Raw genomic sequence first — 56,410 nt, 5'->3', positions numbered from 1 at the left:
GACCGCTGTCGCGGTCAACGGGACGGTCGTACGGGAGGTCCCGAAGGGGCACATCCTGAGTGCCGGGGCCGACAGCACGGATCTGCCCGCCGGGGAAGCGGCGAAGAAGCCGGAGACCGAGGAAGCGGCGAAGAAGCCGGAGGCCGGGGCGGGGACGGGCCGGGCTTCGTGACCCGCGCTGCCCCCGCCCCCCGGGGGGGCAGGGGCACCGGAAGGCGGCGGCCGGGTCAGTGCCGGTCGTCCAGGCCGTTGTTCTCCCCGTCGCCCGACTCGGCGTCGGCCTGCTTGGCCTGGACCTCGGGGTCGAGCACCGTACGGCCGCTGCCGTCGACCGAGGTCAGCGGGTTGCGCTCGTCGGACACCTCGGTGGGAGCGGGGGGCTCGACCAGCCAGTCCGGGTTGGCCTGCTTGTCCCACCACCGCCAGGCGACGTACGCGCCGCCCGCCACGATGCCGAGCACGGCGACGCTCTTGGCCAGCCGGCCGGCCCTGGCCCGCCGCTCGTGCTTCCTGACCAGCTTCTGGATCTCCTTCGCCGTGACCTGTCCGCGCAGGGCGGCCAGCGCCGCCGTGCCGCGGGCGGTGGCCTCCTCGGCCATGGGCTGGGCCACGGCCACCGCGTGCTCCACGCGGGGCACGGTGTAGTCGGCGGCGCTCCGGGCGGCCCGGCGGGTGCGGTGCGCGGCACGGTGCGCGGCCTCGTCGACCTTGGGCGGCACATGGGTCAGGGCCTGCTCGATGTGCGGTGCGAGATGGGACGCGTACTGGGCACGGGCCTGGTGGGCCGCCTTCGTCACCTTGGGCGCGAGCCGTGCGCGCGCCTCCGAGGCATAGTGCGCGGCCTGTTCCCTGGCCGTGTCGGCATAAGGCGCCACCACTTCCGCGGCGTGCTGCGCGCTGTCCTTCGCCGAGTAGGTTGCGGCGCGCACGCGGTCAATGCGGGTCACGGGATCCTCCTCCTTGGTGGCGGGTAGGTACTCCGCCTTTCCGCCCAATTCGAAATCATGCCTCTCAGGGTCCTGAGCGGCATGCGGGGCAGGCATCCGGGTCATGAACGCCTTCTTCGGGGCAATGCGGTGCAAGCGGAGCGTTCCGACGACAATGCCACGGATCGGCGGCGGGCGCGTGGCTTCGGCGGGCACTCGGCCGCAGTTGTCCCGGCCGGGACCGCCGGACCCGGCGGGGCGCCGCAGGACTCGCGCGGGCGCCGCTCCCGGGCGCTGACGGCACGCCGCCGGGGGTGGTCCGTGCGAGGATCGGTGCACGCCAGTGAAGACTTACGGAAGGCAGATCGTGGCCGAGCAGCTTTACGCCACCTTGAAGACCAGCCAGGGCGACATCGAAATCCGGCTTCTGCCGAACCACGCGCCCAAGACGGTCAGGAACTTCGTCGAGCTCGCCAAGGGTGAGCGCGAGTGGACCCACCCCGCGACCGGGAAGAAGTCCACGGACAAGCTGTACGACGGCACCGTCTTCCACCGGGTGATCAGCGGCTTCATGATTCAGGGCGGCGACCCGCTGGGGAACGGCACCGGTGGTCCGGGCTACGAGTTCGCCGACGAGTTCCACCCGGAGCTGGCCTTCACCAAGCCGTACCTGCTGGCGATGGCCAACGCGGGTCCGGGGACGAACGGCTCGCAGTTCTTCCTCACCGTGTCGCCCACCGCGTGGCTGACCGGCAAGCACACCATCTTCGGTGAGGTCTCCAACGAGGCCGGCAAGAAGGTCGTGGACGCCATCGCGGCGACCCGGACCAACCCGCGCACCGACCGCCCGGTGGAGGACGTCGTGATCGAGTCGGTCGTCGTCGAGAGCCGCTGACGGTCCGCGCGGAACGCCCGCCCGTACGCCGGAGGCGGCCGACGGTCCACGAGGGCCGCTGACGGTCCGCCCCGGAGGGAACCAACCGCCCTGCCCGTCCGTACTGTTACATAGCGGACGTGCAGGGCGGCGGCGTGTGCGCCACCGCCACGACGAGGACCGAGAGGCAGGCCAGGACCGATGGACCAGCAGCCGGCAGACCAGATGCCGTCCGGGGACGGCGGCGGTACGCCGACCTGCTACCGCCACCCGGACCGGGGGACCGGTATCCGCTGCACGCGCTGCGAGCGCCCGATCTGCACCGAGTGCATGATCAGCGCTTCCGTCGGCTTCCAGTGCCCGGACTGCGTACGGCAGGGCACCGGCACCGGACACCACCCGGCCGCCAGCCGGCCGCGCACGCTCGCGGGCGGCAGGGTCGCGGCCGACCCGCGGCTGATCACCAAGATCCTGCTCGGCATCAACCTCGCGGTGTTCCTCGCGGTCTGGGTCACCGGGCGTGACCAGTCCTGGCTGGCCGACGATCTGATGCTGCTGGGCCGGGCCTGGGACCCCACCCCGCCGCCGGGCAGTATCGAAGGTGTCGCCGAGGGCCAGTGGTACCGGCTGGTGACGTCGATGTTCCTGCATCAGGAAGTGATGCACATCGCCTTCAACATGCTGGGGCTGTGGTGGCTCGGCGGTCCGCTGGAGGCCGCGCTCGGCCGCGCCCGCTACCTCTCGCTCTATCTGCTGTCCGGACTCGCCGGAAGCGCCCTGACGTACTGGATCGCCGCGCCGAACCAGGGCTCGCTCGGGGCCTCCGGTGCGATCTTCGGGCTGCTGGGTGCCACCGCCGTCATGATGCGCCGGATGAACTACGACATGCGGCCGGTTCTCGTGCTGCTCGCGCTGAACCTGCTCTTCACGTTCACCTGGGGCGGTATCGCCTGGGAGGCGCATGTCGGTGGTCTGATCGCGGGCACAGTGATCGCGATCGGCATGGTGCACGCCCCGCGCGAGCGCCGTACGGCCGTGCAGTACGGGACCTGTGCGCTGGTGCTGGTGGCGGTCCTCGGGATCGTCCTCGCCAGGACCGCATCGCTCACCTGACCGGTTTTCCGGCCCCCGTCCGCAAAGTTGTCCACAGTGTGCACAGGATCTTGTGCACGGCAAGGGGAACACGTGTTCCCGTTGTCGCTGAGTAGGGTCTTTCCCGCAGAAACAAGGGGTGCAGCCTCCCTCGAAGAGGGAGGCTGCAGTCACATCGGCGTCAACTTCGGTGGAAGTTATCCACAGATCGTCTGACCTTTTCCCCTGCCTGTGGATAACTCTGTGGGTAACTTCAGGGCAGGGCTTGCGCTACTTCCACTGAGTGGATACGCCGAAGCCGCCGGCGATGAAGCCGAAGCCCACGACGATGTTCCAGTTGCCCAGGGCGTCGATCGGGAGCTCGCCGTCGGTCACGTAGAAGATCACGATCCAGACCAGCCCGATCAGGAAGAGGGCCAGCATCACCGGCGCCACCCAACTGCGGTTGGTCAGCTTTATGTTGGTTGCCTGCTTCGCCGACGGCGGCGTGAAGTCGGCCTTCTTGCGGATACGTGACTTCGGCACGAGGAACTCTCCTGTCGATGCGCTGCGTGACCGCGCAGGGATCGGTGGCTGGCGCCGGGGCGAGGCGCGAGGGGGAATGCTGCCTCCCCCGGGCGTCCGTTAGCGTAGTGCTTCCATGGCGCCTGAGGAGATAAGGGTACGTTGAGCAATTCTGCCGACTCTCCCGACGGCCCGGTCGGGCACACCTCCAAGTGGCCGGTCCGGGGGCTCACCGCTGCCGTCTTCGCCCTGGCCGGACTGATCTTCGTCACCAGTGCCAACACGGCCAAGGGCACCAACATCCGCAGTGACTCCTCCCTGCTCAAGCTCTCCGACCTGATCAAGGAGCGCAGCGAGAACAACGCCGGGCTCAACGAGTCGACGGCGGCCCTGCGCGCGGACATCGACGCCCTCGCCCAGCGCGACGACGGCAGCACCAGGGCCGAGGACGCCAAGCTGAAGGCCCTGGAGAAGGCGGCCGGCACCACGAAGATCACCGGCGGAGCCGTCAGCGTGACGCTGAACGACGCGCCGCCCGACGCCACCGCCAACCCCGGCTACCCCGATCCCCAGCCCAATGACCTGGTCATCCACCAGCAGGACCTCCAGGCCGTCGTCAACGCGCTGTGGCAGGGCGGGGCCCGCGGCATCCAGGTCATGGACCAGCGGCTGATCTCCACCAGCGCCGTCCGCTGCGTGGGCAACACCCTGATCCTCCAGGGCCGGGTCTACTCCCCGCCGTACAAGGTCACCGCGGTCGGCGACCCGGGCAGGCTCCGGCAGGCGCTGAACGACTCCACGGCGATCCAGAACTACCAGCTGTACGTGAAGGCGTACGGACTCGGCTGGAAAGTGGAGGAGAACGGGGCGGTGACTCTTCCCGGTTACTCGGGCACAGTGGATCTCCACTACGCGCAGCCTGTGGAGTAAGCCCCGGGGAGGCCGGCCGGTGACGGTACGAGTGATCGTCAGGACCTTCAGCGAACTCTGTATCACCGTAGGCACCTTGATCGTGCTCTTTGTGGCCTATGTGCTGTTCTGGACCGGAGTGAAAGCCGCCGACGCGGCCGAGGGGCAGATCGACACCCTCCAGAACCGGTGGGCGCAGGGGGCCGTGCCCGGCCCCGCGCCCGGCCCCGACGCTCCGGCCGACCCCGATGCCCCCGCCGCCCCGGCCGCTCCCGCCCCGGAGGCGTACCGCGGCGGGAAGCCCTTCGCGATGATGTACATCCCCCGCTTCGGCTCGGGCTGGGAGTGGCCGGTCCTGGAGAACACCGAGGTCAGGACGTTGCAGAAGGGCCTCGGGCACTACAGAGGGACCGCCCGCCTCGGCGGCACGGGCAACTTCGCGGTGGCCGGGCACCGCCGGACGTACGGGGACCCGTTCAAGGACTTCCCGAAACTGCGCACCGGTGACGCCGTGCTGCTGACGGACGGGACGACCTGGTTCACGTACCGCATCGCTTCCCGGCCCTACCGGACCGTGCCCGGCGACACCGCCGTCATCGACCCCGTCCCGCGGAAATCGGGTTTCGACGGGCCGGGGCGCTATCTGACGCTGACCACCTGCGAGCCCGAGTGGGGCAGCAGCCACCGGCTGATCGCCTGGGCGCATCTGGATGCCACCCGGCCGGTGACGGACGGCAGACCACCGGCTTTCCACAGCTGACCCACGCTCCGGCCCCGGCCCTTTAGTCTGGTGGCGTACCGAATGGAGGGGTCGGCGTGTACGGATGGATCTGGCGGCATCTGCCGGGCAACGCGTGGGTGCGGGGTGTCATCTCGCTCGTGCTGCTCCTCGCGGTCGTCTACGCGCTTTTCCAGTACGTCTTCCCGTGGGCGGAGCCGCTGCTTCCGTTCGGTGATGTGACGGTCGACGGCGAAGGCACCAGTGGAGCGGGGACCGGTCGGTGAGCGCACGCATTCTTGTCGTGGACAACTACGACAGCTTTGTCTTCAACCTCGTCCAGTACCTCTACCAGCTCGGTGCGGAGTGCGAGGTGCTGCGCAACGACGAGGTGACGACGGCACACGCCCAGGACGGCTTCGACGGCGTCCTGCTCTCGCCGGGCCCCGGCACCCCCGAGCACGCGGGTGTCTGTGTCGAGATGGTGCGGCACTGCGCGGACACCGGAGTTCCGGTCTTCGGCGTCTGCCTCGGGATGCAGTCGATGGCGGTCGCGTACGGCGGTGTCGTGAACCGCGCTCCGGAGCTGCTGCACGGCAAGACCTCCCCCGTGACCCATGAGGGCAAGGGAGTGTTCGCGGGGCTGCCGTCACCGTTCACCGCGACGCGCTACCACTCGCTGGCCGCCGAACCGGGCACGCTGCCACCCGAGCTGGAGGTCACCGCCCGCACGGCGGACGGCATCATCATGGGGCTGCGCCATCGCGAACTGGCGGTGGAGGGCGTGCAGTTCCACCCCGAGTCGGTGCTCACCGAGCACGGTCACCTGATGCTCGCCAACTGGCTGGAGCAGTGCGGTGACGCGGGAGCCGTCGCGAGGTCGGAAGGGCTCGCGCCGGTGGTGGGCAAGGCCGCCGCGTGACTCCCCTCCGCCCCGAACCCGATGCCGGGCAGGAGGACCCGTACGCGCAGGGAGCGCACGGGACCGACGGCGCGTTCGAGGCGGCGGTGGAACAGCTCGCGGACCCGCTGAACGATCCGCTGCCGGGTCAGCATGCCTCGCCGTGGTTCCGGGCGGACAACATCCCGGCCCAGCAGGCCCAGCAGGCCCAGCAGGCCCAGCAGGCCCGGCAGGAACAGCCGGATCTGCGGGCGCCGCACGGGTCTGCGCCACAGGGGGTGTCCCAGGGGCCTCAGAGGCCTCAGGAGGCCCCGGTCGAGTGGTACGACCCCGAGGGCTACCAACGGGACCGGTACGGGCAGCAGGAGCCGCCCGCCCGCACTCCCGCCGCCACGCCCGCTTCCGCAGCCGCCCCCGGGCCCGTTCACGCCCCCGCAGGGCCGGTTCACGCCCCTGCGCCCGGCCCTGTGGCCGCACCCGTGCCGCATCTGCCCCCGGCGGACGACGAGACCGTCGGGCTGCGGACCGCGGACACCCGGCGCCCGCGCGAAGCCGACGAGGCCGGGGGCGGGCGGGGGGCGGTGCCGGATCCGGACGCCGTACCGGCCTCCGGATCCACGCCCCTGCCGTCCGAACCCCGTACCGGAGGGCGCGCCGAGCGCCGCAAGGCCGCGAAGGGCCGTGGCAGGCGCCGTCCGGTACCGCAGCCCGGACCGGAAGCGGAGGCGGGCGACCCGGCCGTGCCGGCGGTTCCCCTGACACGGATGGAGGCGCGGCGCGCGGCGCGTGCGGCCAAGGACAGCCCGGCGGTCGTCGCCAGCCGGGTCGTGGGCGAGATGTTCATCTCGCTGGGTGTGCTGATGCTGCTGTTCGTCACGTATCAGCTGTGGTGGACCAACATCCGTGCCGACCAGATAGCCGGCAAGGAGACGCACAAGATCCAGGACGACTGGGCCAACGGGGCACGCAAGCCCGGGGTGTTCGAGCCGGGCCAGGGCTTCGCGATCATGCACATCCCGAAGCTCGACGTGGTCGCGCCGATCGCCGAGGGCATCAGCAAGGAGAAGGTCCTCGACCGCGGCATGATCGGCCACTACGGCGAGGGCAAGCTGAAGACCGCGATGCCTTCGGACAAGCAGGGCAACTTCTCGGTGGCGGGTCACCGCAACACACACGGAGAACCTTTCCGGTACATCAACAAGCTGCAGCCCGGTGACCCGATCGTGGTCGAGACGCAGGAGGCGTACTACACGTACGAGATGGCCAGCGTCCTTCCCCAGACCTCGCCGTCCAATGTCGCGGTGATCGGTCCGGTGCCGCCCGGTTCGGGCTTCACCAAGTCGGGCCGGTACATCACCCTCACCACGTGTACACCGGAATTCACGAGTACGTACCGTTTGATCGTCTGGGGCAAGATGGTCGACGAACGGCCGCGCAGCAAGGGAAAGCCCGACGCTCTGGTGGGCTGAACATCATCACGACAGGGACGGGTGCGGTGGCAGCGAGGACCGAGCACGAAGAGCGGACGGACGAGCCCGCGCCCCCGGTACGGAGCAGGAGCCGGCATCCCGTCGCGACGGCCATCAGCGTCTTCGGTGAACTGCTGATCACCGCGGGGCTGGTGCTCGGCCTCTTCGTCATCTACTCGCTGTGGTGGACGAACGTGCTCGCCGACCGTGAGGCCGACAAGCAGGGCAACACCGTCCGCGACCGCTGGGCGGACGGTCCGGGCGCCCTGGACACCAAGGACGGCATCGGCTTCCTGCACGTACCCGCCATGAAGAACGGCGAGGTGCTGGTCAAGAAGGGCACCGACACCAAGACCCTGAACAGCGGCATCGCCGGCTACTACACGGACCCGGTGAAGTCGGCCCTGCCCTGGGACGAGCAGGGCAACTTCACGCTGGCGGCGCACCGGGACGGACACGGTGCCAAGTTCCACAACATCGACAAGGTGCGCACGGGCGACGCGGTCGTCTTCGAGACCAAGGACACCTGGTACGTCTACAAGGTCTACAAGGAGCTTCCGGAGACCTCGAAGTACAACGTCGATGTGATCGAGCCGGTGCCGAAGGAGTCGGGTGTGAAGAAGCCCGGCCGCTACATCACGCTGACGACCTGCACGCCGGTCTACACGTCGAAGTACCGCTACATCGTGTGGGGCGAGCTGGAGCGTACGGAGAAGGTCGACAAGGACCGTACGAAGCCGGCGGAGCTGCGCTGAGAACGGGGCCGCCGCGCCGGAGCGACGCGGCGGCCCCGCCCGCAGGTGCGCCACGGCGCCCTTCCGCGTCCTCGATGTGGCTCTCGCCATAAATCGGGAAAACGAGTCGTAGAGAGACGTTTTCCCGGCGGCGCACATCAAATGTGACGTGCAATAAGGCTGTCAAATTGCGCAAGATCGGCCTTTCTCGCATGTGGTGGGAGTGCTTTGTTAAGTGCTTGCAGGGTGCTGTGCGATTCAGTAGAGTTCGCGCGGAGCTTGTGGCACTTTCAAGGAAAGTAGTGAAAAGGATATTCGACAGAATTGCCATGGTGGCAGCCATGCTCGCCGGTGGTCTCCTTTTCTCGCCCGCAGCGCACGCGGCCGGTTACGGATGCGGCGGCTCCGAGATCGACTCGTACGCGGTGAAGACCTCCGGTGGAACGGTCTATGGCTACATCCACCTCTACTACGACTCGTCCACCGGCAAGAACTGTGCCGTGAACGTGGCGACGGCGGCCGGCGGCGCCGGAACCGCCACGGTCAAGAACGTGTACATGGCGCGCTGTGTCGCCGGGAGCACGGCGGGCAAGGGATGCTCGGTCGACCTCGCCCTCTACGACCCCCCGTTCGGATCCTCGACCAAGTTCACCTCTTATGCCGGACCGGTCTCGTTCAATGCCGCGGGGCGCTGCATTCTGATCGGCGGGGCGATTGCCTCTCCTGCGGGGAATGTGGGCAGTTACAGCAGTCTGGCCACCCACTGCGGTTAAGCTTTTCTTCAATTACGCGCATTGATTTCCGGCCCGAAGTCGCACATGTTTGATGCGGCTTCGGGCTTTTTTGTGTGGGCCCCGGAATATTCGCCGGCACATTTCCCGTGCGGTCCTCGTCAACGACGGAGCCCCGGTCCCCGCCGGCGAGGGCGTGGACCGGGGCTCCGGGCTGAGCGGATGAAGCGGCTATCGGCCGGACGGGCCGCCGAAGATGTTGCCGTCATGCGCGGTGAAGAGCGTGACCTTGCTGTTCCTGTCCACCGGGCTGTTGGGTCCGGGGTTGCTCGTGACCACCTTGGCGTTGGGGTTGCCGGGCGAGCCCGGTCCCAGTTCGACCACCAGTCCCATGGCCTCCAGCTGTGCCTTCACTTCCTGGAAGGTCTTGCCCGCGATGTCGCCGGGAATGGTGACCTGCTCGGGGACCGCAGGCCCCTTGGAGACCTTCAGGACGATCTGGACGTCCTTCGCCGCCTTGCTGTCCCGGGCCGGCGTCTGCTCGGTGACCTGGCCCGCCGGCTCGTTGGAGTCGACGTCGGTGCGCGAGATGTTGGTGAAGCCGAGGTTCCTGAGCTGGGACTCCGCGTCCGCGAAGGACCTGCCGACCACGCCGGGCACATTCTGTGTCGCCTTCTTGGCGATCGTGATCGTGACCTCGGACTCCTTGGCGGCCTTCGAGCCGCCGTCGGGCTTCTGGTCGATGACGGTGTTCTCCGTCTTGGCGGACTCGACCGTCTTGACCACGACCGTGAAGCCCTTGTCCTCCAGCGCCTGCCGGGCGCCGTCCTCGGACTTCTCCAGGACGTCGGGGACCTCGATCTTCGGCGCGCCGGTGGAGACGACGACCGTGACGGTCCCCTTCTTCTCCATCTTGCCGCTGTCCGGCGTCTGGCTGCAGATCAGACCCTTCTCCTGGGTCTCGCAGGGCTCCTTGGAGCCGATCTTGAAAACGACATCGGACCTCTTCGCGAGCGTCTCTGCCTCCTCGACCGTGGAGCCGACCATGTTCGGCACGCTCACCTGGCCGTCGTCGGCGGTGGGGCCGAAAACGGCGCGGCCGATCAGGATCGCGCCGACGAGCACCAGAACGCCCGCGACGATCAGCAGGATCGTCGAGGTGTTGCTCTTCTTCTGGCGGCGGCGGTCCGGGCGGTCGTCGTATCCGTAGCCGTCGTCGGCACTGACCGGCGGCAGCATGGACGTCTGGCCGCTGTTCGGATCGGCCTGGCGCAGCGCCGTGGTGGGCTGGTCGTTGCCGTAGGCGTCGTAACCGCCGTAGCCCGCCGCGCCCATCGCCGCCGTGGCCGCGACCGGCTGTCCGTCGAGGCAGGCCTCGATGTCGGCGCGCATCTCGTCGGCGGACTGGTAGCGGTAGTCGGGGTCCTTGGTCAGGGCCTTCAGCACGATCGCGTCCATCTCGGGCGTGATCTCGGGGTCGAAGTTGCTCGGCGGCTGAGGCTCTTCGCGTACGTGCTGGTAGGCCACGGCGACGGGTGAGTCCCCGACGAACGGCGGCCGTACCGCGAGGAGTTCGTAGAGCAGGCAGCCGGTGGAGTACAGGTCGGAGCGCGCGTCGACCTGCTCGCCCTTGGCCTGCTCGGGGGAGAGGTACTGGGCGGTGCCGATGACCGCGGCGGTCTGCGTCATCGTCATGCCGGAGTCACCCATGGCGCGGGCGATGCCGAAGTCCATGACCTTGACCTGGCCGGTGCGCGTCAGCATGACGTTCGCCGGTTTGATGTCGCGGTGGACGATCTGGGCGCGGTGCGAGTACTCCAGTGCCTGGAGGATGCCGACCGTCATTTCGAGCGTGCGCTCGGGCAGCAGTCTGCGCCCGGAGTGCAGCAGCTCCCTGAGCGTCGACCCGTCCACGTACTCCATCACGATGTACGGGATGGAGACCCCGTCGACGTAGTCCTCGCCGGTGTCGTAGACAGCGACGATCGCGGGGTGGTTGAGCGAGGCGGCCGACTGGGCCTCACGGCGGAACCGGGCCTGGAAGGACGGGTCGCGGGCGAGATCCGCCCGGAGCGTCTTCACAGCCACGGTGCGGCCGAGCCGGGTGTCGTGCGCGAGGTAGACCTCGGCCATGCCACCACGGCCGAGCACCGAGCCCAGCTCGTACCGGCCGCCGAGGCGACGCGGCTCTTCCATAACTGTTCCAGCCCTCTCCGTCAGTCCCGACCGCACCCGTGTGTGGTCCGGCGGTGCGCTGTTCGCGCATACGCTACCGGGCACGCCCTACGTCATCAGCCCGCACCCGTCAGCTGATATCTGACCGGTATCCCGATGTCCGGTTATGGCGGTCGCTGTGACGGGTCTCACTACTTGCTGTCGATGACCGCCTTCATGACGTCCCGTGCGATCGGGGCGGCGAGACCGCCACCGGAGATGTCGTCCCGGTTGGCCTGCCCGTCCTCGACCACGACGGCGACAGCGACCGGGGAGCCGTTGCCGGTCTTGGCGTAGGAGATGAACCAGGCGTACGGCTTCTCGCTGTTGTTCAGACCGTGCTGGGCGGTACCGGTCTTGCCTCCGACAGTGACGCCGTTGATCCGGGCGTTGGTTCCCGTGCCGTTCTTGACGACGGTCTCCATCATCTGCTGGACCTTCTGGGCGTTCTCCCCCGAGAGCGGCTGGCTGAGCTGCTCCTTCTTGTGGGTGTAGATCACGTCCAGGTTGGGCGCCTGGCGCTCGGCGACCATGTACGGCTGCATGAGCTTGCCGTCGTTGGCGATGGCCGAGGCCACCATGGCCATCTGGAGCGGGGTGGTGCGGTTGGAGGCCTGGCCGATGCCCGCCATGGCGTTCTGCGGCCTGTTGTCCTTGGGATAGATGCTCGCGTCGGCGCGGACGGGCATGAAGACTTCCTTGTTGAAGCCGAACTTGTCCGTCTGCTCGATCATCTTCTCGTTGCCGAGGTCGTCGCTCATCTTGCCGAAGACGGTGTTGCACGACCAGCGGAGCGCTTCCCGGAGCGAGGCGTTCTCACACGGGATGCTGCCCTCGTTCTTCAGGGGCGTGGTCGACTGCGGGAGCGTCCAGGGCAGCGGGGAGTTCGTCTTCTCGTCGATGTCGTCGTAGAGACCGTTCTCCAGCGCCGCGGCGGCGGTGACGACCTTGAACGTCGAACCGGGCGGATAGGTCTCGCGCAATGCCCGGTTGAGCATCGGCTTGTCCTTGTCCTTCAGGAGCTTCTGCCGGGCGTCGGAGTCCTTGAGCGAGTTGCCCGCGAAGACGGAGGGGTCGTACGAGGGGGTGCTCGCGAGGGCCAGGATGGCGCCGGTCTGCGGGTCCAGGGCGACAACGGCGCCCTTCTTCCCGCCGAGCCCCTTGAACGCGGCCTTCTGCGCGGCGCTGTTCAGGGTGGTGACGATATTGCCGCCGGTCTTCTTGTCACCGGTGAACATCGACAGCGTCCGGTCGAAGAACAGCTGGTCGTCGTTGCCGGTGAGGATGCCGTCCTCCAGGTTCTCCAGCTGGGAGGAGTCGAACGCCTGGGAGGAGTAGCCGGTCACGGGAGCCCACAGGGGCCCGTCCTTCCAGACCCGCTTGAACTTGAAGTCGCTGTCCTTGGTCTCGACGGACCCGGTGACGGCCTTGCCGTCCACGATGATGTCGCCGCGCTCGTGGGCGTACCGCTCGATCTGGACGCGGCGGTTGTGCTTGTGGCTGCTCAGCTCGTCGGCGCGGACGTACTGGAGCCAGTTGTCCCGGATCAGCAGGGCGAGGACGAGGATCCCGCAGAAGATGGCGATCCGGCGCAGCGGCTTGTTCACGGTCGGACCACCTGGGTCATTTCGGCGTCGGATGAGGGTGCGGGGGCCGGTGCGGGGCGGCGGGCGGTGTCACTGATCCGGAGCAGGATGCCGATCAGGGCCCAGTTGGCGATGACGGACGAGCCGCCGGCCGCGAGGAAGGGCATGGTCATACCGGTCAGCGGGATGAGGCCCATCACACCGCCGGCGACGACGAACACCTGGATCGCGAAGGCGCCGGAGAGCCCGATGGCCAGCAGCTTGCCGAAGGGGTCGCGGGCCGCCAGCGCGGTGCGCACGCCGCGCTCGACGATCAGCCCGTACAGGAGGAGGAACGCCATCATTCCGGCGAGCCCGAGCTCTTCGCCCACGGTGGCGAGGATGAAGTCCGTGTTCGCCGCGAACAGGATGAGGTCGGAGTTGCCCTGGCCGAGTCCGGTGCCGAGCGTGCCGCCGGAACCGAAGGACATCAGTACCTGGGCCATCTGCTCGCTGGCCGCGTGGGTTCCCCAGCCGCCGAACGGGTCGAGCCAGGCGGTGACACGGTCCTGCACATGCGGTTCGAAGGAGGCGACACCGACGGCGCCCGCCGCCGACATGGCCAGTCCGAAGACGATCCAGCTGGTGCGCTCGGTCGCCACGTACAGCATGACGATGAACATGCCGAAGAAGAGCAGTGAGGTGCCGAGGTCGGTCTCGAAGACCAGGATCAGGATGGACATCGCCCAGACCATCAGGATCGGTCCGAGGTCCCGGCCGCGCGGGAGGTACATACCCATGAAGCGACGGCTGGCGAGTGCCAGGGCGTCGCGCTTGACCATCAGGTACCCGGAGAAGAACACCGCGATGATGATCTTCGCGAACTCACCGGGCTGGATGGATCCGAGGCCGGGGATGGTGATCCAGATCTTCGCGCCGAACTGCGCCGGGAAGAACATCGGCAGGATCAGCAGGATCAGCGCGAGCACCATGGAGATGTAGGTGTAGCGCTGGAGTATGCGGTGGTCCTTGAGCAGGATCAGTACGCCGATGAACAGGGCGACGCCCATCGCCGAGAAGATCAGCTGCTTGGACGCCGCGGGCGCGAAGCTGGGCAGCCTGAGCAGCCGCTCCGACTGGTCCAGGCGCCAGATGAGCGCCAGACCGAGGCCGTTGAGCAGCGTCGCCAGCGGCAGCAGCAGTGGATCGGCGTACTTGGCGAACCGCCGCACCGCGAGGTGGGCCACGCCGCCGAGGAGGGCGAGCCCGGCCCCGTATCCGAGCATGCCGGAGGGCAGTTCGCCGTTGAGGGCGAGACCCACGTTGGCGTAGGCGAACACCGAGATGAAGACGGCGAATACAACCAGTGCCAGCTCGGTGTTGCGACGGCTCGGTGCGTCGATCGCGCCGATGGTGGTCGTGTTGGTGACAACGCTCATGGTGCTGAAGGCCCCCTACGGCTTTACTGCTTACCGCACTGCGGGACCAGCTTCTTCTCTTCCTCCGAGAGGCTGGGGCCAGGAGTGGGAGTCGCTGCGGTCGGCTTGGTCGCGGTGCTGGCGGACGTGGAGGACGTGACGGAAGTCCTGGTGGCGGGGGCACCCGCGGTGCCGCCCGCTTCGCCCTCGCCGGTGCGGGCATCGCTGTCCGCCTCGGCCGCGCGGCGCTGCGCGTCCTTCTTGCATGCGGAGGCCTGGAGGGCGAGTTCGCCGACCTTCTTGCGGGCCTCGGCGATGCTGCCCTCGGCGATGGTCTCCTCGACCTGCTTGCGCTGGTACGGAGGGAGGTACTTGAGCTCGATCTCGGGGTGGTCCTTCTCGACCTCCGAGAGCGAGACCCAGGCGAGGTCCTGGCTGATGCCGCGGAACAGCGCGACGTTCTCGTTCTGTGTGCCGACGTAGTACTGGGTCTGGGTCCAGCGGTAGCCGCCGTACAGACCGCCGCCGATGACGGCCAGCGCCAGGACGACGTACAGGGACCGCTTGACCCACCTGCGGCCGCCGGGTTTGACGAAGTCCTCGTCGGTGTACGAGTCGAAGGAGTCGTCCGGCATTCCGCCGTAGCCGACGTCGCCGCTGCCGGGCGGGCCGAAGCCGCCGGAGGGCGGCGGGACGGTGCGGCCGAGGCCGGCCGCGCGTCCCGCGGGGGTCTGCATGGCTCCGCCGTCGTTCAGCTGGGCGGCCTGGTTCTCGGCGACCGCTCCGACGATGACCGGGGTGTCGTTGAGCTGCCCGGCCAGGGTGTCGTTGCTGTCGACGTCCAGGACGTCGGCGACGATGCAGGTGATGTTGTCGGGGCCGCCGCCCCGCAGAGCGAGCTGGATGAGATCCTGGATGGTCTCCTGCGGGCCCTGGTAGCTGGCCAGGGTCTCTTCCATCGTCTGGTGCGAGACAACGCCGGAGAGGCCGTCGGAGCAGATCAAATAGCGGTCGCCGGCCCGGACTTCACGGATGGAGAGATCGGGCTCGACATGGTCCCCGCTGCCCAGCGCCCGCATCAGCAGGGAGCGCTGCGGGTGGGTGGTGGCCTCTTCCTCGGTGATCCGGCCCTCGTCGACGAGCCGCTGCACCCAGGTGTGGTCCTGGGTGATCTGGGTCAGTACGCCGTCGCGCAGGAGATAGGCGCGGGAGTCGCCGACGTGGACCAGGCCGAGGCGCTGCCCGGTCCAGAGCAGGGCGGTGAGCGTGGTGCCCATGCCCTCCAGCTGGGGGTCCTCCTCGACCATCATGCGCAGCTGGTCGTTGGCCCGCTGGACCGCCGTACCGAGCGAGGTGAGGATGTCGGAGCCCGGTACGTCGTCGTCGAGCTGGACGAGCGTGGAGATCACCTCGGAACTCGCGACCTCACCGGCTGCCTGGCCGCCCATGCCGTCGGCGATGGCGAGAAGGCGGGGGCCGGCGTAGCCGGAGTCCTCGTTGCCTTCCCGGATCATGCCCTTGTGCGATCCGGCGGCGAAGCGCAGGGACAGACTCATGCGCACCTCGCCCGTCGGCTCGGGGTACAGCCGGTCTCGAGCCACACTGCCCACCCTCCGGTCGGGAGCCGGGCGGCGTCCGTCGCCGGGCCCGCCGCGGCTCGCTCGCTCCGCTCGCTCATTGTCGTACTACTTCCGCAGCTCGATGACGGTCTTGCCGATACGGATCGGCGCGCCCAGCGGAACAGGTGTCGGGGTGGTGAGTCGGGTCCGGTCGAGATACGTGCCGTTGGTGGACCCGAGATCCTCGACGATCCACTGGCCGTCACGGTCCGGGTAGATCCTGGCATGCCTGCTGGACGCGTAGTCGTCATCCAGCACGATCGTCGAATCGTGTGCCCGGCCCAGGGTGATGGTCTGGCCCTGGAGCGCGACCGTGGTGCCCGTGAGGGTGCCCTCGGAGACGACGAGTTTGGTGGGCGCCCCGCGGCGCTGGCGCCCGGACTGCTGGCGCTGCGGTGGCGGCGCCGTTTGTTGTTGTTGGCGTGCCTGTTGCGGGCGCGCGTCGGCGGCAGTGCGGCGTGAGCCGCGCTGCGTGACGCGCGTTCCGAACAGGTCGCTGCGGATGACCTGGACGGCCACGATCACGAACAGCCACAGAACAGCCAGGAAACCTAGCCGCATGACCGTAAGGGTCAGCTCTGACATTGCCCCCGCTTCACCCTTCGGCTTGCCGGTAAACGATGGTGGTGCTGCCCACGACGATCCGCGAGCCGTCGCGGAGCGTAGCGCGGGTGGTGTGCTGCCCGTCTACCACGATGCCGTTGGTAGACCCGAGATCCTGGATCGTCGAGGGCGTTCCGGTCCGGATCTCACAGTGCCGGCGCGATACGCCGGGGTCGTCGATCCGCACGTCGGCGTCGGTGCTGCGTCCCAGCACCAGCGTCGGGCGGGAGATCTGATGGCGGGTGCCATTGATCTCGATCCAGCGCCGTACCTGGGCGTCCGGCAGGGGGCCGGGCGTGCTCGGCGGGCGCCGGTCGCTCGAGGGTCCCGAGGGGCGTCCGGAGCCGGGCGGCGGGGCCGCGGGCATCGGCGGAGCGGCGCTCGGGGGGTAGCCGTAGCCGCCGGGGCCCTGCGGGGCGGCGGACCGCCCGGGGCCGGGGCGGTGCGGCTGGGCGGGCGCGGGGCCGCCGTGCTGGCCCTGCGGATCGTGCTGCGAGGAACTCGACGCGAGGGTGCGGCTGCGCACCCGGTAGAGCCCGGTGTCGAGGTCGTCGGCCTTCTCCAGGTGGACCTTGATCGGGCCCATGAAGGTGTAGCGCTGCTGCTTGGCGTAGTCGCGCACGAGGCCGGAGAGCTCGTCGCCGAGCTGGCCGGAGTACGGGCTGAGCCGCTCGTAGTCCGGCGTGCTGAGCTCGACGATGAAGTCGTTGGGGACGACCGTCCGCTCGCGGTTCCAGATCGTCGCGTTGTTGTCGCACTCGCGCTGGAGGGCGCCCGCGATCTCGACCGGCTGCACCTCGGACTTGAAGACTTTGGCGAAGGTGCCATTGACCAGACCTTCGAGACGCTGCTCGAAACGCTTCATGACTCCCATGGGGCACCTCCTCCGGTGTCGTCGTCCCTGTACTGCTTACTGATCGTATCCACGCGTCGGGAAATCGGCTGGTTCCCCTTGTCTGCCCTGTGGATGAGTGTCACCCCTCACACGGATCGTAGAGGTGGCCTCCTGACAGTGTCCCGCACACGGGGCGCTCACTGAAGGAGTGGGTGCGACGGCTCCGCGTTCCCGCTTCCCCTCCAGGCACCGGCGAAACAACGGATGTGAATCCACCCTGTCCAGCGTGCTAATCTTCCGGTTGTCGCCAGGCGCTCGCACCACACGGTGAGAGAGTCTGGAAACACCACTCATGCGCGAGTGGCGGAACGGCAGACGCGCTGGCTTCAGGTGCCAGTGTCCTTACGGACGTGGGGGTTCAAATCCCCCCTCGCGCACAAGAGAGCCCCCGCTTCGGAGAGATCCGGAGCGGGGGCTTCTTCGTTGTACGGACGTGATCTTGCCCCGCTGACGAAACCCGGCGGATGGGAGCCGGATGACGAAAGTCGTGGTGGCCCCCTGTCGGAAGAGGGGCGGCCGGTTCCTTCGGTGGGATGTGCCCACATCCGGCCGGATCTTACGTTCCGGATGACCGGAAAACGTGGGAACGGCGTGCGGAGAACGACACCTTTTATGTACATCGACACAGCACACAGCGGGATCGTCCATGGCGGCACGGTGCTCGGCGGGAGGCTGCCGAGCGGTACGGCCCTGCCGGTGGCGGCCGGACCGCCGGAGAAGGCGGGGCCCGACTACGGAGTCGGGGTGTTCCGCGAGATCACCCAGTGGGCGGCCGGGACCCCGGAGTGGATGCAGAAGCTGGGGGAACTCGTCACCGAGGGCGGGATACTCGTCTTCGTCGCCCTCTTCGTCCTCCAGTGGTGGCGGGCCCGCAGGGGCGACGACCGGACGATGGCCCTGGCTCTGCTCGGCCCCGTCGCCGTGGCGACGGTCTATGCGCTGAGCGAGATCATCAAGGTCCGGCTGCACGAGGAGCGCCCCTGCCGGGACATCCCCGGTGTCACGGTGATCGCACAGTGCCCGGAGCCGGGCGACTGGTCCTTCCCGAGCAACCACTCCGTCATCGCGGCCGCGTCGGCGCTGGCCCTCTTGTTCTCCTGGCGACTCATCGGGCTGCTGGTGCTGCCGCTGGCGGTGCTGATCGCGCTGTCCCGCGTGTACGTCGGTGTCCACTACCTGCACGATGTGGCGGCGGGTTTCCTGCTCGGGGCGGTGCTCGCGCCGCTGATGATGGCGGTCCTGGCGAAGCCCGGTACCCGGGCGGTCGGCAGGTTCCGCAGGTCCCGCGGACGTCATGGCGCGGGGATGACCGTGTGACGTGACATGACGTGCGACGTGATGAGCGGGTGACATGGACGAAGGCCGCCCGCGGGCGGCCTTCGTGGGTTCCACGGCTGCTTCGCCCCGCGGGCTTCATGCTCCCGCGGTCTTCCGGGTCCCGCGCTGTCCGTGGGGCCCATGAGCCTCGTGGTTGCTGCGGTGTCCGCAGGTCCGGCGGGCCTCGTGGTGCTGCGGTCGCGTGGGTCCTCAGTCCTCCTGGCCGGTCAGCCCGCACTCGTACGCGACGATGGCGGCCTCGACCCGGTTGCGTACCCCGAGACCGGTGAAGACGGCGCTCACGTAGCTCTTCACCGTGCCCTCCACGACGTGGATCCGCTGCGCGATCTCGGCGTTGGACAACCCGCTGCCGAGCAGGGCGAGAACCTGCCGCTCCCGCTCGGTGAGCGAGGCGACCTGGCGGAGCAGTGAAGCCCTGCGGGCGTCGCGGTGCCGGGTGGAGCCACGGTTCAGCTCCGCGACGACATGCCGGGCCACCTTCGCGGAGAGGCAGGAGGCACCGGCCGCGGCGGTGTGCACACCGGCCAGCAGTTCCCGCGGGTCACCGGACTTGAGCATGAATCCGGCGGCCCCGCCGGCGAGGGCACGGCTCACGTACTCGCTCTCGGAGAACGTGGTCAGCACGAGCACCGAGGTGCTGGGCGAGACACGGGTGATCTCCTCGGTCGCGGTGAGACCGTCCATGACCGGCATCCGGATGTCCATCAGGACGACGTCCGGCCGGTGTTCCAGGGTCAGCGCGATGGCCTCCCGCCCGTCCGCCGCCTCGGCCACGACCTCGATGGTGGGGTCGCTGGCGAGGATGGCCCGGAGCCCTGCCCGGATCATCGTCTCGTCGTCGGCCAGGATGAGCTTGACGGTGGGGATGGCTGGCTCCTCTTCAGCGGGGCGCGGGCGTCCCGGAGGACAGGGAATCGCGGTACCAGTCTCCGTGTCCGTTCAGCCGCGCCGTGACCGGGATCCCGCCGTGGCTCGTCACGGGCGTACGGGGAGGTCGTGGCGGGCGGGTGCGGCGTCCTCCAGGTACAGGACGGCCAGGGCGGCCACCTCGTTGTCCTGGCGCATGGTCACCTCTATGGGTATTCGGCCGTCGCGCCGGTCCGCCAGTACCTCGGCGCTGACAGTGCAGGGGCGGTCGAGTTCGACGTACCGGCGGAACTCGGCGTTCATGGACGGTACGAGGGCGTGTTCGAGGCCCGAGGCGAGCTGGGCGGCCTGGCGCATGGCCTCGATGATGCCCCGGCCGGGCAGGTGATCGCTCTGGCTGTCGAAGATGACGGGGTGGTTCGGGTCGGCGCGTAGCTGCCAGGAGGCGGTGCGGGGGGTGTCGGCGGTACCGGCGGGACTGGTGGGGCCGATGAGTTCGGCGGGGCCGGTGAGTCCGGCGGGAACCGCAGGAACGGTTTCGCCGGGGGACAGCATGACGTCCCGCTCGTTCTCCTTGCCCACACGGAAGGGCGGGATGGGGGTGCGCGGTACGTCGGCCGGATCCACGGCCCCGGGGCGCAGACGGCGATAGGCGGCCGCGGAGAGGCAGTTGGCGGAGGCCTCGCCCCGGCCGATCCGCAGGGGGCCCGCGAACAGGTCCATCTCTATGCGGATCGTGGCCAGCCGGCGGCCGCGCAAGGTGACTTCGGGGTTGCGTATGAAGGCTTTCGTGGGAGCCGGTGTGCCGGCGGTCCCGTGGAGGCCGGGCAGGGACTCGTACCGGAGGTTCCAGAGCAGGAACTGGTCGTCCATGGGTGCCTCGTAGACCATGTGCGCCAGGACGGTACCCGCCTGGCGGACCGTTTCCGCGATGAGCATGGGGTTCGCACGGCCCAGGACCGAACTGAACAGCGCATGTGTCGTTGGCCATTGGACGGTGAACTGATACGTGTCAGCATCGGACTGTCCGAAGTGTGTCAGCAGGACGTCCGAATCGTCGGACCGGTGCACGAGGTGCGGTGGTACGAGGCTCATGATGGGTGGCTCGCCGGTGGAGGGTGTGCGGCTGCGCATGCTCTGGTCCGGCCGAGCGGCGAGTGCGGTCACGCGATTTGCCCCTTTCACGTCGCGGGAGTCGGTTGACTTCCACGGTCCAGCAAATCCAAACCATGGGGTCGGTTTATTTATGCAATGAGTCTGCTGGCGAGTGGCAGTTGATGCTATGGGAGAAAGTGCTCAACTTGCGGGCCGACTGCTGCGCAAACCCCCGTGGTTCACGGGAAGAAGGGGGTTTTCCGTAGGGCAGGTGGGGTAGGGAGGCAGCGCATTGGCGACCCATCGGCGTAGTGCGCACCGCGCACTCGACGCCTATGGTCCAGTACATAAACAGACCGTTGGTCGGTTAGAGTGAAGTGCTTGCATACGCTGACTACTGATGCTGGATTGACGGTTGCTCGGTTGCTCGGCGCCAACGGCCGAGCGCACAGAACGTCCCGGAGGCAAGAGATGGCGAAGCAGGCTCGCGCGGTGCAGACAAGGCGGTCGATCGTGGAAGCCGCGGCGAGCGTCTTCGACGACTACGGCTACGAGCGTGCGGCCATCTCGGAGATCCTCCGCCGCGCCAAGGTGACCAAAGGGGCCCTGTACTTCCACTTCGCGTCCAAGGAAGCCATCGCTCAGGCGATCATGGACGAGCAGACGGCCACGGTGGACCTGGTGGAGGACGGATCCCCGCTCCAGTCACTGGTGGACGGCGGCCAGCAGTTCGCGTTCGCCCTGCGCCACGACTCGATGGCGCGTGCCGGTACGCGCCTCTCCATCGAGGGTGTGTTTCTCGGTGGCCCGCACCCGTGGAGCGACTGGATCGAGGCGACGGCCCGGATGCTGCAACTGGGCAAGGAGCGCGGCGAGGTGCTCCCCCAGATCGACCCGCTGGTATCGGCGGAGGTCATCGTCGCGTCGTTCACCGGTATACAGCTGATCTCGGAGGCCAACTCCGGACGGGCCGATCTGCGGGAGCGCGTGGCCCAGATGTGGCGCCACATCCTGCCGTCCATCGCCAACCCCGGTGTCATCGTGCACATCAAGCCGGAGGGCCGGGTGGACCTGGCCGCTCAGGCGCGGGAGCGGGAGCGGCGGGAGGACGAGGAGAGTGAGGGGGGCGGTGACCCCTTGAGCGGCTCTGTGGGTGCTGCTTTCGGAGCGACGGTGGGTGCGGCGGGCTGAGCCTGTGGGCAGACGGCTGCCCGCCCTGTGAGGGCGGCGCGTCGTTTCACGTGAAACGCCCGGATCGTGACTGTGGGGCTGTGGGGCTCGGTTGAGCCCCACAGCCCCTTTTTTTCGTCGGGTGGGCCGTCAGGCGGCCATGCGCGCGGCAAGGGCCTTCGCCTTCTCGGCGGCGTTGCTGAGTGCCTGGGCGCGGGACTTCTCGGCGAGCGGTATCAGGTCGGCCATCTGGGGCTTGGAGTGCGCCAGGGTCAGTTCCGGAACGATGAAGTCGACCTCGGCGGAGAACATGCCCGTCAGTACCTTCTCCAGGTAGTTCTGGACGAACTCGAATCCCTCGCGCGGGGTGCCCGGCGCGTAGGAGCCGCCGCGGCTTGCGACGACGGTGACCGGGGTGCCCGCGATGGGGGAGTCCGCTCCGGCGTTGTGGCCGACGACGATCACCTGGTCCAGCCAGGCCTTCAGTGTGGACGGGATGGAGAAGTTGTACATCGGGGCGCCGATCAGGACCGCGTCCGCTGCGGCCAGCTCTTCGGTCAGCTCCCGGCGCAGCGGGTCCTCGGCGCCGGCGGTCACGGCTGCGGCGTCCAGATGGGGCAGCGGTTCGGCGGCGAGATCCCGGTAGACGACGGTGCCGTCCGGGTGCTGTTCGCGCCATGCCTGTACGAACGCCGAGGTGACGTCCCGGGATGCGGAGCCCTGGGAGAAGACGGCGGAGTCGAGGTGCAGAAGCGTGGCCATGGAGGTCTCCACAGATATGAGGGGCGGGAGGGGCGGCCGACGCGGGGGCGGACCTGCCGAGACGGAACTAAATTTCCGTGTGTACCTATGGATATCATAGTTCCTTACTTTTCGTAAGCACCTCACGGGGGCGCAGTACTCTAGGGACATGGCGGATCACAGCGAGCAGGCCTGTCGGCGGGTCGATGTGGGCATCACTCGCGTCTTCGAGTTGTTCGGCAAGCGCTGGACCGGTCCGATCGTCTCGGTGCTGATGCGGCAGTCCGTGCACTTCGCGGATCTGCGGCGCGCGATTCCCGGTATCAGCGAGCGCATGCTCTCGGACCGGCTGTCCGAGCTGGGGACCGCCGGTCTGGTGGTGCGCGAGGTCGATGAAGGGCCGCCGCTGCGCGTCTCGTACCGCCTCACCGACGCGGGAGCCGCGATGGAGCCGGCCCTCAAGGAGCTCGGACGGTGGGCGGACGTCTATCTGCCGGTCGAGGATTCCGGCTGCTGAGAAACCGGCTGCCGCTGCGGAACCGGTTGCTGCTGAGGAACCGGCTGCCGCTGCGTTGAACCGCCGGTCCGGTTGTGGCGCAGCAGGCTTTCCGCTGCTCCGCGAACCGTCTGAGAGCGTCCGACCTGGGAAGTGCGTTGTCCACAGGCTTCGCCGCGGGTTGTCCACAGGGGCGGACGGTCCTCCGGGAACGGCGGTACGGTCGTGGTCGATCGATGGTGGGCATGGCAGTCGGACAAGGGCGGGGGAGGCGGCGCTCCATGGGCGAAGTCGATGTGACGATGCCGGAAGAGCGGGCGGCGACGGCGGTGCCGCGCATTCCGGAGGTGCCCGGGTTCGCCCGGCGCGCGGCACCGAAGTCGCCGAAGGCGGCCGGTAAGGCCTTGCGCGAACGGGTGCCGCGCTCCTCGCACGACGCCCTGGTCCTCCCTTCCGGGCGGCCGGACGCGGTGCGGGCGGTCGAGGAATCGAACCAGGGCCGGGTGCCGGGCCTGACGCCGATCCGGGTGGGACGGATGGCCGCCACGCCGTTCGCGTTTCTGCGGGGCTCGGCCGGGCTCATGGCCCACGACCTGACGGGCACACCGGTCACCGGGGTGGGCGCCCAGCTCTGCGGCGACGCGCATGCCGCCAACTTCGGCCTCTACGGCGATGCGCGGGGCAGCCTGGTCATCGATCTCAACGACTTCGACGAGACCGTCTTCGGCCCCTGGGAATGGGACCTCAAACGGCTCGCCACCTCACTGGTGCTGGCGGGACGTGCGGCCGGGGCGGACGAGGACACCTGCCGACGGGGCGCGTACGACACCGTCGGCGCGTACCGGCGGACGATGCGGCTGCTGGCCGGACTTCCCGCGCTGGACGCCTGGAACGCCATCGCGGACGAGGAGCTCGTCTCGCACACGGATGCGCGGGATCTGCTCGGGACGCTGGAGCGGGTCGCGGCGAAGGCCCGCAACAACACGAGTGCCCGGTTCGCCGCCAGATCCACGGAGGACACCGGGGACGGCGGGCGCCGGTTCGTCGACGCCGCGCCCGTGCTGCGCCGGGTGCCGGACGCGGAGGCCGCGGCGGTCGCGGCGGGCCTCGGCGGCTATCTGCACACGGTCTCCGAGGACCGGGTGCCGCTGCTCGCCCGGTACGCGATCCACGATGTGGCGTTCCGGGTGGTCGGCACCGGAAGCGTGGGGACCAGGTCGTACGTGGTGCTGCTGCTCGACCACCGCGGTGAGCCGCTGGTTCTCCAGGTGAAGGAGGCGCGCCCGTCCGCGCTGGCGCCGTTCCTGCCGATGGCCGGATTCGATGTGCCCCAGACGGCGCACGAAGGGCGTCGGGTGGTGCTCGGGCAGAAGCGGATGCAGGTCGTCAGCGACATACTGCTCGGCTGGGCGGAGGTCGACGGCAGACCTTTCCAGGTACGGCAGTTCAGGAACCGCAAGGGAAGTGTCGATCCGGCGGCGCTGGCGGCCGATCAGGTCGACGACTACGGGCGGATGACGGGTGCGCTGCTGGCGCGGGCGCACGCGCACAGCGCGGATCCACGGCTGCTCGCGGGCTACTGCGGCAAGAGTGCCGAGCTGGACGAGGCGGTGGCCGGCTTCGCGGTCACCTACGCCGACCGTACGGAAGCGGACCACGCGGAGCTGGTGCGGGCGGTCAAGGCGGGGCGGGTAGCCGCCGAGCTGGGTATATGACGTGCCCTGCGGTGACCGCGCGTCCCCGGGGCGCCGGTCGTGGCCATACGCTGGACGGGTGACCCACGAAGCCGCCGGGGTGCCGACCACCCGGAACGACGAAGACCGGATCGACGAAGACCGGCAGGACAACGACCGGCAGCCCGAGCCGCAGCCCGCGCAGGCCCCTGGACAGGGTCCGGCACAGGCCCCTGGACAGGGATCGGTGCCCGACGGCGAGCAGGCGCCGCCGAGGCCCGAAGCACGGCTCGCCAAGGCCGTCCAGGTGGCCGAGCACGCGTTGATCGAGTTCGAGATCGCGGTGGAGACCTTCCGGGTCGAGGTGGAGAACTTCTCCCGGCTGCACCACCAGAAGCTCGGCCCGATGTACGCCCGCCTCGACGAGCTGGACGCGCTGATCGCGGAGGCTCGGGCCGCCCGTACCGGGGACCCCGAGGATCTGCGCAAGGCCCAGGAGGCGCGGGCGGTCGTCATGCCGATGCCGGGGGTCGACGAACTGTTCCACGACTGGATGGACTCCGACGGGCTGTCCCCCGAAGCGGCCTCCATGCTCACCGAGCAGCCGGTCCGGCCGCCGAAGCGCGTGCGGCCGAGCGAGGAGGCGCGCAAGCTCTACCGCGAGCTGGCCCGCAAGGCCCACCCGGATCTGGCCCAGGACGAGCGGGAGCGGGAGCGCCGGGACGAATTCATCACCCGGGTCAACGCCGCGTACGGGCGCGGGGACGAGGCCCTGCTGCGGGAACTGGTCGAGGAGTGGGCGGCGGGCCCGGTCCCGCCGGAGGCCCCGCTCAGCGAGAGCGAGGAGCTCTACGCCCGGCTGGAGTGGCTCAGCCGCCGCAAGGAGCTGCTCACGGTGCTCGCGCGGGAGCTGGAGGAGGGCGCTATCGGCTCGATGCTGCGGATGGCCCCGGACGACCCGGACAAGCTGCTGGAGGACATCGGCGAACAGCTTCTGAGCGAGGTGTCCCGGCGTGAGGCCGAGCTCTCGGAGCTGGTGCAGTAGCGTTTCGGATGACTGTGCCGCGTACGTGACGAGAGAAGGCCTGACCCATGAATTTCGCCCCGCTGCCCTCGGTGGACGTCGCGGCGGTGCCGTCGGACGGCCTCGTCCTGGATGTCCGGGAGAACGACGAATGGGCGGCCGGACACGTCGAGGGGGCGCTGCACATTCCGATGAGTGACTTCGTCGGCCGCTTCGGTGAGCTGACCGAAGCCGCCGAGGACGGCCGGCGCGTGCATGTGATGTGCCGGGTCGGCGGCCGGTCCGCGCAGGTCACCCAGTATCTCGTTCAGCAGGGCGTCGACGCGGTGAACATCGACGGCGGGATGCTCGCCTGGGACGGCGCCGGACGCCCGATGGTCGCGGACAACGGGAACCCGGCGTTCGTCCTCTGACCTGCCAACACCGGGCTTGCACCGGGGAGCCCGGCACTTTGGGCCCGGTGCGTCAGCCGAGGGGATGGGCGGCCAGCAGGTCGCCCAAGGCTTCCTCATGGGCCGCCGCCGGCCCCAGGGACAGCTCGATCTGCTTCGCCCAGGCGTGGTAGCGGTGCAGGGGATAGTCCGTGTCCGCGCCGAAGCCGCCGTGCAGATGCTGCGCGGTCTGCACGATGCGGCGGACGCCCTCCGAGGCCCAGATCTTCGCCACGGCGATGTCGCCCGCGGGGGGCAGCGCGCCTTTGGCCTCGGCGGAGATACGCCAGGCGGCCTGCCAGAGGGTCACTTCCATGGCCCGCAGATCGATGTACCTGTCGGCGGCCTGCATGGCCACGGCCTGGAACGTAGCCACGGGGAAGCCGAACTGCTCGCGCTTTCCCGTGTATTGGCTGGTCATCGAGAGCACCCGTTCGCCCAGCCCCAGGGCCAGCGCGCAGGTACCGGTGGTCAGCAGTGACCGCAGCCAGTCCCAGGCACCCGGAGCGTCGATCAGCTCGCGGTCGTCGATACGCACGGACCGGAGCGTGACCTCCGCGAGGCGCTCGCCGCTGGTGGAAACCTGCTCGGCGAGCGTCACGCCGTCCTGGGCGCGGCGCACCAGAGCCAGGACCGACCGGCCCTCTCCCGTGTGGGCGGGTATCGCGATCCAGTCCGCGATCTGGGCCCAGGGCACCCCTGACTGCACCCCGTCGAGCACCCACCCGGACGTGCTCGCCGCCTCGGGTTCTGTCCCGGCTCCGGCTCCCGCTTCGGCGCTGACTCCGGCTCCGGCTCCCGCTTCGGCGCTGACTCCGGCTCCGGTGGTTCCTTCGGCGACGGGGTGCGCCGTTGCCCGGCGGGCGTTGACGGCGAGCTCGGCCGGGTCGTGTCCGGTGCGCCCGTTGGCCCCGACGGTCAGGACGAGCTCGCCCCGGCCGAAGCCGGGCAGCAGCTCGGCCGCCAGCGCGCGGTCGCCGTGGCGCTGGAGGACCATCGCGACCGCGCAGCTCTCCAGCAACGGAACCCTGGCCAGCACCTTCGCCGACTCGCGCAGCACCAGGCACAGGGCGACCGGGTCGAGGCCCGCTCCGCCGTATTCCGGTGACAGTGTGAGGCTGAGCAGATCCGTACCGGCGAGCCCGGCCCACAGGGCCCTGTCGATGTCCTCGGCGACCGCACCGGGGGTCAGGGCGGGACTGGGCACGGCGTCGGGTGCGACGCCGGAGAAGACCGCCCGCGCCGCCTCTACGGCCGCCTGCTGTTCCTCGGTGAAGGTGAAGTCCACTGTCCCGGCCTCCCGCGAACCGTAGCGTCCCTGAACCGCGCTGTCCGCAGCCGGACCTGACGGATCGTCAAGATAGAACAGGTTCTATAAGAAGGGAACACCGCGAACGCCGGAGGCCCCGACGCTGGAGACCCGGGTGAACGAAGGCTCCCACCCGGAGTACCCGACGTACCGGGGTACCCGGAGTACCGGGGTACCCGGAGTACCCGGTGTACTCGGAGCGTGGGTCGGCCGGCGCTCCGGGCGGCCGGGTGCCGCGAAGGGTCAGCGGTCGAAGTCCAGCTCCACCTCCGGCGTCAGCGGGTGCGACTGGCACGCCAGCACGAAGCCTGCCCCGGTCTCCTCCGGCTCCAGCGCGAAGTTGCGGTCCATCCGCACCTCACCCGACACGAGAAAGGCCCGGCAGGTCCCGCACACCCCGCCCTTGCAGGCGTACGGCGCGTCCGAGCGGCTGCGCAGGACCGTCTCCAGCAGTGATTCGGCATCCTGCACCGGCCAGCTTCCCGAACGGCCGTGGAGGGTCGCGGTGAGAGTGCTTTCGGCCGGCGAGGCGACCCGGGCCGCGGCGGGTGCCGCAGGGCCGTCGTCGACGTGGAAGATCTCCTGATGGATCCGGGCCCGGTCGACGCCGAGATCGCGCAGCGCGCCCTCAGCCCCCCGTACCAGGCCGAACGGCCCGCACAGGAACCAGCCGTCCACGTCCCGCACGGGCAGCAGGGCGGGCAGCAGATCGGTGAGCCGATCACGGTCCAGCCGCCCGGACGGGAGCCCGGCCGACTGCTCCTCCCTGGAGAGTGCCGTCACCAGCTGGAAGCGGTCCGGATACCGGTCCTTCAGGTCGGCGACCTCGTCGAGGAACATCGTCGACGCCGCCGTCCGGTCGCTGCGGATCAGGCAGAACCGTGCCTGCGGTTCCCGTGCCAGCAGCGTCGCCGCCATCGACAGCACCGGGGTGATGCCGCTTCCCCCGACGACCGCGGCGAAGAGGCCGGGACGCGGCTTCAGGACGAAGCGGCCCATCGGGGCCATGGCCTCGACCTCGTCCCCGACGGCCAGCTCCTTCAGTGCGTACGTGGAGAACGCGCCGCCGTCGACCATGCGGATGCCGACCCGCAGCACCGGCTCGGCCGGCTGCTCGGCGGCCGGTGCGCAGATCGAGTACGAGCGCCGGATCTCCGCGCCGTCTACGGTGTAGCGCACGTTGAGATGCTGACCCGGGGTGTGGCGGAAGGTCTCGCGCAGTTCGGCCGGCACGGCGAAGGTGACGGCCACCGCATCGTCAGTGATCCGTTCGATCGCGCTGACCCGGAGCGGATGGAACATCTACAACTCCTTGAAGTGGTCGAACGGTTCGCGGCAGGTGACGCAACGGCGCAGCGCCTTGCACGCCGTGGAGGAGAACCGGCTCAGCAGCTCCGTATCGGTGGAGCCGCAGTGCGGGCAGCGCACCGCGAGCGTCAGCGGCACGGGCCCCCCGTCAGCGCCGTGGGAGCGCGGCGGGGCGATACCGAACTCGGCGAGCTTGCGCCGCCCCTCGGCGCTGATGTCGTCCGTCGTCCAGGCCGGGGCGAGCACGGTGACCACGGACACTTCCGGTATGCCGTGGTCGTGCAGTACGCGCTCGATGTCGGCGGACATGGCCTCGATCGCCGGGCAGCCGGTGTACGTCGGGGTGAGCCGCACTGTCACCCGGCCCGGGGCGACCACCTGGACGCCCCGCAGCACGCCGAGCTCCTCCAGTGACAGGACCGGCAGCTCGGGGTCGGGTACGGAGCCGGCCAGCCTGTGCAGCTCCTTCTCCAGCAGGGTCTCGGTCACCATGACGCCCCCGGATGACTGCGGTGCAGGTGCTGCATTTCGGCGATCATCCTGCCGAACGGCTCGGTGTGCAGCCCCTGGCGCCCGGCCCCGGCCGTCCAGGCTCCGGACTGCCGACCTTCCGGGACACTCAGCGTGGCCCGCTCCACGACATCGGTGATGGCGGCCAGCCAGCTTTCCCGCAGCGCCTGCCAGTCGATGTCCAGTCCTTCGACGGGCTGGAACATCTCGCCGGTGAAGCGCCACAAGGCGTCCAGGCCGGCCTGGAGCCGCTCATGGCTCTCTGCTGTGCCGTCGCCCAGCCGCAGGACCCAGTGCTCGGCGTGGTCCCGGTGGTAGGCGACCTCCTTGACCGCCTTCGCCGCGAGATCCGTGAACGGGCTCTGTCCGGCCGCCAACTCGCTGTACAGCAGGTGCTGATGGACGGAGAAGTAGAGCTGACGGGCGATGGTGTGGGCGAAGTCGCCGTTGGGCTGCTCGACCAACTGGAGGTTGCGGAAGGCCCGCTCCTCGCGGAGGTAGGCGAGCTCGTCCTCGTCGCCGACGAGGGAGAGCAGCACCCTGGCCTGTCCCAGGAGGTCCAGGGCGATGTTGGCGAGGGCCACCTCCTCCTCCAGCACCGGGGCGTGGCCCGCCCACTCCCCCAGCCGGTGCGAGAGCACCAGCGCGTCGTCGCCCAGGGCGAGAGCCGCGCTCACAGGTGCTTCACCCCTTCCGGGATCTCGTAGAACGTCGGGTGCCGGTAGGGCTTGTCCCCGGCCGGTTCGAAGAACGAGTCCTTCTCGTCCGGGGAGGAGGCGGTGATCTCCGTGGACGGAACCACCCAGATCGAGACGCCCTCGGAGCGGCGCGTGTAGAGATCGCGTGCGTTGCGCAGGGCCATCTCGGCGTCGGGTGCGTGCAGACTGCCCGCGTGGGTGTGCGACAGTCCGCGCCGCGAGCGTACGAACACCTCCCACAGCGGCCAGTCGGTCGAGCTGCTCATGCCGTTGCCTCCCCGGGCTGGGTGTGCTGTGCGGACCCTCGGGCCGGGTGTTTGGCCGCGTACGCCGCTGCCGCGTCCCGGACCCAGGCCCCTTCTTCGTGTGCCTCGCGGCGCTGGGTGAGGCGCTGCTCGTTGCAGGGGCCGTTGCCCTTGAGGACCTCCTGGAACTCCGTCCAGTCGATCGCGCCGAAGTCGTGCTGGCCGCGCTCCTCGTTCCACCGGATGTCGGGGTCCGGGAGGGCGAGTCCCAGAGCCTCGGCCTGCGGTACGCATATGTCGACGAAGCGCTGGCGAAGTTCGTCGTTGGAGTGGCGCTTGATCTTCCAGGCCATCGACTGCGCGGAGTGCGCCGACGCGTCGTCGGGCGGGCCGAACATCATCAGGGAGGGCCACCACCAGCGGTTCACCGCGTCCTGCGCCATCTCGTGCTGCTCCGGGGTGCCCCGGCTCAGGGCGAGCAGCAGCTCGTACCCCTGGCGCTGGTGGAAGGACTCCTCCTTGCAGATCCGGACCATCGCCCGCGCGTAGGGGCCGTAGGAGCAGCGGCAGAGCGGCACCTGGTTGGTGATCGCGGCGCCGTCCACCAGCCAGCCGATCGCCCCGACGTCCGCCCAGGTCAGCGTCGGGTAATTGAAGATCGAGGAATAGCGCTGGCGTCCCGCGTGGAGCTTGTCGAGCAGCTCCTCGCGGCTGGTGCCCAGCGTCTCGGCGGCGCTGTAGAGATAGAGCCCGTGTCCGGCCTCGTCCTGCACCTTGGCCATCAGGATGGCCTTGCGCCGCAGGGAGGGTGCGCGGGTGATCCAGTTGGCCTCGGGCTGCATGCCGATGATTTCCGAGTGGGCGTGCTGGGCCATCTGGCGGACCAGCGAGGCCCGGTACGCCTCCGGCATCCAGTCGCGCGGCTCGATCCGGTCGTCGGCCGCCACCGCCGCGTCGAATGCCGCGATGCGGGCCGCGTCCGCCGTATCCGCTGGGTCTGCCGTTCTCTGCGCCTTCTGGCCCGCAGTCACTGCCGCCATCCCGGACTCCCTACCGACCGATCGTTCGGTTCAATGACTTCAATGGTGAGTCGGCGGCCCGTAGGGTGTCAACCCTGTGGATAACTCGGTGGTGATCGACGGTGAGCGGGGCGGGATGGATTCGGACCACGGTGGGCGCTCCGACAGCAGGGAGAAGGGCCCCTGGCCGCAGGTGGTGAGCCATGGGGACGCCCCACCACAAGCCTCGCCGCACGCCCCGCCGGACCGCCGGGCGGACGGACTGCTCCCTGCCCCGCCGGATGTTCCGGCGCCCGCTGCGGCGGATGTTCCGGCGGACCCCGTGCCAGGCGCCGCCGGCCCTGCCACCGGCGGCGGCATAGCCGCGCTCTCCTTCCGGTACCAAGCCGTTGCGGCCCTCGCGCTGTCCCTCATCGGACTGCTCGCCTGCGCCCAGGTGGCCATGGTCTTTCTGCACGTCGCACCGTCCAACACCCTGACGAAGCAGCATGGTGAAGCGGTCGACAACTGGGTCTACCCGGAGTTCGAACAGAACTGGAAGCTGTTCGCCCCCAATCCGCTCCAGCAGAACATCGCCGTCCATGTGCGGGCCGAGGTAGCCGGTGCGGACGGCCGCCGCACCACCCCGTGGATGAGCCTTTCCGGCGAGGACGGCAAAGCGATACGTGGCAGTTTCTTCCCCAGCCACGTGAATCAGAACGAGCTCCGCCGGGGCTGGGACTTCTTCGTCAACTCCCACGACAGCGAGAACCGCCCCAACGGCCTGCGCGGTGATCTCTCCGAGCGCTACATCCGCCGCATCGTGATGCTGCGCCTCGGCGAGCGGGACTACGGCGGCACCGTCGAGCGCATCCAGGTACGTTCCGAGACCCGTTCCGTGGAGCCGCCCTCATGGAGCGAGGAGAAGATCAGCACCCGGCCGAACTACCGGGTGCTCCCGTGGTGGACCGTGACCCCGGACGATCTTCCCGAGAACGCCGGAGCGCCGCAGGCGTCGCGCGGCGAGGAGGCGGACAAGTGACCACACCCTCCCCGGCCGGTTCCCCCGGCCAGAACCCTCCGAACACGGGCCAGAACCCCCCGGATCCGGGCCAGAACCCTCCGAACCCCGGCCAGAACCCCGCGTTCCCCCGGCAGGCCCCTTCGGCCTCCCGCCGGAATCCCGGGAATCCCGGCGCGATTCCCGGACCGATCACCGGCCGGAGTTCTGGCTCGAATCCTGGACCGATACCTGCGGGCCGCGCCCCGGCCTCCGCTTCCGGGCTTCGCCGGAAAGCCGGAAACGGTCTCGCCCGCGGTATCCAGCGCGTCACCGCGTCGGCCCTGGGCCCGTACCAGAGCGCCGTGATCCGGATCGGTTTCTCGGCCACGTACCTGCTGTTCCTGCTGCGCGAACTGCCGAACCGCCATGAGCTCTACGGTCCCGACGGCCCGTGGCACTGGGACATGGCCCGGCAGCTCATAGCGAACAACGAAGCCTTCTCCGTACTCATGTGGTCGGACAGCGCGCTCTGGTTCGAGGCCGTGTACGTCCTCACGCTGCTGTCCGCCGCAGCCCTGCTGCTCGGCTGGCGTACCCGGACGACGTCCGTCCTCTTCATGGCCGGTGTGCTGTCGGTGCAGAACCGCAGCATCTTCATGGGTGACGGCGGGGACAACGTCATCCACCTCATGGCGATCTATCTGGTCCTGACGCGCTGCGCCCAGGTCTGGTCGCTGGATGCCCGGCGCGCGAAGCGGAACGCCGTACGGAACGCGGACCGTGCCGCGAACGGCCTCGGGCCCGTGCGCGACGTGGTGGGGCCCGTTCTGTGGGCGGTGCTCGGTCCGGTCCTGCTGATCGCCACGCTGATGGACGGCCTCGGAGGAACCTGGTGGCTGCCCGTCCTGCTGTGGGTGATCTGGGCGGGGAGTGCCGCGTGGTGGGCCGCCAACCGCTACGCGCCGCAGGGTGAACAGCGGACTCTGCTCGATGTCCTGGCCAATCTCGCCCACAACGCCACCCTCGCCGTGATCATGGCCGAGGTCTGTCTGATCTACGCGACCGCCGGCTGGTACAAGATCCAGGGCTCGCGCTGGCAGGACGGCACCGCGCTGCACTACCCGCTCCAGCTCGACTACTTCACGCCCTGGCCCGGTCTGTCGGACATCCTCGCCTCCAACGGTGTGATGGTGATGGCGCTGACGTACGGCACGGTCATCGTGCAGGTCGCCTTCCCCTTCACCCTGTTCAACCGGCGGGTCAAGAACGTTCTGCTGGTCGCGATGATCTGTGAGCACGCCGGAATCGCCCTGCTGCTCGGGCTGCCGTTCTTCTCGATGGCGATGATCGCCGCGGACGCCGTCTTCCTGCCGACCGTCTTCCTGGTGTGGCTGGGCGGGCGGGTGGCGCTCGGACGGGAGCGGCTGTTCTCCCGTCTGCCGCGTGTGGCGGGCGGGTCGGGTGCTCCTGCTGATTCCGGCCGGGTGCCCGGTCGGCCGGGCGTCGACGGCGGCAGTACGGAGGAGGCCCCGCAGCGCGGTGCCGGTGGGGGCCATACGCTCGTCGGGTGAGCAGTGAGACCGGCAGTACAGAAGAGCCCCCGGCAGCGGCGGCCCCCGGGCCGTCCGGGGCGGCCCCCGAACCGTCGATGAAACCGGAAGCGGAAGCGGAACCGGAACCCGTCCAGTACGACGACGGGTACGGGAGCGGGATCGGCGTCGGGCCGCATCCGCTGCCCTGGCCCGAGGACGAGCGGTACGACCCCGAGCTGCTCGCCCACGGTGACCGGCGCAATGTCGGTGACGAGTACCGGTACTGGACGAGGGAGGCGATCGTCGCCGATCTCGATCTGCGGCGGCACGACTTCCATGTGGCGGTGGAGAACTGGGGCCACGACTTCAACATCGGCTCGGTGGTGCGGACCGCGAACGCCTTCCTCGCCAAGGAGATCCACATTGTGGGGCGGCGCCGCTGGAACCGGCGCGGAGCCATGGTCACCGACCGCTACCAGCATGTCCGGCATCACCCCGACACGGCGGACCTGACCGCGTGGGCGGCTGCCGAGGGGCTGCCGATCATCGGGATCGACAACCTCCCCGGGGCCGTGCCGCTGGAGCGGACCGAGCTGCCGCGGCGCTGTGTGCTGCTGTTCGGGCAGGAGGGGCCGGGGCTCACGGAGGAGGCGCGGAACCACGCGACGATGGTGTGCTCCATCGCGCAGTTCGGCTCCACCCGGTCGATCAACGCCGGTGCCGCGGCGGCCATCGCGATGCACGCGTGGGTGCAGCGGTACGCGGACGTTCCGGACCCCCGCGGCTGAGCAACTGCGCGGCTGCGGGGCCGAGTGACCGAAGGGCCCGGGGTCCGAGGGGCCGAGGTGCTGTGCGGTCCGAGGGGCTGAGCGGTCCGAAGCCCCGGAACGGGCGCGGGGCTTCGGACCGGTGATCACGCCTGGCGGCGGACCTCCACCACGCGGAAGCGGTTGGACACGAAGGCCCCGTCGCACAGGGCGGCGTTCGCCGCCGGGTTGCCGCCCGAGCCGTGGAAGTCGGAGAAGGCCGCGGTCTGGTTGACGTACACCCCGCCGGTCAGATTCAGCGAGAGCTGGGCAGACTCCTCGAAGCAGGCGTCCTCCACCGCACGCTCCACCTCCGGGGACGTGGTGTAGGCGCCGACCGTCATGGCGCCCTTGTCGCGGACGGTGCGGCGGAGCAGGTCCACGCCGTCCGCGGTCGAGGCGACCGCCACGGCGAAGGACACCGGGCCGAAGCACTCCGACAGATAGGCAGCGTCGTCGTCCGGCTTGCTGCCGTCGAGCTTGACGATGACCGGCGTACGGACCGCCGCGTCCGGGAATTCGGGGTTGGCGACCGTCCGGGAGGGCAGGGCGACCTCGCCCAGGTCCGACGCCGCCTCGACGCGTGCCTTCACATCCGGGTTGACCAGGGCGCCGAGCAGCGCGGCGGCCCGTGCGTCGTCCCCGAGAAGGCCGGTGACGGACGCGGCGACATCGGCGACGACGTCGTCGTACGACTTGGCCCCGGCGTCCGTGGAGATGCCGTCCCGGGGGATCAGCAGATTCTGCGGGGTGGTGCACATCTGGCCGCTGTACAGGGAGAGCGAGAACGCCAGGTTGGCGAGCATGCCGCGGTAGTCGTCGGTGGAGTCGACGACGATCGTGTTGACCCCGGCCTTCTCCGTGTAGACCTGGGCCTGCCGGGCGTTGGCCTCCAGCCAGTCGCCGAAGGCTGTGGAACCCGTGTAGTCGATGATCTTGATCTCGGGGCGGACCGCCAGGGTCTTGGCGATGCCCTCGCCCGGCCGCTCGGTGGCGAGCGCGACCAGATTCGGGTCGAAGCCCGCCTCGGCCAGCACCTCGCGGGCCAGCCGCACCGTGAGCGCGAGCGGGAGAACCGCGCGCGGATGCGGCTTGACCAGCACCGGGTTGCCGGTGGCGAGGGAGGCGAAGAGGCCGGGGTAGCCGTTCCAGGTGGGGAAGGTGTTGCAGCCGATCAGCAGCGAGATGCCGCGTCCCGCCGCGGTGAACGACTTGTGCAGCCGGAGCGGGTCGCGCTTGCCCTGCGGCTTGGACCAGTCGGCCGTCAGCGGGGTGCGGGTCTGTTCCTGGTAGGCGTACGCCACCGCCTCCAGGCCACGGTCCTGGGCGTGCGGGCCGCCCGCCTGGAACGCCATCATGAACGCCTGCCCGCTCGTGTGCATCACGGCGTGGGCCAGCTCATGGGTGCGGGCGCTGATGCGGGACAGGATCTCCAGACACACCAGGGCCCTGGTCTCCGGCCCCGCCGTCCGCCAGGCGCCCATGCCGGCCTTCATGGCCGGGAGCAGGACGTCCGGGTCGGCGTGCGGATACTCGACGCCGAGCTCCGGCCCGTACGGCGAGGTCTCACCGCCCGTCCAGCCGTCCGTGCCCGGCTGGCCGAGATCGAGCCGGGTGTGCAGCACCGCGTCGAACGCCGCCTTGCCCTCCGCCGCTCCCAGGCTCCCCGGGGCGCCGCCCTCGCCGTACGCCTTGGGGTGCTCGGGGTGCGGGGACCAGTAGTCGCGGGTGCGGATCGCGTCGAGGGCCCGGTCGAGCGTGGGCCGGTGGGTCTCGGACAGCTGCTGGGGGGTGAGCTCGGCGGCCATGACGGACCAACTCCTCATCGAGCCGGGCAGGGAGGTACGGACGGAGTTAGAGTAACCGAACGATCGGTCGGTACAAGGGGCCCCAAGAAACCTGTGGACAACTCATGGGGGAGGATCGCGATCATGACCACGGCCAAGCGGGACACGTACACCCCGGAGACTCTGCTCACCGTCGCCGTTCGTGTCTTCAACGAGCGCGGCTACGACGGTACGTCCATGGAGCACCTTTCCAAGGCGGCGGGCATCTCCAAGTCGTCCATCTACCACCATGTGGCGGGCAAGGAGGAGCTGCTGCGGCGAGCCGTGAGCCGTGCACTCGACGGGCTCTTCCAGATCCTCGACGAGCCGGGGGCCGCGCGCGGGCGCGCGATCGAGCGGGTCGAATACGTCACGCGCCGCACGGTCGGGGTGCTGATGGCGGAGCTCCCCTACGTCACGCTGCTGCTGCGCGTGCGGGGCAACACCAAGACGGAGCGCTGGGCCCTGGAGCGGCGGCGCGAGTTCGACCAGCGGGTGTCCGAGCTGCTCAAGGCGGCGGTGGCCGACGGTGATCTCCGTGCCGACGTGGACATACGGCTGGCGACCCGGCTGCTCTTCGGCATGGTGAACTCGCTGGTCGAGTGGTACCGGCCCCAGCCGGGCGGCTTCCCGGGCGAGGACCAGCTCGCGGACACGGTCGTTCAGCTGGCCTTCGAGGGGATGCGGTCGGCCGGCCGCTGAGAGCCTGCCGCCGAGCCGGTCAGGACAGTTCCGGGGGCCGCTCCGGGCGCGGGCCGAGGTCCGTCTCCTCGAACACCAGCAGGGTCCGGGTGGAGAGGACCTCGGGGATGGACTGGATCCGGGTGAGGACCAGTTCGCGCAGTGCGCGGTTGTCCGGGGTGTGCACCAGCAGCAGTACGTCGAAGTCGCCGCTGACCAGGGCGATGTGGGTGGCTCCCGGCAGTGCCTGAAGCTGCTCGCGCACCGTGCGCCAGGAATTCTGGACGATCTTGAGCGTGATGTACGCGGAGGCCCCCTGCCCCGCCCGCTCGTGGTCGATGCGTGCGCCGAAGCCCCGGATGACGCCGTCCTCGACCAGCCGGTTGATCCGGGCGTACGCGTTGGCGCGCGAGACATGCACACGCTCGGCCACCGACCGTATCGAGGCGCGGCCGTCCGTCTGCAGGATGCGGAGGATGTCCCGGTCGATGGCGTCCAGCGGTCGCGCGGGCGGAACCTGGCCGGGATCGTCGCTTCTGTCGGCCATTTGTTCAGCTGCCATCTGCCCGTGCCTCCCTGTCGTGGACGACCTGTTCCCATCCCAGGCCGTGGGGAACCGTTTGTCCACAGCCTGGCGGCGCCTGTAGCCAAAATGCCCTCACGACCGAACAATCGGTAGGTGAGGCACGCCACACCCGCGCCTCGCCCGCCCCTCGACATCTCGACATATTTCGACACCCCTCGATCTCCCCCGATGCCCAGGAGGTGCTTCTCATGACGGTCCAGGAGCTGCCCGGTGCGGCCGCCTACCGGCCCACGCCGCCCCCGGCCTGGAAGCCGCTCACCGACCCCGCGCCGCTGCTCCCGGATCCCGAGCCCTACCGGGTGCTCGGTACGGACGCGGCGGCCGACGCGGACCCCGAGCTGATGCTGCGGCTCTACGCCGAGCTGGTCCGTGGCCGCCGGTACAACGTGCAGGCCACGGCCCTGACCAAGCAGGGCCGGCTCGCCGTCTATCCGTCGAGCACGGGGCAGGAGGCGTGCGAGATCGCCGCCGCGCTCGTGCTGGAGGAGCGCGACTGGCTCTTTCCGAGCTACCGCGACACCCTCGCGGCCGTGGCGCGCGGTCTCGACCCGGTCGAGGCGCTGACCCTGCTGCGCGGCGACCGGCATACCGGCTACGACCCGCGTGAGCACCGCATCGCCCCGCTGTGCACCCCGCTCGCCACCCAGTTGCCGCATGCCGTGGGCCTGGCGCACGCGGCACGGCTCAAGGGTGACGATGTCGTCGCCCTTGCCATGGTGGGCGACGGCGGCACCAGCGAGGGCGACTTCCACGAGGCGCTGAACTTCGCGGCGGTCTGGCGGGCCCCGGTCGTCTTCCTCGTACAGAACAACGGCTTCGCCATCTCCGTCCCCCTGGCCAAGCAGACCGCCGCCCCCTCCTTCGCCCACAAGGCGGTCGGGTACGGGATGCCGGGCCGGCTGGTCGACGGCAACGACGCGGCCGCGATGCACGAGGTGCTCGGCGAAGCGGTCGCACGGGCCAGGCGCGGCGAAGGGCCCACGCTGGTCGAGGCCGTCACCTACCGCATGGACGCCCATACGAACGCCGATGACGCGACCCGGTACCGCAACGACAGCGATGTCGAGGTGTGGCGGGCGCACGACCCCGTCACGCTTCTGGAGCGGGAGCTGACCGGGCGCGGGCTGCTCGACGAGGGCGGCATCGAGGAAGCGCGGGAGGCGGCGGAGCGGATGGCGGCCGCGCTGCGCGACCGGATGAACGCCGACCCGGAGCTCGACCCGATGGACCTGTTCACCCATGTCTACGCGGAACGGACCGGTCAGCTGCGGGAGCAGGCGGCCGGCCTGCGGGCCGAGCTGGAGGCCGAACAGGAACGGCACGGCGAACACGGTGCGGAGGACGGACGATGACCACCGCTGCGGCGACGACCGGTGCGCGGACGGCGAAGGCCAAGCCGGCCACCATGGCGCAGGCCCTCGGACGGGCACTGCGCGACTCGATGGCCGAGGACCCGGCCGTGCACGTCCTCGGCGAGGACGTGGGCACGCTCGGCGGGGTCTTCCGTGTCACCGACGGCCTGGCCAGGGAGTTCGGCGACGACCGCTGTACGGACACTCCGCTGGCCGAGGCGGGCATCCTCGGGGCGGCCGTCGGTATGGCGATGTACGGGCTGCGGCCCGTGGTGGAGATGCAGTTCGACGCGTTCGCCTACCCGGCGCTGGAGCAGCTGTTCAGCCATGTCGCCAAGATGCGGAACCGCACCCGGGGCGCCATGCCGCTGCCCATCACGGTGCGTATCCCGTACGGCGGGGGGATCGGCGGGGTCGAGCACCACAGCGACTCCTCGGAGGCGTACTACATGGCCACGCCCGGCCTCCATGTCGTCACACCGGCCACGGTCGACGACGCGTACGGGCTGCTGCGCGCCTCGATCGCCTCCGACGATCCGGTGGTCTTTCTGGAGCCCAAGCGGCTCTACTGGTCCAAGGCGGACTGGTCGCCCGATGCTCCCGCGGAGGTCGAGCCGATCGGCAGGGCCGTGGTCCGCCGTCCGGGGCGGAGCGCCACCCTGATCACCTACGGGCCCTCGCTCCCGGTCTGCATGGAAGCGGCGGAGGCGGCCGTTGCCGAGGGCTGGGACCTCGAAGTCGTCGATCTCCGCTCGCTGGTGCCGTTCGACGACGCGACGGTGGCCGCCTCGGTGCGGCGGACCGGGCGTGCGGTGGTCGTCCATGAGTCCACCGGTTTCGGCGGCCCCGGCGGGGAGATCGCGGCCCGGATCACCGAGCGGTGCTTCCACCATCTGGAGGCTCCGGTGCTGAGGGTGGCCGGGTTCGACATTCCGTATCCGCCACCCATGGTGGAACGGCACCATCTGCCGGGCGTGGACCGCGTGCTCGACGCGGTGGCCCGGTTGCAGTGGGAGGCGGAGGGCTGATGCCGCAGGTGCTCGAATTCAAGCTGCCGGACCTCGGCGAGGGCCTGACCGAGGCGGAGATCGTGCGCTGGCTGGTGGAGGTCGGCGATGTCGTCGCCATCGACCAGCCGGTCGTCGAGGTCGAGACGGCCAAGGCGATGGTGGAGGTGCCGTGTCCCTACGGGGGCGTGGTGACGGCCCGGTTCGGTGAGGAGGGTACGGAACTTCCCGTCGGCTCACCGCTGTTGACCGTCGCTGTCGGTTCGGCGGGGCCGTCCCGGCCGGCGGACCCGGACGCGGACCCGAAGTCGGACCCGGAGTCCTCGGGCAACGTGCTCGTGGGATACGGGACGGGTGCTCCCGCGGCACGGCGTCGGCGGATCCGGCCCGAGCGGATGCCGGTCGCGGCGTGCGAGCCCGCGCCCGTTGCCGCGCCGGTCGCTGTTCCGGCCGCCGTTTCCGCCGCTGTTCCCGCAACTGTCTCCCCTGCCTCTTCTTCCTCTCCTGCTTCTCCTGTCTCTCCTGCCTCTTCTTCTGCGGGCCCGGTGGCGGTGGTTTCGCCGATCGTGCGGAAGCTGGCACGGCAGCACGATCTCGATCTGCGGCAGTTGACGGGGTCGGGGCCGGACGGGCTGATCCTGCGTGCCGATGTGGAATCCGCGATCAGGTCGGTGGCGGATGCGGCCACCGTGGCGGGTGCGGCCACGGCCGGGGCCGCGTCGGTGGCGGCACCCGAGGCTCGGGCCGGGGCGGGCCCGGCGGCTGAGCGGATTCCGCTGCGCGGGGTCCGGGGCGCGGTCGCGGACAAGCTGTCGCGCAGCCGGAGCGAGATCCCCGATGCCACGTGCTGGGTGGACGCGGATGCCACCGAGCTGATGGCCGCCAGGGCCGCGATGAACGCCGCGGGCGGACCGTCCGCCGGGCCCAAGGTGTCGGTTCTCGCCCTGCTGGCCCGGATCTGCACGGCGGCGCTGGCCCGGTTCCCCGAGCTCAACTCCACGGTGGACCTGGCCGCGAGGGAGATCGTGCGGCTGCCCGGTGTCCACCTCGGGTTCGCGGCCCAGACCCCGCGCGGTCTGGTCGTCCCCGTCGTACGGGACGCGCACACGCGGAACGTGGAGTCGCTCGGCAGCGAGATCGCCCGGCTGACCGAGGCGGCCAGGACGGGGGCGCTCACCCCGGCCCAGCTGACCGGCGGCACCTTCACGCTGAACAACTACGGGGTGTTCGGGGTCGACGGGTCGACGCCGATCATCAACCATCCGGAGGCAGCCATGCTCGGCGTCGGCCGGATCATGGCCAAGCCCTGGGTGCACGACGGCGAACTGGCCGTACGCCAGGTCGTCCAGCTCTCGCTCACCTTCGACCACCGGGTCTGCGACGGCGGCACGGCGGGCGGATTCCTGCGGTACGTGGCCGACTGCGTGGAGCAACCGGCGGTGCTGCTGCGCACGCTGTAGCGGTCCTCCGGCCGGCCACCGCCCCCGGAGGAACCGGGGGCGGTGGCCGGCACGCATACTCGACGCATGACCGCCTATGACGTGATCGTCCTTGCCGGAGGAGCCGCCAAGCGGCTCGGCGGAGCCGACAAGCCAGGGGTCCGGGTCGGTGGCCGGGCGTTGCTCGACCGGGTTCTCGCGGCCTGCGCCGGGGCCCGCACCACCGTCGTGGTGGGCAGCCGCAGGCCCACGGGACGGCCCGTGACCTGGGCGCGCGAAGTCCCGGCGGGCGGTGGCCCCCTGGCGGCGCTCGGGGCCGGAGTACGTCACACGTCGGCGGAGAGGGTTCTCGTACTCTCCGCCGATCTGCCGTTCCTGGGGGTGGGCACCGTCGAAGCCCTGCTGGCCGCCGCCGGGGAGGACGGCAGGGAAGGTGCCCTGTGCACGGACCCGGACGGGCGCGACCAGCCGCTGGTCGCCGCCTACCGGGGCGAGCCGCTGCGCCGGGAACTGGCACTCATCGCCACCGAGCACGGCAGTCTCGCCGGGCTCCCGCTGCGGCTGCTGACGGCCGAGCTGGAGCTGGCCCAGGTCGCGGCCGGTCCCCTCGCCTCCTTCGACTGCGACACTTGGGAGGACATCGCCGAAGCCAGGGCCCGCATCAGGGAGCATGGGACCGTGCTGGACGAATGGATCACCGCAGTCAAGACCGAACTGGGCATCGACCTCGACGTCGACACCGGCGTCCTGCTCGACCTCGCCCGTGATGCCGCGCACGGTGTCGCCCGGCCCGCCGCGCCGCTCACGACGTTTCTCGTCGGGTACGCGGCGGCGAAGGCGGCCGACGGCGCCGGTCCCGAAGGCGCCGCCGAGGCAGTCGCGGAGGCCGCGCGCAGGGCAACCGCGCTCGCCCTGCGGTGGGAGGACGAGGCGGGCGGATCCGACGGGGCCGGAACACCATGACCGCCCGCGGCCCCGGGGCCGGTGGCAACTCCCGCGACGTCTCCCCGGAGCCGGACGAGGAGGAGCGAGCCGTGGAACAGGCCCTGGCGCTGGTCGCCCACCAGGCCCACGAAGCGCCCCGCCCGTCGAACCCGGCCCAGCCGCCCGGCAGGCATCAGGGCCGGTCCTCCGCCTCGCAGTCTCCGGTCCGGTCCTCCACCGAATCAGCGGGTCATGCCGCCTCGCAGTCTCCGGGCCGGTCCTCCACCGAGTCACCGGGTCATGCCGCCGCCCGGTCTTCCGTCCGGTCCTCCGCGCGGTCCTCGGGCCGGCGCCCCTCGCAGCCCCCGGACTCCCCGGACTCCCCGGACTCTCCGGCCCCGGCCACTTCCCCGTACCTCTCCCCCTCGCCGTATCCCTCCCCCTCCCCCTCCTCGGCGTCGGCCTCCGGTGTCTCCGCCGGTGTCCCTGCCGGAGACCGGGCTGATTCCGCCCGCCGCCCGCGTGCGCACAGGGCCGGAGACACCCCCTGGGACCAGGCCCGGAGCATTGCCGCTCGTGCCGGGGCGACCTCACCCGTGGCCGCGCTCCGGGTTCCTCTCGACCGGGCCCTGGGGTACGTACTCGCCGAGGCACTCGGCGCACTCACCGACCTGCCGTCCTTCGACACGTCGGCCATGGACGGCTGGGCCGTCGCGGGGCCGGGGCCATGGGGCTTCCGGAAGGACGAGGGGCTGCTCGCCGGACGCGGTGCCCCCGCGCCGCTGCCCGACGGCCGGGCGGTGCGGATCGCCACCGGTGCGCGTATCCCGGCCGACGCCACGGCCGTCATCCGCAGCGAGCACGCCCACGCCGACGAGGCGAAAGGGCTGCTGCACGCCCGGCGGGACGTCGTTCCGGGGCAGGACATCAGGCCCCGGGGGCAGGAGTGCCGGTCCGGGGACCAACTGCTGCCCGCAGGAACGCTGGTGACCCCGGCCGTGCTCGGCCTCGCCGCCGCGGCCGGGTACGACGCACTGGCCGCCGTGGCCAGACCGATCGTCGACGTCCTCGTTCTCGGCGACGAACTGCTCACCTCGGGCCTCCCGCACGACGGGCTGATCCGTGACGCGCTGGGCCCCATGCTCGGCCCCTGGCTCCGTGCGGCGGGAGCGGAGGTGTCCGAACCCCGCCGTCTCGGGGACGATGCGAACGCCCTGCGCCGGGCCTTGACCACGTCACGGGCCGACCTGATCATCACCACCGGCGGTACCGCGGCGGGACCGGTCGACCACGTCCACCCGGTTCTCGCCGAGATCGGCGCCGAGCTGCTGGTCGACGGGGTCGCCGTGCGCCCCGGCCATCCGATGCTGCTGGCCCGGCTGCCATCGGACGGGCCCTACCTGGTCGGTCTTCCCGGCAATCCGCTGGCGGCCGTCTCGGGCCTGCTCACGCTCGCCGAACCGCTGCTCGGAGGGATCGCGGGCAGAGTGTCGCAGGAACCGTACCGGGCGCTCGTCCATGCCGAGGTGCACGGGCACCCGCATGACACCCGGCTCGTCCCCGTGGTCCATCGCGCCGGCCGTGCGGGCGGCCGGGACTACGTCGTACCCCTGCACTACAACGGTCCGGCGATGCTGCGCGGAGTCGCCGGGGCGGACGGGCTGGCCGTTGTGCCACCGGGCGGGGTACGGTCCGGCACCGAGGTGGACATCCTCGATCTACCGTGGGCCTCGGCGACGCCGTGGACGGAAGGGTGTTTCACGTGAAACTTCCCGGCCAGGACGCGATGGCCAGGCGCGCCGAGGAGCATGTCGTACCCACCCGGGTGATGCTCCCGCGCAGAGTCGTCGACGGACCGGCCCGGCAGGTCGCCAAGCGGCTGATGATGGCGTTGATGGTGCTGGCCGTCACGGTGTTCATCGTCTGGGTCGACCGTGACGGCTACAACGACAGCGCCGACGGCAATGTCGATCTGCTGGACGCGGTGTACTACGCGACCGTCACCCTCTCCACCACCGGCTACGGCGACATCACCCCGTACGGGAGCGGCGCCCGGCTGACCAATGTGTTGCTGGTGACACCGCTGCGCGTGCTCTTCCTGATCATCCTGGTCGGCACCACTCTTGAGGTCCTCACCGAACGGACCCGGGAGGACTTCCGGTTGAAGCGTTGGAGATCCAACTTGCGTGACCACACCGTCGTCGTCGGCTTCGGTACGAAGGGCCGCTCGGCGATCCAGACTCTCTGCACCACCGGCCTGAAGAAGGACCAGATCGTCATCGTCGACCCGGCGTCGAAGGTGATCGAGGCGGCCAACGCCGAGGGCTTCACCGGCGTTGTCGGCGATGCGACGAGAAGTGATGTGCTGCTGCGGGCCGAGCTTCACAAGGCACGGCAGGTCATCATCGCCACCCAGCGGGACGATACGGCGGTCCTGGTCGCGTTGACGGCTCGCCAGCTCAACCGCGGGGCGAAGATCGTGGCCGCGGTGCGCGAGGAGGAGAACGCTCCGTTGCTGCGGCAGTCCGGCGCCGACGCGGTGATCACCAGCGCCAGCGCGGCGGGCCGGCTGCTCGGCCTCTCTGTCCTCAGCCCGAGCGCGGGCACCGTGATGGAGGACCTGATCCAGCAGGGCAGCGGTCTCGACCTCGTCGAGCGGCCGGTGATAAAGGCCGAGGTGGGCAAGAACGTCAGGGAGACCGACGACCTGGTGGTCAGCGTGCTGCGCGGGCACCGGCTGCTCGGATACGACGATCCGGCTGCCAGTCCCCTCCAGCTGACGGACCGGCTGATCACCATCGTGCGGGCGAGCCCGCTGCACACCCCGCCGGCGAACAATCCGCCGCAGGCGCCGCAGCGTCCCTGACCACGGGGGCCGGCAGGCTGTTCCGCCTGCCGTCACAGGCCTCGTGGGCCGCGCGGAGTAGCCTCGCCGCCATGCATGCGATCACGATCCCCGAACCAGGTGGCCCCGAGGCGCTCGTGTGGGCCGAAGTGCCCGATCCCGTACCCGGCGAGGGCGAGGTGCTCGTCGAGGTCGTGTCCAGCGCGGTCAACCGCGCCGATGTACTCCAGCGCCAGGGTTTCTACAACCCGCCGCCCGGTGCCTCCCCCTACCCCGGTCTGGAGTGCGCGGGCCGGATCGCGGCCCTCGGTCCCGGGGTCGCGGGATGGTCGGTCGGTGACGAGGTGTGCGGACTGCTGGCGGGCGGCGGGTACGCGGAGAAGGTCGTCGTACCGGCCGGCCAGCTGCTGCCCGTACCGGACGGTGTGGACCTGGCGATGGCCGCGGCGCTGCCCGAGGTGACCGCGACGGTCTGGTCGAACGTCTTCATGGTGGCCCACCTGCGACCCGGCGAGACCGTGTTGATCCACGGCGGATCCAGCGGCATCGGCACGATGGCCATTCAGCTCGCCAAGGCGGTCGGCGCGCGCGTCGCGGTGACGGCGGGCGGACCGGAGAAGCTGGCGCGCTGCGCCGAGCTGGGCGCGGACATCCTCATCGACTACCGCGAGCAGGACTTCGTCGAGGAGCTGCGCGGGGCGACCGACGGGGCGGGCGCCGATGTCATCCTGGACATCGTCGGTGCGAAGTACCTGGACCGGAACGTGAAGGCGCTGGCCGTGAACGGACGGCTCGCGATCATCGGTCTCCAGGGCGGGGTCAAGGGCGAGCTGAATCTGAGCGCTCTGCTGAACAAGCGGGCCGCCATCACCGCCACCTCCCTGCGGGGCCGTCCGCTCGCCGAGAAGGCCGCGATCGTCGCGGCCGTGCGCGAGCACGTGTGGCCGATGATCGACGCAGGCGTTGTTCGGCCGATCGTGGACCGCACGGTGCCGATGGAGGACGCCGCCGAGGCGCACCGGGTTCTGGAGTCCAGCGCGCACATCGGGAAGGTGCTCCTGCTCGCTCCCGCGCCCGTGTCCGCGTGATGCGCGGAGGTACGGGACCTCGTAACGAGTCTTCGAAGGCCTGACGCGATCCGGGCCTGTCGCCGTCGCACACGGCCGGCCCGGCACACGGCCTGGCCCGGCACACGGCTGGGCCCGGTACACAGCCCGGCCCCGGTACACGGCTGGGCCCGGCACACCACGACGTGTTTGCCGGGCCCGGTCCGTCCAGTGCTGGTCGGCTACTGGTGGGCGGTTTACAGGTACGGGCCGGAGCGGATCGCTCCGTGCGGGTCCCCGCTGCCGTCCTCGTCCTCGTGGCCCGTGCCGGGCGGCAGGGCGCGGCGCATCTGTTCCAGCTGGGCGCGGGCCGCCATCTGCTGCGCGAACAGAGCGGTCTGGATGCCGTGGAAGAGGCCTTCCAGCCAGCCCACCAACTGGGCCTGCGCGATCCTCAGCTCCGCCTCCGAGGGGATCGACTCCTCGGTGAACGGCAGCGAGAGGCGTTCGAGCTCCTCCACCAGCTCCGGAGCGAGCCCGTCCTCCAGCTCCTTCACGGAGCTGGCGTGGATCTCCTTGAGCCTGACCCGGCTCGCCTCGTCGAGAGGAGCCGCCCTGACCTCCTCCAGGAGTTGCTTGATCATGCTGCCGATGCGCATGACCTTCGCGGGCTGCTCGACCATTTCCGTCACCGGGACCTCGCGCGACTCGTCGTCACCGGCACCGCCGCCGATAGCCATTCCGTCCTGTCCCACCACCAGGACCTGGGGGTGCTCCTGCGACCGGTCATTCCTCGGCATCTCCATGGGCCCATTGTCTCGCACACCTGCCGTACACCCCCCTGGTGCCCCCGGGAAAGCATGATCCACCCTCCCCGGGGGCAACGGAGCAGCCGGAAAGCCGAGCCGGAGCCGGTCACGAGCCTGAGCAGGCCAACGGGCCGAAGCACGAAGCCGGTCCACGAGCCGAAGCCGGTCTACAAGGCGAAGCAGGTCCACGGGCCGGAGCAGCTCAACCGGTCGGTCCCGGTCGGCGGCCAACCCGTGAACCGCTCACCCGGCCCGCCGGGACAGCGTCAGCCGTGACCGGGTGAGGCCGGCGGCCAGCAGCCCGGCCAGCACGGGGACGACCACCGCGAGCAGCCCGATCGTGAGCCAGGGCAGCACGATCGGTGTGTACGCGGAGTTCAGCGGCTGCAGGCGCATCTGCCCCATCGCGTCGCGCAGGTCGAGCAGCCGCAGTGCGACCGCGGGCACGATGCCCGCCGCCGTACCGAGCAGTACTCCGGTGAGCGCGACCACCACGCACTGGAACCCCGAGAGCGAGCGCCGTACGCCCGGCGCAGCACCGACCGCCGCGAGGGTGGTGAGGTCGGCCTCCGCGTCGGCCTTGGCCAGACCGGTGGTGATGGCCGCCGCACCCAGGGTCACCACGCCCGCGAACAGGGCGAGGATCAGCAGGATCGCGTCCTCCCGGCTGGACGAACCGTTCTCCGTGATGACGTGGGCGCTGCCGCCGGCCTGGTCGATCGCCGCCGAGGTCGCCTGTTTCTCCGCCTCCGTCGGAGGGCGGGTGGTCGTGTACACGCTTGCGTGGATCTGCGTATGCAGACCGAGCCGCTCCGCGGTCGGCTGCGGCATGATCATGCGGATGCCGGGCGTCGCGGTGTACTTCGCGGGCGCGACGTACACCTTCAGCCGGTCCGTGGTGGTCCGGGCCTTGCCGGGGTGCAGTGCGAGGTTCTTCTTGTCGCGGGGGTTGTACGTGTGGACGGCCTTGAGGGTGACCTCACCGTTCTTGGCGTAGGCCGGGTTCAGCAGGACGGGAGTGCCCGCCTTCAGGGCCTTGGCGGCCGCGGGGTCGTCGAGCTTCACGTACGCGCTGAGCAGCGAGGCGTCACCGGTGACGATCTTGTTGGTGTCGGTCCCGAAGGACGTCAGGCTCATGTACTCGTCCATGCAGGCGGGGGAGTTCGTCAGCCGTTTGTGCTCCTCGGCGGAGAGCCGTGCGGCGAGCTCCTTGGCGCCCCGGCCCTTCAGGGGGCAGGTGTGGCCCTTGCCGGTGGGCTTGACCAGTTCGAGGGTGCCGCAGCCGTTCTCCTCCTGGTAGTAGACGTAGCAGTCGCTGCCCGCCCAGACCCGTCCGACGTCGGAGCGGCCACCGCTGACGGGCATGTTCCGCTCGACGGCCGCCCGCGCGCCCGGGAGCTTCCTGGCCGCGGACGGGTCCTCGGCGACGAGCGCGGAGGTGCCCTTGGTGAGGACCGGGGAGTAGTCGTAGTCCTGTTCGGCCATGGCACTGGAGGCGTACGTGGCGACGGCGACCGTGCCGGCCACGGCGGCCATCACGGCGGCGACGGCGGGCGCGGTACGTCCCCGGTTGCGTGCCGCGTCACGGAGCGCCATGCGCGGCGTGAGCGGGAGCCTGCGGCCGAGCCGGCCGAGGAAACCGATGATCACCGGGATGCAGGCGAGCACGCCCAGTTCGGCGATGACCGAGCCACCGGCGACCAGGGGTGTCTCACCGCTGACACCCCCGTAGACGGCGATGGCGACACCGCCCGCCAGCGTGAGGGAGCCGAGGACGGGCAGGACGCGTGAGCTCCGGCGGGTGCCGCGACGGCCGGTGAGCGATTCCAGGATCGACTGGCGGCCGGCCATGACGGCCGGGACGAGAGCCGCGAGGACGCCGGTCACCAGGCCGAGCAGGGCGATTGCCAGGAGTTCCGCGGGGTGCAGGGTCAGGCCGCCGAAGCGGTTACCGGTGTAGCCCTCGATCAGCGGGCGGAACACCAGGGTCAGGCCGAGTCCGAGCAGCACGCCGAGCACGGTGCCGGCACCGCCGAGCACGACACCACCGGCGAGCACGACGGCCCGTACCTGACTCCGGTCGCCGCCGCACGCACCGACGAGGCCGAGCTGCCTGCGCGACCGGCGCGCGCCGACGGCGAACGCGGGCCCGGCGAGCAGCACGATCTCCAGGACCGTCATGGCCACGACGGTGATGACGGCCGTGCTCATGACCAGCCCGCCGTCGTCTCTTCCGCTCATCTGCGAGGCCAACGGGATCTCGGAGTCCGGCGGGGGGTCGAGGACGAGCCGACGGGACAGCACCAGGACGCCCTTCTCGTTGGCGGCGAGCACGTCGGGCCAGGTCACCCCGGCGCCCTTCGGGCCCTGGACCAGCCACTCCGTCCTGTTTGGGTTGGGCGGGAGGATCCTGTCGTCGCGGTCGGCCGCGGCTTTCCAGGGGGCGATGACGGCGCCCGGATCGGCGTACAGGGTCTGCTTGCCCAGCGCGTCGGGGAGTTCTACGGAACCGGTGACGGTGTACGCCAGGTCGGGGCCGCGCACGGTGAGGCGGGAGCCGATGTGGAGGCCGGACGACTTCAGGAACGCCTCGGTGACGGCGATCTCACCCTTGCCGTGCGGGAACGCGCCGTCGACCAGTTCGATCCTGCCGCGGAGCATCCGGTCCGCGGTGCGCAGTTCGGTGATCTCGGTGTTCGTGATGCCGTGGGCGGTCGTGACGGAGGCGGGTACGGACCGTTCGGTGAGGAACCGTGAGCCCTTCGGGAACGTGGCCGGTACGTCCACCGGCTTCCGCTCCTCGCCCTGCCGCGGTCCGGCCGCCTCGTCGCCACTGCGCCACGCGCTCTGGTCGGGCACCTGCTGGATGGGCACCCTCCCCAGGCCGGGGTCGGTGTACTGGGCGTCCGCCGCGCCCATGACGGCCGTCAGTTCCTCTGCCCTGGTCGGGGTGGCGCTGCGGTACGTGACATCGGCGGCCGTGACGCCGAGGACGGGCAGGGCGATCATCGCGACCACCAGGGCGCTGCGGCCCTTGGCCCGCATCGCGTCGCGCCGGGCGATACGGAGGGCGGCGCGCCATCCGGAGAAGAGGCTCACTCGGCGGCCTCGGCGACGAGCAGGGAGTCGGCCCCGGAGGACAGTGTCTGGTCGACGATCGAGCCGTCCCGGAGGAACACGACCCGGTCGGCCCAGGCGGCGTACCGGGGCTCATGGGTCACCATCACCCCTGCCGCGCCCTCGTCGCAGCGCTTGCGCAACAGGGCCAGGACCGCCTCGCCGGTCTCGGAGTCGAGGGCTCCGGTCGGCTCGTCGGCCAGCACCAGGCGCCGGTCCCCGACGAGGGCGCGGGCGATGGCGACGCGCTGTTGCTGGCCGCCGGACATCTCGTCCGGGAAGCGGTCGGCGATCTCGGCGAGGTTCATCTCGGCCAGCGCCGCGAGGGCTTCCCTGCGGGCCTTGCGCAGCGGGATTCCGTCGAGTTCGCGGGGCAGGGCGATGTTCTCGGCGGCGGTGAGGGCCGGTATCAGGTTGTAGTCCTGGAAGACGTAGCCGACGCTGCGGCGGCGCAGAGCGGCCATGCCCTTGCGGCCGAGGGCGGCGATGTCCTGGCCCTCGATGACGACCTGGCCGCCGGTGGCGGTGTCGAGGCCTCCGGCCAGGGTCAGCAGGGTGGACTTGCCGGAACCGGACGGGCCCATCACGGCGACCAGTTCGCCCGTGCGCACGGAGAGGTTGACGCCGCGCAGGGCGTGCACCTCGGCGATGCCGGAACCGTGTGTGCGGGTCAGTTTCCGCAGTTCGAGAACGGGCTCGCCCACGGGCAGGCCGGTGGACGGAGAAGAGGCGGGCGAGGACATGGTGGGTTGTTCCCCCTAGGAACGCTCGGAGCATGTCGTGCGGTCGGGCGGTCGTACGGTCGTTCATGGGCAGGAGCGGGGCAGGAGCGGGGCCGGGGCGGGCGGAAGGGTTTCCGGTAGGTGCCGGGTACGTGGCCCCGTGCACGGGTGGCAGAGCTTCCGGGCAGCGGCGGATACGCGGCCCGGTACGCGGGTGGCACGGCTTCCGGTCCGCGCCCCGTGTACGGGTGGCGGGGCTTCCGGTCCGCGCCCGGTGTACGGGTGGCAGGGCTTCCGGTCAGCGGCGGGTACGCGGGCGGCCGGCCGGGAAGCGCGCCGGGCCGCGAGTGGTGGCCGTACCGGACCCGGCCGTCGGCTCGGTGGCGGCGGCCTCGGCGAGGCGGACGAGCCGGGCCTCGCAGTGGTCCAGCCACCGGGCCTCGGCCTCGGCCTGGAAGATCAGCTGCTCCACCACGAGCAGCCAGGCGACCTCGTCACGGTTGGCCGGGACATCGGCGAGGGCCTGGGCCTTCAGCCGGGTGTAGTCCTGCATCGCCTTCAGGGTGTGGTGGCGCTGGGACTGGATGACGTGCCGGATGTCGACACCCGGGGCGCCCACGGCCATCGCGAGCTTGATCGCCAGCTCGTCACGGGGCGGGCTGCTGCGGTCCACGGGTGTCTCGAACCAGCTGCGCAGCTCGGCGCGGCCGTCGTCGGTGATCGTGTACAGGTCGTGGCCCGCGTCATCGGCGCCGTCCTGCGCGACCATGCCGTCGCGCTCCAGACGGCTGAGCGTCGTATAGACCTGGCCGACGTTCAGGGGCCATGTGGAACCGGTGCGGGACTCGAATTCGGTGCGGAGCTGGGAGCCGTAGCGAGGCCCGCGCTCCAGGAGGGCGAGAAGCCCGTGACGGATCGACATACTCAGTATGTATACCGAGTATGTTGCTCGTGGCAAGCCCGGCGACGTGGTGCCGCAGGCGGATCGCGGTCGGTTTCGGTGGGCCGGGAACGCTCAGTGGGCTCGGCGCATACGGAATGCGAGGAAGCCCAGTCCCATCCCGACCAGCGCGATCCCGGCCCCCAGCGAGACCTGCTTGACCTGCTTCACGGACGGTGCGTGCAGCGGCTGCCCGGCAGCCCCGGGCGGGTTGGAGAACGCGCTGGCCGGTGGGGTGAATACCGGCACGTCAGCGGCGTCCGGCTCCGGTACGTCCGCTTCGAGGTCGGCCTCGGCCCGCGCGAGTTCCAGCGGCGAGAGCGACCGTCCGGGGCGCGCCCGACCCGCCCCGGCCTCCCGTCCGGCGAGCGGCCGGTCCGAAGCGGAAGCCGAGGCCGCAGCCGAAGCGGAATCCGGGGCGGACGCGGAATCCGGCGCGGAGAGGGGCGCGGAGGGGGCCGAGGACGCGGACGGCGCGGACGACGCGGACGAGGCGGAGGATGCGCCTTCCGCCGGTCCCGCGGGTGCGGCGGAGGAGGCGGACGACGCGGAGGAGGCGGAGGACGCGCCTTCCGCCGGTCCCGCAGGTGGCTGTGCGGCATCACCGGAGGAGGCGTCGGCCGCCCCGGTCGGCGCGAGCGGACCGCCGCCCGCGGGCCGGAGCGTCGCCGTGCCGGAGGGGCGTGAGGAAGGCGGGGCGGAGGGAGTCGTCGACGGCCGGACCAAAGAAGGTGTGGCGCCCGGCGGAGCCGCGGGAGAGGCGCCCGAAGAGGCCGTTTCCGGGCGGGCGGAAGAGGCGAGGGCCGAGTCGTCCGGGGGTACGTTCGCGTACGCCGTCCCGCTCACGGTCCCCAGCGCCGCGCCGACCGCCATCACCAGACAGGCCACGTAGGTCGACGACCGCACGGGGAGGAGTCCTGGAGCCATGAGATCAGCGTCACACGAGCCGATATATCCGGCATCCCGGACAGCGAAGACGCCCACGGGACGCCCGGGAATCCCCCGTAATGCCGCCCGAACACAGCATCACCCGGCACACATGACATGTGCCGGGTGATGCGCGCAGTCAATCGAGGCCTTCCGCTGATCCCTGGCCACCAGGGATGAACGGGACAGCCGTCAGGCGGGGTCGCCGGTGGAGATGCGCAGCTCGAAGTGGGCGCCCCGCTCCGAGACAGCGGTGCCCGAGGACGGGAACTGGTCGACGACCTGGTCCTCCGCGTATGTGTTGCCCGGCTCCTTGATCTCCTTGATCGTCCAGCCGGCCGCCAGGGCGCAGGCCTTCACCGACTTGATGTCCTTGTAGATGAAGTTCGGAGCCGCGACCTTCGACGGGTCGTTCGAGTCCTCCATCGCGTCCGTGCACTTCTCGGTCTTCATCGTCCGGTTGCGCTCCGGCGGCTTGTGCTCGCCCGCGACCGACGATTCGTTCGACGTCGGGTCGTCCTTGTCGGCGTCGGAGTTCCCCTGGAGGGACAGCACCGTGATCAGACCGCCGATCGCGAGCAGCGCGACGGCGATCGCTCCGACGATGACCGGCATGTTCCGCTTCGAGCCGCCTCTGCCACCGCCCGGGCCTCCGCCCGGACCGCCACCGCTGACGCCCATGCCTCCGACACCCGTGCTCTGCGGGGAGGTCGTGTACGGCGGCGGGGTCTGGTGGGCCAGGGGGCCCTGGGTCTGGTACGCCGGGGCCGACTGCGGGTAGCCGTAGCCGGGCGAGGGCGCCGGGGTGGGCTGGTTGTACGGACCCGGCTGCTGGTGGGGCTGCTGATGCTGCGGGTGCGGGTGCGGCTGGTAGGGCGTCTGGACGCTGTGCGGGGCCGAGGTGGCCTGGTCGACGGGCGGGAACACCGCCGAGCCGACACCCGAACCGCTGTTCGTCGGAGCTCCGCCGCTGACGATCACCGGAGCGCCGGTCTGGCCGCCGGTGGCGTTCAGCACGCGCGCTATCTCGTCCCGCATCGCGGCCGCGCTGGGGAAGCGCTCGTTCGGGTTCTTCCTCAGGGCGCGGGCGACCAGCGCGTCCATGGCCGGGGTGACCGCGCGGTTGATGCTGGAGGGGGCGACGGGCTCCTCCTGCACATGTGCGTACGCGATGGCCAGCGGCGAGTCCGCGTCGAACGGGATCCGGCCGGTGAGGAGCTGGAAGAGCATGATGCCGACCGAATACAGGTCGGACCGGGCGTCCACCCCGCGCCCGAGGGCCTGCTCGGGGGAGAGGTACTGCGGCGTGCCGACGACCATGCCGGTCTGCGTCATCGAGGTGACGCCCGACTGCATGGCGCGGGCGATGCCGAAGTCCATGACCTTCACGACGCCGCGCTTGGTCATCATCACGTTGCCGGGCTTGATGTCCCGGTGGACCAGCCCCATCTCGTGGCTGGTCTCCAGCGCGGCCAGCACATCGGCCGTGACCTTGAGCGCCTTGTCCGCGGGCATCGCGCCGTAGCTGCGGATGTCCGCCTGGAGCACGGAGCCGAGCGGCTGCCCCTCGACGTACTCCATGACGATGTACGGCATCAGCGCGCCGCCGAGCTCGTCCTCGCCGGTGTCGAAGACCGAGACGATGTTGGTGTGCTGGAGCTTGGCGACGGCCTGCGCCTCGCGCCGGAACCGTTCGCGGAAGGACTGCTCGCGCCCCAGCTCCGTGTGCAGCGTCTTGATCGCGACCTGGCGGTCGAGCGCCGAGTCGTACGCCAGATATACGGAGGCCATACCGCCTTCGCCGAGCAGGTCGCGGAGCTGGTACCGGCCGCCCGCGACGGCACCGCCCGCGTAGCGACCTTGTGCGCCGTGTGCGCCGTCCTGGCTCATGACTTGCTTCCCCCTCGGCGCGCGACTGACGCGATGATCCGTATTACGGGCCAAGTCTGCCCGAGGGGTACGACACGTCAAGCCAGGTGCCCGTTCCGTGACCCGAAGCACAGGAAGAGTCTCGGAAGCGTTACAGGAAGCGCATGGAATTTGCTTGTCCGGCACGCCGGCCGGTTGGATGACCCGTCCCTCTCGGAACAGGTGTGTCCGGCAGAGGCTGTAGCGTGACGTGGCAATGCAGCTAGGCACCGTGAGAACCCGCGGACGCGCGGACAGATACGACGGCGAGGACTGATGGCACCCGATTCCGAAGCAAACGGCGGCGGAGTTTCGGATGGCACCGACTCCTGGGGCATTGGTGGTGTCGTCGGCGACGGGCGATACCGGATGACCCACCGGCTCGGCCGGGGCGGCATGGCCGAGGTCTATGCCGCGGAGGACGTCCGCCTGGGACGTACGGTCGCGGTGAAACTCCTCCGCTCCGATCTCGCCGAGGACCCGGTCTCCAAGGCACGTTTCACCCGTGAGGCACAGTCGGTCGCCGGCCTCAACCACCATGCGATCGTCGCCGTGTACGACTCCGGCGAGGACGTCGTGGGCGGCCAGACCGTCCCGTACATCGTGATGGAGCTGGTCGAGGGCCGCACCATTCGTGACCTGCTCCTCAGTGCGGAGGCCCCGCCTTCGGAGCAGGCGCTGATCATCGTCTCGGGGGTGCTGGAGGCCCTCGCGTACTCGCATCAGCACGGCATCGTGCACCGCGACATCAAGCCCGCCAACGTGATCATCACGCACTCCGGCGCGGTCAAGGTGATGGACTTCGGCATCGCCCGCGCGCTGCACGGCGCGCAGTCGACGATGACGCAGACCGGCATGGTCATGGGCACACCGCAGTACCTCTCGCCGGAACAGGCGCTCGGCAAGGCGGTCGACCACCGCTCCGACCTGTACGCCACCGGCTGCCTGCTCTACGAACTCCTCGCCCTGCGGCCCCCGTTCACCGGCGAGACCCCGCTCTCCGTGGTGTACCAGCATGTCCAGGACATCCCGGTGCCGCCCTCCGAGGTGTCGGACGGGGTGCCCCCGGAGCTGGACGGGCTCGTGATGCGCTCGCTGGCCAAGGACCCCGACGACCGGTTCCAGAGCGCCGAGGAGATGCGCGGCCTGGTCCAGTACAGCCTGCAGATGCTCCAGGTGCAGGGCGGTCACACCGGTACGTGGAACACCGGCCCGGTCACGATGCACGAGGGCGGCCACACCCCGGCCATGGGCATGACCGGCGCGACGACGGCGATGGGTCACCCGGTGCACGGGGACACCTCGCAGGGGCCGATCCTGCCGCCGATGAACCCGGACGACGGGGCGTACGACGGCGGGCACCGGTCCGGCGGCGGTCGCGGCAAGATGTTGCTCTTCGTCCTGCTCGCGCTGATCGCGATCGGCGCGGGCGTCGCGTTCGCCGTCCAGGCGGCGAACGACAGCGGCAAGGAGAAGAAGCCGGTCGCCCCCTCCAGCTCCGTCTCGCCGTCCGACGAGGAGACCTCCCCGGAGCCGACCGACGAGGAGACCGAGCCCTCCGAGGAGCCGGACGATTCCACGGGCGGTCAGACGCAGCCCAGCCAGCCGCAGTGGACTCCCTCGCACAAGCCGACCCGGCCGTCGTTCACCCCGTCCGACAGCGCGAGCCCGCCGGACACGGGCGGCAACTCCGACGGGAACACGAACGAGGGCGGGACGGGCGATCCGACCGACCAGCCGACCAGCCCGACCACGGACCCGGGCGCCCCGGGGGGCAACGGGGACGACGGAGGCTCGGAGGACGGCGGAGCGGGCAACAACGTCGGTGCGTCGACGGGCCTGACCCCGTAATGCCGCATGCGTGA

General features: G+C 70.3%; 53 protein-coding genes and 1 tRNA gene (1 of these 54 only partly in view). 29 read left to right on the top strand and 25 right to left on the bottom strand.

Annotation, left to right across the window (positions count from 1 at the left end; translation table 11 throughout):
• A protein-coding gene (locus ACIGJO_RS10580; protein WP_399955098.1) for a DUF2690 domain-containing protein crosses the window boundary here: on the top strand, window positions 1-172 show its final stretch. Its footprint begins 413 nt before the window's first position; only the last 172 of its 585 coding nucleotides appear in the window; its start codon lies beyond the left edge, outside the window; its stop codon occupies window positions 170-172.
• Between the two features lie 55 nt (window positions 173-227).
• Here the strand turns inward: ACIGJO_RS10580 and ACIGJO_RS10575 are convergent, their stop codons facing one another.
• Window positions 228-947, bottom strand: coding sequence for a DUF5324 family protein (locus ACIGJO_RS10575; RefSeq protein ID WP_399955094.1), 720 nt, complete (start codon window positions 945-947; stop codon window positions 228-230).
• Between the two features lie 346 nt (window positions 948-1,293).
• Between ACIGJO_RS10575 and ACIGJO_RS10570 the strand changes: the two genes are divergently transcribed.
• Together ACIGJO_RS10570 and ACIGJO_RS10565 are read left to right on the top strand one after the other, a co-directional pair.
• Entirely contained in the window at window positions 1,294-1,821 is a 528-nt protein-coding gene (locus ACIGJO_RS10570) for a peptidylprolyl isomerase (RefSeq protein WP_399955091.1), read from the top strand.
• A 180-nt stretch (window positions 1,822-2,001) separates the two neighbouring features.
• Window positions 2,002-2,913: a rhomboid family intramembrane serine protease gene (locus ACIGJO_RS10565; RefSeq protein WP_399955087.1), complete on the top strand. Its 912-nt coding sequence runs from the start codon at window positions 2,002-2,004 to the stop codon at window positions 2,911-2,913.
• Window positions 2,914-3,162: 249 nt separating this feature from the next.
• Here ACIGJO_RS10565 and crgA read toward each other — a convergent pair whose 3' ends face one another.
• Window positions 3,163-3,417: a cell division protein CrgA gene (crgA, locus tag ACIGJO_RS10560; protein ID WP_266922201.1), complete on the bottom strand. Its 255-nt coding sequence runs from the start codon at window positions 3,415-3,417 to the stop codon at window positions 3,163-3,165.
• Between the two features lie 141 nt (window positions 3,418-3,558).
• Here crgA and ACIGJO_RS10555 point away from each other — a divergent pair, with 141 nt between their 5' ends.
• The 7 genes from ACIGJO_RS10555 (at window position 3,559) to ACIGJO_RS10525 (ending at window position 8,900) form a co-directional block, all read left to right on the top strand.
• Window positions 3,559-4,326, top strand: coding sequence for a DUF881 domain-containing protein (locus ACIGJO_RS10555; protein ID WP_399955084.1), 768 nt, complete (start codon window positions 3,559-3,561; stop codon window positions 4,324-4,326).
• A gap of 19 nt (window positions 4,327-4,345) precedes the next feature.
• Entirely contained in the window at window positions 4,346-5,065 is a 720-nt protein-coding gene (locus ACIGJO_RS10550) for a class E sortase (RefSeq protein ID WP_399955081.1), read from the top strand.
• Between the two features lie 56 nt (window positions 5,066-5,121).
• Window positions 5,122-5,310 carry a hypothetical protein gene (locus ACIGJO_RS10545; RefSeq protein ID WP_399955078.1) on the top strand — a complete coding sequence of 63 codons (189 nt, stop codon included), beginning with the start codon at window positions 5,122-5,124 and terminating at the stop codon, window positions 5,308-5,310.
• Window positions 5,307-5,945, top strand: a complete 639-nt coding sequence (locus ACIGJO_RS10540; protein WP_399955075.1) for an aminodeoxychorismate/anthranilate synthase component II — start codon at window positions 5,307-5,309, stop codon at window positions 5,943-5,945. The genes ACIGJO_RS10545 and ACIGJO_RS10540 overlap by 4 nt, the downstream gene beginning before the upstream one ends.
• The gene (locus ACIGJO_RS10535; protein ID WP_399955072.1) at window positions 5,942-7,393 is read left to right on the top strand and encodes a class E sortase; all 1,452 of its coding nucleotides are present in this window, start codon (window positions 5,942-5,944) and stop codon (window positions 7,391-7,393) included. Before ACIGJO_RS10540 ends, ACIGJO_RS10535 begins: the two co-directional genes overlap by 4 nt.
• Before the next feature lie 26 nt (window positions 7,394-7,419).
• Window positions 7,420-8,148: a class E sortase gene (locus ACIGJO_RS10530; RefSeq protein WP_399955069.1), complete on the top strand. Its 729-nt coding sequence runs from the start codon at window positions 7,420-7,422 to the stop codon at window positions 8,146-8,148.
• A gap of 311 nt (window positions 8,149-8,459) precedes the next feature.
• A complete protein-coding gene (locus tag ACIGJO_RS10525) occupies window positions 8,460-8,900 on the top strand; it encodes a hypothetical protein (protein WP_399955066.1) in 441 nt (146 codons plus the stop codon).
• A gap of 189 nt (window positions 8,901-9,089) precedes the next feature.
• On the opposite strand, the gene pknB is transcribed toward ACIGJO_RS10525, so the two are convergent.
• The 6 genes from pknB to ACIGJO_RS10495 all read right to left on the bottom strand — a co-directional run bounded on the left by pknB (window position 9,090) and on the right by ACIGJO_RS10495 (window position 17,151).
• Window positions 9,090-11,054 carry a Stk1 family PASTA domain-containing Ser/Thr kinase gene (pknB, locus tag ACIGJO_RS10520; RefSeq protein ID WP_399955063.1) on the bottom strand — a complete coding sequence of 655 codons (1,965 nt, stop codon included), beginning with the start codon at window positions 11,052-11,054 and terminating at the stop codon, window positions 9,090-9,092.
• A 170-nt stretch (window positions 11,055-11,224) separates the two neighbouring features.
• Complete coding sequence (locus ACIGJO_RS10515) at window positions 11,225-12,679, bottom strand: peptidoglycan D,D-transpeptidase FtsI family protein (protein ID WP_399955060.1); 1,455 nt, start codon at window positions 12,677-12,679, stop codon at window positions 11,225-11,227.
• On the bottom strand, window positions 12,676-14,076 hold the full coding sequence (locus tag ACIGJO_RS10510; RefSeq protein ID WP_399955057.1) for an FtsW/RodA/SpoVE family cell cycle protein: 1,401 nt from the start codon (window positions 14,074-14,076) through the stop codon (window positions 12,676-12,678). The genes ACIGJO_RS10515 and ACIGJO_RS10510 overlap by 4 nt, the downstream gene beginning before the upstream one ends.
• Before the next feature lie 23 nt (window positions 14,077-14,099).
• Window positions 14,100-15,611: a Stp1/IreP family PP2C-type Ser/Thr phosphatase gene (locus tag ACIGJO_RS10505; RefSeq protein WP_399955682.1), complete on the bottom strand. Its 1,512-nt coding sequence runs from the start codon at window positions 15,609-15,611 to the stop codon at window positions 14,100-14,102.
• 129 nt (window positions 15,612-15,740) lie between these two features.
• The gene (locus tag ACIGJO_RS10500) at window positions 15,741-16,259 is read right to left on the bottom strand and encodes an FHA domain-containing protein (RefSeq protein WP_266922212.1); all 519 of its coding nucleotides are present in this window, start codon (window positions 16,257-16,259) and stop codon (window positions 15,741-15,743) included.
• Window positions 16,260-16,269: 10 nt separating this feature from the next.
• Window positions 16,270-17,151, bottom strand: coding sequence for an FhaA domain-containing protein (locus tag ACIGJO_RS10495; RefSeq protein ID WP_399955053.1), 882 nt, complete (start codon window positions 17,149-17,151; stop codon window positions 16,270-16,272).
• A 315-nt stretch (window positions 17,152-17,466) separates the two neighbouring features.
• Here ACIGJO_RS10495 and ACIGJO_RS10490 point away from each other — a divergent pair.
• Window positions 17,467-17,549, top strand: a tRNA-Leu gene (locus ACIGJO_RS10490).
• Window positions 17,550-17,784: 235 nt separating this feature from the next.
• The gene (locus ACIGJO_RS10485) at window positions 17,785-18,489 is read left to right on the top strand and encodes a phosphatase PAP2 family protein (RefSeq protein ID WP_399955050.1); all 705 of its coding nucleotides are present in this window, start codon (window positions 17,785-17,787) and stop codon (window positions 18,487-18,489) included.
• 210 nt (window positions 18,490-18,699) lie between these two features.
• Here ACIGJO_RS10485 and ACIGJO_RS10480 read toward each other — a convergent pair whose 3' ends face one another.
• Both ACIGJO_RS10480 and ACIGJO_RS10475 read right to left on the bottom strand, forming a co-directional pair.
• Window positions 18,700-19,338, bottom strand: a complete 639-nt coding sequence (locus tag ACIGJO_RS10480) for a response regulator (protein ID WP_399955047.1) — start codon at window positions 19,336-19,338, stop codon at window positions 18,700-18,702.
• Window positions 19,339-19,485: 147 nt separating this feature from the next.
• Entirely contained in the window at window positions 19,486-20,472 is a 987-nt protein-coding gene (locus ACIGJO_RS10475) for a ScbA/BarX family gamma-butyrolactone biosynthesis protein (protein ID WP_399955043.1), read from the bottom strand.
• A gap of 471 nt (window positions 20,473-20,943) precedes the next feature.
• Here ACIGJO_RS10475 and ACIGJO_RS10470 point away from each other — a divergent pair, with 471 nt between their 5' ends.
• Complete coding sequence (locus tag ACIGJO_RS10470) at window positions 20,944-21,663, top strand: ScbR family autoregulator-binding transcription factor (protein WP_399955040.1); 720 nt, start codon at window positions 20,944-20,946, stop codon at window positions 21,661-21,663.
• Between the two features lie 129 nt (window positions 21,664-21,792).
• Here the strand turns inward: ACIGJO_RS10470 and ACIGJO_RS10465 are convergent, their stop codons facing one another.
• On the bottom strand, window positions 21,793-22,404 hold the full coding sequence (locus ACIGJO_RS10465) for an FMN-dependent NADH-azoreductase (protein ID WP_399955038.1): 612 nt from the start codon (window positions 22,402-22,404) through the stop codon (window positions 21,793-21,795).
• Between the two features lie 148 nt (window positions 22,405-22,552).
• On the opposite strand from ACIGJO_RS10465, the gene ACIGJO_RS10460 reads away from it, so the two are divergent.
• The 4 genes from ACIGJO_RS10460 (at window position 22,553) to ACIGJO_RS10445 (ending at window position 25,989) form a co-directional block, all read left to right on the top strand.
• Window positions 22,553-22,900, top strand: coding sequence for a winged helix-turn-helix transcriptional regulator (locus ACIGJO_RS10460; protein WP_399955035.1), 348 nt, complete (start codon window positions 22,553-22,555; stop codon window positions 22,898-22,900).
• Between the two features lie 260 nt (window positions 22,901-23,160).
• Entirely contained in the window at window positions 23,161-24,594 is a 1,434-nt protein-coding gene (locus tag ACIGJO_RS10455; RefSeq protein ID WP_399955033.1) for a DUF2252 domain-containing protein, read from the top strand.
• A gap of 58 nt (window positions 24,595-24,652) precedes the next feature.
• Entirely contained in the window at window positions 24,653-25,597 is a 945-nt protein-coding gene (locus ACIGJO_RS10450) for a hypothetical protein (protein WP_399955030.1), read from the top strand.
• A gap of 47 nt (window positions 25,598-25,644) precedes the next feature.
• Window positions 25,645-25,989 (top strand): rhodanese-like domain-containing protein, encoded by a 345-nt coding sequence (locus ACIGJO_RS10445; protein ID WP_399955027.1) that lies wholly within the window; start codon window positions 25,645-25,647, stop codon window positions 25,987-25,989.
• Between the two features lie 52 nt (window positions 25,990-26,041).
• On the opposite strand, the gene ACIGJO_RS10440 is transcribed toward ACIGJO_RS10445, so the two are convergent.
• The 6 genes from ACIGJO_RS10440 to paaA form a co-directional block, all read right to left on the bottom strand.
• Window positions 26,042-27,295 carry an acyl-CoA dehydrogenase family protein gene (locus ACIGJO_RS10440; RefSeq protein WP_399955025.1) on the bottom strand — a complete coding sequence of 418 codons (1,254 nt, stop codon included), beginning with the start codon at window positions 27,293-27,295 and terminating at the stop codon, window positions 26,042-26,044.
• A 264-nt stretch (window positions 27,296-27,559) separates the two neighbouring features.
• Window positions 27,560-28,618, bottom strand: a complete 1,059-nt coding sequence (locus ACIGJO_RS10435; RefSeq protein WP_399955022.1) for a 2Fe-2S iron-sulfur cluster-binding protein — start codon at window positions 28,616-28,618, stop codon at window positions 27,560-27,562.
• Window positions 28,619-29,116 carry a 1,2-phenylacetyl-CoA epoxidase subunit PaaD gene (gene paaD, locus ACIGJO_RS10430; protein ID WP_399955019.1) on the bottom strand — a complete coding sequence of 166 codons (498 nt, stop codon included), beginning with the start codon at window positions 29,114-29,116 and terminating at the stop codon, window positions 28,619-28,621.
• Window positions 29,110-29,811, bottom strand: a complete 702-nt coding sequence (gene paaC, locus ACIGJO_RS10425) for a 1,2-phenylacetyl-CoA epoxidase subunit PaaC (protein ID WP_399955015.1) — start codon at window positions 29,809-29,811, stop codon at window positions 29,110-29,112. The genes paaD and paaC overlap by 7 nt, the downstream gene beginning before the upstream one ends.
• On the bottom strand, window positions 29,808-30,098 hold the full coding sequence (gene paaB, locus ACIGJO_RS10420) for a 1,2-phenylacetyl-CoA epoxidase subunit PaaB (RefSeq protein ID WP_030972485.1): 291 nt from the start codon (window positions 30,096-30,098) through the stop codon (window positions 29,808-29,810). The genes paaC and paaB overlap by 4 nt, the downstream gene beginning before the upstream one ends.
• Window positions 30,095-31,117: a 1,2-phenylacetyl-CoA epoxidase subunit PaaA gene (gene paaA / locus ACIGJO_RS10415; protein WP_399955011.1), complete on the bottom strand. Its 1,023-nt coding sequence runs from the start codon at window positions 31,115-31,117 to the stop codon at window positions 30,095-30,097. The genes paaB and paaA overlap by 4 nt, the downstream gene beginning before the upstream one ends.
• A gap of 115 nt (window positions 31,118-31,232) precedes the next feature.
• Here paaA and ACIGJO_RS10410 point away from each other — a divergent pair, with 115 nt between their 5' ends.
• The 3 genes from ACIGJO_RS10410 to ACIGJO_RS10400 all read left to right on the top strand — a co-directional run bounded on the left by ACIGJO_RS10410 (window position 31,233) and on the right by ACIGJO_RS10400 (window position 34,398).
• Window positions 31,233-32,117, top strand: coding sequence for a DUF5819 family protein (locus ACIGJO_RS10410; protein ID WP_399955679.1), 885 nt, complete (start codon window positions 31,233-31,235; stop codon window positions 32,115-32,117).
• A 206-nt stretch (window positions 32,118-32,323) separates the two neighbouring features.
• On the top strand, window positions 32,324-33,649 hold the full coding sequence (locus ACIGJO_RS10405; protein ID WP_399955676.1) for an HTTM domain-containing protein: 1,326 nt from the start codon (window positions 32,324-32,326) through the stop codon (window positions 33,647-33,649).
• The gene (locus ACIGJO_RS10400; protein WP_399955008.1) at window positions 33,646-34,398 is read left to right on the top strand and encodes a TrmH family RNA methyltransferase; all 753 of its coding nucleotides are present in this window, start codon (window positions 33,646-33,648) and stop codon (window positions 34,396-34,398) included. The genes ACIGJO_RS10405 and ACIGJO_RS10400 overlap by 4 nt, the downstream gene beginning before the upstream one ends.
• A gap of 125 nt (window positions 34,399-34,523) precedes the next feature.
• Here the strand turns inward: ACIGJO_RS10400 and paaN are convergent, their stop codons facing one another.
• Entirely contained in the window at window positions 34,524-36,224 is a 1,701-nt protein-coding gene (paaN, locus tag ACIGJO_RS10395) for a phenylacetic acid degradation protein PaaN (protein WP_399955005.1), read from the bottom strand.
• A gap of 123 nt (window positions 36,225-36,347) precedes the next feature.
• Here paaN and ACIGJO_RS10390 point away from each other — a divergent pair, with 123 nt between their 5' ends.
• Window positions 36,348-36,944, top strand: a complete 597-nt coding sequence (locus ACIGJO_RS10390; RefSeq protein WP_266922231.1) for a TetR/AcrR family transcriptional regulator — start codon at window positions 36,348-36,350, stop codon at window positions 36,942-36,944.
• Between the two features lie 19 nt (window positions 36,945-36,963).
• Here the strand turns inward: ACIGJO_RS10390 and ACIGJO_RS10385 are convergent, their stop codons facing one another.
• Window positions 36,964-37,485, bottom strand: a complete 522-nt coding sequence (locus ACIGJO_RS10385) for an Lrp/AsnC family transcriptional regulator (protein ID WP_329944660.1) — start codon at window positions 37,483-37,485, stop codon at window positions 36,964-36,966.
• 212 nt (window positions 37,486-37,697) lie between these two features.
• Here ACIGJO_RS10385 and pdhA point away from each other — a divergent pair, with 212 nt between their 5' ends.
• From pdhA to ACIGJO_RS10350, 7 genes are all read left to right on the top strand, one after another.
• On the top strand, window positions 37,698-38,861 hold the full coding sequence (gene pdhA / locus ACIGJO_RS10380; RefSeq protein WP_399955000.1) for a pyruvate dehydrogenase (acetyl-transferring) E1 component subunit alpha: 1,164 nt from the start codon (window positions 37,698-37,700) through the stop codon (window positions 38,859-38,861).
• A complete protein-coding gene (locus tag ACIGJO_RS10375; protein ID WP_399954997.1) occupies window positions 38,858-39,889 on the top strand; it encodes an alpha-ketoacid dehydrogenase subunit beta in 1,032 nt (343 codons plus the stop codon). The genes pdhA and ACIGJO_RS10375 overlap by 4 nt, the downstream gene beginning before the upstream one ends.
• Window positions 39,889-41,328, top strand: a complete 1,440-nt coding sequence (locus ACIGJO_RS10370) for a dihydrolipoamide acetyltransferase family protein (RefSeq protein ID WP_399954994.1) — start codon at window positions 39,889-39,891, stop codon at window positions 41,326-41,328. The genes ACIGJO_RS10375 and ACIGJO_RS10370 overlap by 1 nt, the downstream gene beginning before the upstream one ends.
• 66 nt (window positions 41,329-41,394) lie before the next feature.
• Complete coding sequence (locus ACIGJO_RS10365) at window positions 41,395-42,270, top strand: DUF6457 domain-containing protein (protein ID WP_399954992.1); 876 nt, start codon at window positions 41,395-41,397, stop codon at window positions 42,268-42,270.
• A gap of 71 nt (window positions 42,271-42,341) precedes the next feature.
• Complete coding sequence (locus tag ACIGJO_RS10360; protein ID WP_399955673.1) at window positions 42,342-43,997, top strand: molybdopterin molybdotransferase MoeA; 1,656 nt, start codon at window positions 42,342-42,344, stop codon at window positions 43,995-43,997.
• A complete protein-coding gene (locus tag ACIGJO_RS10355) occupies window positions 43,955-45,097 on the top strand; it encodes a potassium channel family protein (RefSeq protein ID WP_399954989.1) in 1,143 nt (380 codons plus the stop codon). The genes ACIGJO_RS10360 and ACIGJO_RS10355 overlap by 43 nt, the downstream gene beginning before the upstream one ends.
• A 71-nt stretch (window positions 45,098-45,168) precedes the next feature.
• Complete coding sequence (locus ACIGJO_RS10350; protein ID WP_399954986.1) at window positions 45,169-46,164, top strand: NAD(P)H-quinone oxidoreductase; 996 nt, start codon at window positions 45,169-45,171, stop codon at window positions 46,162-46,164.
• Window positions 46,165-46,379: 215 nt separating this feature from the next.
• Here the strand turns inward: ACIGJO_RS10350 and ACIGJO_RS10345 are convergent, their stop codons facing one another.
• From ACIGJO_RS10345 to ACIGJO_RS10320, 6 genes are all read right to left on the bottom strand, one after another.
• Complete coding sequence (locus tag ACIGJO_RS10345) at window positions 46,380-46,928, bottom strand: bacterial proteasome activator family protein (protein WP_266922240.1); 549 nt, start codon at window positions 46,926-46,928, stop codon at window positions 46,380-46,382.
• A 246-nt stretch (window positions 46,929-47,174) separates the two neighbouring features.
• On the bottom strand, window positions 47,175-50,030 hold the full coding sequence (locus ACIGJO_RS10340) for an FtsX-like permease family protein (RefSeq protein WP_399954983.1): 2,856 nt from the start codon (window positions 50,028-50,030) through the stop codon (window positions 47,175-47,177).
• Window positions 50,027-50,791 (bottom strand): ABC transporter ATP-binding protein, encoded by a 765-nt coding sequence (locus ACIGJO_RS10335; protein WP_399954981.1) that lies wholly within the window; start codon window positions 50,789-50,791, stop codon window positions 50,027-50,029. The genes ACIGJO_RS10340 and ACIGJO_RS10335 overlap by 4 nt, the downstream gene beginning before the upstream one ends.
• A gap of 277 nt (window positions 50,792-51,068) precedes the next feature.
• Window positions 51,069-51,692, bottom strand: coding sequence for a PadR family transcriptional regulator (locus tag ACIGJO_RS10330; protein WP_399954978.1), 624 nt, complete (start codon window positions 51,690-51,692; stop codon window positions 51,069-51,071).
• Window positions 51,693-51,785: 93 nt separating this feature from the next.
• Window positions 51,786-52,637, bottom strand: coding sequence for a hypothetical protein (locus ACIGJO_RS10325; protein WP_399954975.1), 852 nt, complete (start codon window positions 52,635-52,637; stop codon window positions 51,786-51,788).
• Between the two features lie 192 nt (window positions 52,638-52,829).
• Complete coding sequence (locus tag ACIGJO_RS10320; protein ID WP_399954972.1) at window positions 52,830-54,527, bottom strand: protein kinase; 1,698 nt, start codon at window positions 54,525-54,527, stop codon at window positions 52,830-52,832.
• Window positions 54,528-54,821: 294 nt separating this feature from the next.
• Between ACIGJO_RS10320 and ACIGJO_RS10315 the strand changes: the two genes are divergently transcribed.
• The gene (locus ACIGJO_RS10315) at window positions 54,822-56,396 is read left to right on the top strand and encodes a protein kinase (protein WP_399954969.1); all 1,575 of its coding nucleotides are present in this window, start codon (window positions 54,822-54,824) and stop codon (window positions 56,394-56,396) included.
• Window positions 56,397-56,410 lie beyond the last annotated feature (14 nt).

The sequence above is a fragment of the Streptomyces sp. NPDC079020 genome (assembly GCF_044542225.1).
Classification (GTDB): Bacteria; Actinomycetota; Actinomycetes; order Streptomycetales; family Streptomycetaceae; genus Streptomyces.
This window is presented reverse-complemented; position numbering and strand designations above follow the sequence as displayed.

Bases quoted from the DNA above. Each gene is read 5' to 3' on its own strand.
- ACIGJO_RS10565 (WP_399955087.1), top strand. From the start codon at position 2,002: ATGGACCAGCAGCCGGCAGACCAGATGCCGTCCGGGGACGGCGGCGGT.
- pknB (WP_399955063.1), bottom strand. From the start codon at position 11,054: ATGGAAGAGCCGCGTCGCCTCGGCGGCCGGTACGAGCTGGGCTCGGTG.
- ACIGJO_RS10510 (WP_399955057.1), bottom strand. From the start codon at position 14,076: ATGAGCGTTGTCACCAACACGACCACCATCGGCGCGATCGACGCACCG.
- ACIGJO_RS10505 (WP_399955682.1), bottom strand. From the start codon at position 15,611: ATGAGTCTGTCCCTGCGCTTCGCCGCCGGATCGCACAAGGGCATGATC.
- ACIGJO_RS10500 (WP_266922212.1), bottom strand. From the start codon at position 16,259: ATGTCAGAGCTGACCCTTACGGTCATGCGGCTAGGTTTCCTGGCTGTT.
- ACIGJO_RS10495 (WP_399955053.1), bottom strand. From the start codon at position 17,151: ATGGGAGTCATGAAGCGTTTCGAGCAGCGTCTCGAAGGTCTGGTCAAT.
- ACIGJO_RS10485 (WP_399955050.1), top strand. From the start codon at position 17,785: ATGTACATCGACACAGCACACAGCGGGATCGTCCATGGCGGCACGGTG.
- ACIGJO_RS10480 (WP_399955047.1), bottom strand. From the start codon at position 19,338: ATGATCCGGGCAGGGCTCCGGGCCATCCTCGCCAGCGACCCCACCATC.
- ACIGJO_RS10475 (WP_399955043.1), bottom strand. From the start codon at position 20,472: ATGAGCCTCGTACCACCGCACCTCGTGCACCGGTCCGACGATTCGGAC.
- ACIGJO_RS10470 (WP_399955040.1), top strand. From the start codon at position 20,944: ATGGCGAAGCAGGCTCGCGCGGTGCAGACAAGGCGGTCGATCGTGGAA.
- ACIGJO_RS10465 (WP_399955038.1), bottom strand. From the start codon at position 22,404: ATGGCCACGCTTCTGCACCTCGACTCCGCCGTCTTCTCCCAGGGCTCC.
- ACIGJO_RS10460 (WP_399955035.1), top strand. From the start codon at position 22,553: ATGGCGGATCACAGCGAGCAGGCCTGTCGGCGGGTCGATGTGGGCATC.
- ACIGJO_RS10455 (WP_399955033.1), top strand. From the start codon at position 23,161: ATGGGCGAAGTCGATGTGACGATGCCGGAAGAGCGGGCGGCGACGGCG.
- ACIGJO_RS10445 (WP_399955027.1), top strand. From the start codon at position 25,645: ATGAATTTCGCCCCGCTGCCCTCGGTGGACGTCGCGGCGGTGCCGTCG.
- ACIGJO_RS10435 (WP_399955022.1), bottom strand. From the start codon at position 28,618: ATGTTCCATCCGCTCCGGGTCAGCGCGATCGAACGGATCACTGACGAT.
- paaD (WP_399955019.1), bottom strand. From the start codon at position 29,116: ATGGTGACCGAGACCCTGCTGGAGAAGGAGCTGCACAGGCTGGCCGGC.
- paaB (WP_030972485.1), bottom strand. From the start codon at position 30,098: ATGAGCAGCTCGACCGACTGGCCGCTGTGGGAGGTGTTCGTACGCTCG.
- paaA (WP_399955011.1), bottom strand. From the start codon at position 31,117: ATGGCGGCAGTGACTGCGGGCCAGAAGGCGCAGAGAACGGCAGACCCA.
- ACIGJO_RS10410 (WP_399955679.1), top strand. From the start codon at position 31,233: ATGGATTCGGACCACGGTGGGCGCTCCGACAGCAGGGAGAAGGGCCCC.
- paaN (WP_399955005.1), bottom strand. From the start codon at position 36,224: ATGGCCGCCGAGCTCACCCCCCAGCAGCTGTCCGAGACCCACCGGCCC.
- ACIGJO_RS10390 (WP_266922231.1), top strand. From the start codon at position 36,348: ATGACCACGGCCAAGCGGGACACGTACACCCCGGAGACTCTGCTCACC.
- ACIGJO_RS10385 (WP_329944660.1), bottom strand. From the start codon at position 37,485: ATGGCAGCTGAACAAATGGCCGACAGAAGCGACGATCCCGGCCAGGTT.
- pdhA (WP_399955000.1), top strand. From the start codon at position 37,698: ATGACGGTCCAGGAGCTGCCCGGTGCGGCCGCCTACCGGCCCACGCCG.
- ACIGJO_RS10375 (WP_399954997.1), top strand. From the start codon at position 38,858: ATGACCACCGCTGCGGCGACGACCGGTGCGCGGACGGCGAAGGCCAAG.
- ACIGJO_RS10370 (WP_399954994.1), top strand. From the start codon at position 39,889: ATGCCGCAGGTGCTCGAATTCAAGCTGCCGGACCTCGGCGAGGGCCTG.
- ACIGJO_RS10365 (WP_399954992.1), top strand. From the start codon at position 41,395: ATGACCGCCTATGACGTGATCGTCCTTGCCGGAGGAGCCGCCAAGCGG.
- ACIGJO_RS10350 (WP_399954986.1), top strand. From the start codon at position 45,169: ATGCATGCGATCACGATCCCCGAACCAGGTGGCCCCGAGGCGCTCGTG.
- ACIGJO_RS10345 (WP_266922240.1), bottom strand. From the start codon at position 46,928: ATGGAGATGCCGAGGAATGACCGGTCGCAGGAGCACCCCCAGGTCCTG.
- ACIGJO_RS10335 (WP_399954981.1), bottom strand. From the start codon at position 50,791: ATGTCCTCGCCCGCCTCTTCTCCGTCCACCGGCCTGCCCGTGGGCGAG.
- ACIGJO_RS10330 (WP_399954978.1), bottom strand. From the start codon at position 51,692: ATGTCGATCCGTCACGGGCTTCTCGCCCTCCTGGAGCGCGGGCCTCGC.
- ACIGJO_RS10325 (WP_399954975.1), bottom strand. From the start codon at position 52,637: ATGGCTCCAGGACTCCTCCCCGTGCGGTCGTCGACCTACGTGGCCTGT.
- ACIGJO_RS10320 (WP_399954972.1), bottom strand. From the start codon at position 54,527: ATGAGCCAGGACGGCGCACACGGCGCACAAGGTCGCTACGCGGGCGGT.
- ACIGJO_RS10315 (WP_399954969.1), top strand. From the start codon at position 54,822: ATGGCACCCGATTCCGAAGCAAACGGCGGCGGAGTTTCGGATGGCACC.